At 68.0% G+C, this 54560-nt stretch carries 60 protein-coding genes, 2 tRNA genes and 2 pseudogenes (1 of these 64 only partly in view); 34 read left to right on the top strand and 30 right to left on the bottom strand.

Annotation, left to right across the window (positions count from 1 at the left end; all coding sequences use genetic code 11):
• Positions 1-121 precede the first annotated feature (121 nt).
• Positions 122-1030 (top strand): homoserine kinase, encoded by a 909-nt coding sequence (gene thrB, locus E7T09_RS19020; RefSeq protein WP_136390756.1) that lies wholly within the window; start codon positions 122-124, stop codon positions 1028-1030.
• A gap of 12 nt (positions 1031-1042) precedes the next feature.
• Here the strand turns inward: thrB and E7T09_RS19015 are convergent, their stop codons facing one another.
• Positions 1043-2275: an AI-2E family transporter gene (locus E7T09_RS19015; protein WP_136390755.1), complete on the bottom strand. Its 1233-nt coding sequence runs from the start codon at positions 2273-2275 to the stop codon at positions 1043-1045.
• A gap of 49 nt (positions 2276-2324) precedes the next feature.
• On the bottom strand, positions 2325-2711 hold the full coding sequence (locus E7T09_RS19010) for a hypothetical protein (RefSeq protein ID WP_136390754.1): 387 nt from the start codon (positions 2709-2711) through the stop codon (positions 2325-2327).
• Between the two features lie 61 nt (positions 2712-2772).
• On the opposite strand from E7T09_RS19010, the gene E7T09_RS19005 reads away from it, so the two are divergent.
• From E7T09_RS19005 to E7T09_RS18985, 5 genes are all read left to right on the top strand, one after another.
• Entirely contained in the window at positions 2773-3441 is a 669-nt protein-coding gene (locus tag E7T09_RS19005; protein ID WP_136390753.1) for a response regulator transcription factor, read from the top strand.
• A gap of 48 nt (positions 3442-3489) precedes the next feature.
• Positions 3490-4845, top strand: a complete 1356-nt coding sequence (locus E7T09_RS19000) for a HAMP domain-containing sensor histidine kinase (RefSeq protein ID WP_136390752.1) — start codon at positions 3490-3492, stop codon at positions 4843-4845.
• A gap of 180 nt (positions 4846-5025) precedes the next feature.
• Positions 5026-5484 (top strand): cupredoxin domain-containing protein, encoded by a 459-nt coding sequence (locus tag E7T09_RS18995; protein WP_136390751.1) that lies wholly within the window; start codon positions 5026-5028, stop codon positions 5482-5484.
• 88 nt (positions 5485-5572) lie between these two features.
• Positions 5573-6247, top strand: a complete 675-nt coding sequence (locus tag E7T09_RS18990; protein WP_136390750.1) for a phosphatase PAP2 family protein — start codon at positions 5573-5575, stop codon at positions 6245-6247.
• A gap of 43 nt (positions 6248-6290) precedes the next feature.
• Entirely contained in the window at positions 6291-7280 is a 990-nt protein-coding gene (locus tag E7T09_RS18985; protein WP_136390749.1) for a PIG-L deacetylase family protein, read from the top strand.
• Here E7T09_RS18985 and E7T09_RS18980 read toward each other — a convergent pair.
• The 3 genes from E7T09_RS18980 to E7T09_RS18970 all read right to left on the bottom strand — a co-directional run bounded on the left by E7T09_RS18980 (position 7228) and on the right by E7T09_RS18970 (position 10000).
• Positions 7228-7905: a GNAT family N-acetyltransferase gene (locus E7T09_RS18980; RefSeq protein ID WP_136390748.1), complete on the bottom strand. Its 678-nt coding sequence runs from the start codon at positions 7903-7905 to the stop codon at positions 7228-7230. The two genes, E7T09_RS18985 and E7T09_RS18980, sit on opposite strands and share 53 nt — an antisense overlap.
• A gap of 246 nt (positions 7906-8151) precedes the next feature.
• The gene (locus tag E7T09_RS18975; protein WP_136390747.1) at positions 8152-9312 is read right to left on the bottom strand and encodes a HAMP domain-containing sensor histidine kinase; all 1161 of its coding nucleotides are present in this window, start codon (positions 9310-9312) and stop codon (positions 8152-8154) included.
• Positions 9305-10000 carry a response regulator transcription factor gene (locus tag E7T09_RS18970; protein ID WP_136390746.1) on the bottom strand — a complete coding sequence of 232 codons (696 nt, stop codon included), beginning with the start codon at positions 9998-10000 and terminating at the stop codon, positions 9305-9307. The genes E7T09_RS18975 and E7T09_RS18970 overlap by 8 nt, the downstream gene beginning before the upstream one ends.
• Positions 10001-10195: 195 nt before the next feature.
• Between E7T09_RS18970 and E7T09_RS18965 the strand changes: the two genes are divergently transcribed.
• From E7T09_RS18965 to E7T09_RS18940, 6 genes are all read left to right on the top strand, one after another.
• Positions 10196-10741, top strand: a complete 546-nt coding sequence (locus tag E7T09_RS18965; RefSeq protein WP_205747051.1) for a M15 family metallopeptidase — start codon at positions 10196-10198, stop codon at positions 10739-10741.
• Between the two features lie 248 nt (positions 10742-10989).
• Positions 10990-11271 (top strand): hypothetical protein, encoded by a 282-nt coding sequence (locus tag E7T09_RS18960; RefSeq protein ID WP_136390744.1) that lies wholly within the window; start codon positions 10990-10992, stop codon positions 11269-11271.
• Between the two features lie 309 nt (positions 11272-11580).
• Positions 11581-11814 carry a hypothetical protein gene (locus E7T09_RS18955; protein ID WP_136390743.1) on the top strand — a complete coding sequence of 78 codons (234 nt, stop codon included), beginning with the start codon at positions 11581-11583 and terminating at the stop codon, positions 11812-11814.
• A gap of 178 nt (positions 11815-11992) precedes the next feature.
• Entirely contained in the window at positions 11993-12265 is a 273-nt protein-coding gene (locus E7T09_RS18950) for a hypothetical protein (RefSeq protein WP_136390742.1), read from the top strand.
• A 130-nt stretch (positions 12266-12395) separates the two neighbouring features.
• A complete protein-coding gene (locus E7T09_RS18945) occupies positions 12396-12641 on the top strand; it encodes a DUF805 domain-containing protein (RefSeq protein ID WP_136390741.1) in 246 nt (81 codons plus the stop codon).
• A gap of 93 nt (positions 12642-12734) precedes the next feature.
• The gene (locus E7T09_RS18940) at positions 12735-13568 is read left to right on the top strand and encodes an IS5 family transposase (protein ID WP_136390740.1); all 834 of its coding nucleotides are present in this window, start codon (positions 12735-12737) and stop codon (positions 13566-13568) included.
• A gap of 62 nt (positions 13569-13630) precedes the next feature.
• Here E7T09_RS18940 and E7T09_RS18935 read toward each other — a convergent pair.
• From E7T09_RS18935 to E7T09_RS18900, 7 genes and pseudogenes are all read right to left on the bottom strand, one after another.
• Positions 13631-14436, bottom strand: a pseudogene (locus tag E7T09_RS18935) (IS5 family transposase).
• Between the two features lie 936 nt (positions 14437-15372).
• Positions 15373-15750 carry a type II secretion system protein gene (locus tag E7T09_RS18930; protein WP_240741902.1) on the bottom strand — a complete coding sequence of 126 codons (378 nt, stop codon included), beginning with the start codon at positions 15748-15750 and terminating at the stop codon, positions 15373-15375.
• Positions 15751-15823: 73 nt separating this feature from the next.
• Positions 15824-16213: a type IV pilin protein gene (locus tag E7T09_RS22545; protein ID WP_136390739.1), complete on the bottom strand. Its 390-nt coding sequence runs from the start codon at positions 16211-16213 to the stop codon at positions 15824-15826.
• 204 nt (positions 16214-16417) lie between these two features.
• A complete protein-coding gene (locus E7T09_RS18920) occupies positions 16418-16813 on the bottom strand; it encodes a type IV pilin protein (protein ID WP_168734945.1) in 396 nt (131 codons plus the stop codon).
• 369 nt (positions 16814-17182) lie between these two features.
• On the bottom strand, positions 17183-17425 hold the full coding sequence (locus E7T09_RS22340) for a hypothetical protein (RefSeq protein WP_240741901.1): 243 nt from the start codon (positions 17423-17425) through the stop codon (positions 17183-17185).
• A gap of 105 nt (positions 17426-17530) precedes the next feature.
• Positions 17531-17602: pseudogene (locus E7T09_RS22600) on the bottom strand (hypothetical protein); the annotation flags it as partial.
• Positions 17603-18069: 467 nt separating this feature from the next.
• A tRNA-Pro gene (locus E7T09_RS18900) sits at positions 18070-18146 on the bottom strand.
• A 236-nt stretch (positions 18147-18382) separates the two neighbouring features.
• Between E7T09_RS18900 and E7T09_RS18895 the strand changes: the two genes are divergently transcribed.
• From E7T09_RS18895 to E7T09_RS18885, 3 genes are all read left to right on the top strand, one after another.
• The gene (locus tag E7T09_RS18895; RefSeq protein ID WP_136390737.1) at positions 18383-19720 is read left to right on the top strand and encodes an AAA family ATPase; all 1338 of its coding nucleotides are present in this window, start codon (positions 18383-18385) and stop codon (positions 19718-19720) included.
• 50 nt (positions 19721-19770) lie between these two features.
• Positions 19771-20697, top strand: coding sequence for an AEC family transporter (locus tag E7T09_RS18890; protein WP_136390736.1), 927 nt, complete (start codon positions 19771-19773; stop codon positions 20695-20697).
• 277 nt (positions 20698-20974) lie between these two features.
• Positions 20975-22087 carry a DNA cytosine methyltransferase gene (locus E7T09_RS18885; RefSeq protein ID WP_205747050.1) on the top strand — a complete coding sequence of 371 codons (1113 nt, stop codon included), beginning with the start codon at positions 20975-20977 and terminating at the stop codon, positions 22085-22087.
• Between the two features lie 67 nt (positions 22088-22154).
• Here the strand turns inward: E7T09_RS18885 and E7T09_RS18880 are convergent, their stop codons facing one another.
• The 3 genes from E7T09_RS18880 to E7T09_RS18870 all read right to left on the bottom strand — a co-directional run bounded on the left by E7T09_RS18880 (position 22155) and on the right by E7T09_RS18870 (position 26304).
• The gene (locus E7T09_RS18880; RefSeq protein ID WP_168734942.1) at positions 22155-22550 is read right to left on the bottom strand and encodes an IS1 family transposase; all 396 of its coding nucleotides are present in this window, start codon (positions 22548-22550) and stop codon (positions 22155-22157) included.
• A gap of 452 nt (positions 22551-23002) precedes the next feature.
• Positions 23003-25414: an ATP-binding protein gene (locus E7T09_RS18875; RefSeq protein WP_136390734.1), complete on the bottom strand. Its 2412-nt coding sequence runs from the start codon at positions 25412-25414 to the stop codon at positions 23003-23005.
• A 419-nt stretch (positions 25415-25833) separates the two neighbouring features.
• Complete coding sequence (locus E7T09_RS18870) at positions 25834-26304, bottom strand: hypothetical protein (RefSeq protein ID WP_136390733.1); 471 nt, start codon at positions 26302-26304, stop codon at positions 25834-25836.
• A 78-nt stretch (positions 26305-26382) separates the two neighbouring features.
• Between E7T09_RS18870 and E7T09_RS18865 the strand changes: the two genes are divergently transcribed.
• From E7T09_RS18865 to hemW, 3 genes are all read left to right on the top strand, one after another.
• Positions 26383-27123 carry a cyclopropane-fatty-acyl-phospholipid synthase family protein gene (locus E7T09_RS18865; RefSeq protein ID WP_136390732.1) on the top strand — a complete coding sequence of 247 codons (741 nt, stop codon included), beginning with the start codon at positions 26383-26385 and terminating at the stop codon, positions 27121-27123.
• Positions 27124-27140: 17 nt separating this feature from the next.
• Positions 27141-27629 carry a hypothetical protein gene (locus E7T09_RS18860; protein WP_136390731.1) on the top strand — a complete coding sequence of 163 codons (489 nt, stop codon included), beginning with the start codon at positions 27141-27143 and terminating at the stop codon, positions 27627-27629.
• A gap of 84 nt (positions 27630-27713) precedes the next feature.
• Positions 27714-28862: a radical SAM family heme chaperone HemW gene (gene hemW / locus E7T09_RS18855; RefSeq protein WP_136390730.1), complete on the top strand. Its 1149-nt coding sequence runs from the start codon at positions 27714-27716 to the stop codon at positions 28860-28862.
• On the opposite strand, the gene E7T09_RS18850 is transcribed toward hemW, so the two are convergent.
• Positions 28859-29515 carry a winged helix-turn-helix domain-containing protein gene (locus tag E7T09_RS18850; protein WP_136390729.1) on the bottom strand — a complete coding sequence of 219 codons (657 nt, stop codon included), beginning with the start codon at positions 29513-29515 and terminating at the stop codon, positions 28859-28861. The genes hemW and E7T09_RS18850 overlap by 4 nt on opposite strands.
• A gap of 62 nt (positions 29516-29577) precedes the next feature.
• On the opposite strand from E7T09_RS18850, the gene E7T09_RS18845 reads away from it, so the two are divergent.
• A complete protein-coding gene (locus tag E7T09_RS18845; RefSeq protein ID WP_136390728.1) occupies positions 29578-30807 on the top strand; it encodes a cytochrome P450 in 1230 nt (409 codons plus the stop codon).
• A gap of 7 nt (positions 30808-30814) precedes the next feature.
• Here the strand turns inward: E7T09_RS18845 and E7T09_RS18840 are convergent, their stop codons facing one another.
• Positions 30815-31882: an alpha/beta hydrolase gene (locus E7T09_RS18840; protein WP_136390727.1), complete on the bottom strand. Its 1068-nt coding sequence runs from the start codon at positions 31880-31882 to the stop codon at positions 30815-30817.
• Between the two features lie 259 nt (positions 31883-32141).
• On the opposite strand from E7T09_RS18840, the gene lon reads away from it, so the two are divergent.
• From lon to E7T09_RS18815, 5 genes are all read left to right on the top strand, one after another.
• Positions 32142-34592, top strand: a complete 2451-nt coding sequence (gene lon / locus E7T09_RS18835) for an endopeptidase La (protein WP_136390726.1) — start codon at positions 32142-32144, stop codon at positions 34590-34592.
• Between the two features lie 86 nt (positions 34593-34678).
• Positions 34679-35206 (top strand): YqgE/AlgH family protein, encoded by a 528-nt coding sequence (locus E7T09_RS18830; protein ID WP_136390725.1) that lies wholly within the window; start codon positions 34679-34681, stop codon positions 35204-35206.
• Positions 35207-35327: 121 nt separating this feature from the next.
• Positions 35328-35402, top strand: a tRNA-Asn gene (locus E7T09_RS18825).
• 89 nt (positions 35403-35491) lie between these two features.
• Positions 35492-36364, top strand: a complete 873-nt coding sequence (locus E7T09_RS18820) for a hypothetical protein (RefSeq protein ID WP_136390724.1) — start codon at positions 35492-35494, stop codon at positions 36362-36364.
• Entirely contained in the window at positions 36361-36708 is a 348-nt protein-coding gene (locus E7T09_RS18815) for a hypothetical protein (protein WP_136390723.1), read from the top strand. The genes E7T09_RS18820 and E7T09_RS18815 overlap by 4 nt, the downstream gene beginning before the upstream one ends.
• A 31-nt stretch (positions 36709-36739) precedes the next feature.
• Here E7T09_RS18815 and E7T09_RS18810 read toward each other — a convergent pair whose 3' ends face one another.
• On the bottom strand, positions 36740-39655 hold the full coding sequence (locus E7T09_RS18810) for an insulinase family protein (RefSeq protein WP_136390722.1): 2916 nt from the start codon (positions 39653-39655) through the stop codon (positions 36740-36742).
• Positions 39656-39803: 148 nt separating this feature from the next.
• On the opposite strand from E7T09_RS18810, the gene E7T09_RS18805 reads away from it, so the two are divergent.
• The 6 genes from E7T09_RS18805 to E7T09_RS18780 all read left to right on the top strand — a co-directional run bounded on the left by E7T09_RS18805 (position 39804) and on the right by E7T09_RS18780 (position 44037).
• Entirely contained in the window at positions 39804-40760 is a 957-nt protein-coding gene (locus E7T09_RS18805) for an Ig domain-containing protein (protein ID WP_205747049.1), read from the top strand.
• Entirely contained in the window at positions 40757-41260 is a 504-nt protein-coding gene (locus E7T09_RS18800) for a hypothetical protein (protein ID WP_240741900.1), read from the top strand. Before E7T09_RS18805 ends, E7T09_RS18800 begins: the two co-directional genes overlap by 4 nt.
• A complete protein-coding gene (locus tag E7T09_RS18795) occupies positions 41257-41928 on the top strand; it encodes a hypothetical protein (protein WP_240741899.1) in 672 nt (223 codons plus the stop codon). Before E7T09_RS18800 ends, E7T09_RS18795 begins: the two co-directional genes overlap by 4 nt.
• A 45-nt stretch (positions 41929-41973) precedes the next feature.
• Positions 41974-42177, top strand: a complete 204-nt coding sequence (locus tag E7T09_RS18790; protein ID WP_136390720.1) for an RNA-binding S4 domain-containing protein — start codon at positions 41974-41976, stop codon at positions 42175-42177.
• Positions 42174-42719 carry a DUF1684 domain-containing protein gene (locus E7T09_RS18785; protein ID WP_168734941.1) on the top strand — a complete coding sequence of 182 codons (546 nt, stop codon included), beginning with the start codon at positions 42174-42176 and terminating at the stop codon, positions 42717-42719. The genes E7T09_RS18790 and E7T09_RS18785 overlap by 4 nt, the downstream gene beginning before the upstream one ends.
• A 229-nt stretch (positions 42720-42948) precedes the next feature.
• The gene (locus E7T09_RS18780; RefSeq protein WP_136390718.1) at positions 42949-44037 is read left to right on the top strand and encodes a PP2C family serine/threonine-protein phosphatase; all 1089 of its coding nucleotides are present in this window, start codon (positions 42949-42951) and stop codon (positions 44035-44037) included.
• 143 nt (positions 44038-44180) lie between these two features.
• On the opposite strand, the gene E7T09_RS18775 is transcribed toward E7T09_RS18780, so the two are convergent.
• From E7T09_RS18775 to E7T09_RS18735, 9 genes are all read right to left on the bottom strand, one after another.
• Positions 44181-44561, bottom strand: a complete 381-nt coding sequence (locus E7T09_RS18775; protein ID WP_136390717.1) for a P-II family nitrogen regulator — start codon at positions 44559-44561, stop codon at positions 44181-44183.
• Positions 44562-44738: 177 nt separating this feature from the next.
• Positions 44739-46058, bottom strand: a complete 1320-nt coding sequence (locus E7T09_RS18770; protein WP_240741898.1) for an ammonium transporter — start codon at positions 46056-46058, stop codon at positions 44739-44741.
• A 24-nt stretch (positions 46059-46082) separates the two neighbouring features.
• Positions 46083-46454 (bottom strand): P-II family nitrogen regulator, encoded by a 372-nt coding sequence (locus tag E7T09_RS18765; RefSeq protein ID WP_168734940.1) that lies wholly within the window; start codon positions 46452-46454, stop codon positions 46083-46085.
• A gap of 277 nt (positions 46455-46731) precedes the next feature.
• The gene (locus tag E7T09_RS18760; protein ID WP_136390716.1) at positions 46732-47292 is read right to left on the bottom strand and encodes a DUF4126 domain-containing protein; all 561 of its coding nucleotides are present in this window, start codon (positions 47290-47292) and stop codon (positions 46732-46734) included.
• 79 nt (positions 47293-47371) lie between these two features.
• Positions 47372-48427 carry a M42 family metallopeptidase gene (locus tag E7T09_RS18755; protein WP_240741897.1) on the bottom strand — a complete coding sequence of 352 codons (1056 nt, stop codon included), beginning with the start codon at positions 48425-48427 and terminating at the stop codon, positions 47372-47374.
• Between the two features lie 40 nt (positions 48428-48467).
• Positions 48468-49085 (bottom strand): aminoacyl-tRNA hydrolase, encoded by a 618-nt coding sequence (gene pth, locus E7T09_RS18750; protein ID WP_136390715.1) that lies wholly within the window; start codon positions 49083-49085, stop codon positions 48468-48470.
• A 31-nt stretch (positions 49086-49116) separates the two neighbouring features.
• Positions 49117-49524, bottom strand: coding sequence for a hypothetical protein (locus tag E7T09_RS18745; protein WP_136390714.1), 408 nt, complete (start codon positions 49522-49524; stop codon positions 49117-49119).
• 61 nt (positions 49525-49585) lie between these two features.
• A complete protein-coding gene (locus E7T09_RS18740; RefSeq protein ID WP_136390713.1) occupies positions 49586-50089 on the bottom strand; it encodes a DUF427 domain-containing protein in 504 nt (167 codons plus the stop codon).
• A 60-nt stretch (positions 50090-50149) separates the two neighbouring features.
• Positions 50150-50575 (bottom strand): DoxX family membrane protein, encoded by a 426-nt coding sequence (locus E7T09_RS18735; protein WP_136390712.1) that lies wholly within the window; start codon positions 50573-50575, stop codon positions 50150-50152.
• Between the two features lie 104 nt (positions 50576-50679).
• On the opposite strand from E7T09_RS18735, the gene E7T09_RS18730 reads away from it, so the two are divergent.
• Both E7T09_RS18730 and E7T09_RS18725 read left to right on the top strand, forming a co-directional pair.
• Entirely contained in the window at positions 50680-50913 is a 234-nt protein-coding gene (locus tag E7T09_RS18730; protein WP_136390711.1) for a ferredoxin family protein, read from the top strand.
• 38 nt (positions 50914-50951) lie between these two features.
• The gene (locus E7T09_RS18725; protein ID WP_240741896.1) at positions 50952-51626 is read left to right on the top strand and encodes a Crp/Fnr family transcriptional regulator; all 675 of its coding nucleotides are present in this window, start codon (positions 50952-50954) and stop codon (positions 51624-51626) included.
• Positions 51627-51628: 2 nt separating this feature from the next.
• On the opposite strand, the gene E7T09_RS18720 is transcribed toward E7T09_RS18725, so the two are convergent.
• Together E7T09_RS18720 and E7T09_RS18715 are read right to left on the bottom strand one after the other, a co-directional pair.
• A complete protein-coding gene (locus tag E7T09_RS18720) occupies positions 51629-51976 on the bottom strand; it encodes a VOC family protein (RefSeq protein WP_136390710.1) in 348 nt (115 codons plus the stop codon).
• A 10-nt stretch (positions 51977-51986) separates the two neighbouring features.
• Complete coding sequence (locus E7T09_RS18715) at positions 51987-52883, bottom strand: aminoglycoside phosphotransferase family protein (protein ID WP_205747048.1); 897 nt, start codon at positions 52881-52883, stop codon at positions 51987-51989.
• 87 nt (positions 52884-52970) lie between these two features.
• Between E7T09_RS18715 and E7T09_RS18710 the strand changes: the two genes are divergently transcribed.
• Positions 52971-53447, top strand: a complete 477-nt coding sequence (locus tag E7T09_RS18710; RefSeq protein WP_136390709.1) for a GNAT family N-acetyltransferase — start codon at positions 52971-52973, stop codon at positions 53445-53447.
• Positions 53448-53539: 92 nt separating this feature from the next.
• The gene (locus tag E7T09_RS18705) at positions 53540-53887 is read left to right on the top strand and encodes a hypothetical protein (RefSeq protein WP_136390708.1); all 348 of its coding nucleotides are present in this window, start codon (positions 53540-53542) and stop codon (positions 53885-53887) included.
• 6 nt (positions 53888-53893) lie between these two features.
• On the opposite strand, the gene E7T09_RS18700 is transcribed toward E7T09_RS18705, so the two are convergent.
• On the bottom strand, positions 53894-54560 hold the 3' portion of the coding sequence (locus E7T09_RS18700; RefSeq protein ID WP_136390707.1) for a DNA topoisomerase IB. The gene runs 371 nt beyond the window's last position; 667 of the gene's 1038 nt are visible here — the last part of the coding sequence; its start codon lies beyond the right edge, outside the window; it ends in the stop codon at positions 53894-53896.

The following is a 54560-nucleotide window of genomic DNA, read 5'->3' as shown; positions in this document are numbered from 1 at the left end:
GGAGCCTTCCGGCCCTCCTCCAGCCCGGGCCGTGCCCGGCACCCAGCGGCACGCCTTGGATGAACGGCAAGCTTGCCCGGAGCGGGGACGAGGATGCCGTTCTGGCCAGGAGTAAGGCGCTGTGACCAGCTTCACCGTGCGTGCCCCGGCCAGCAGCGCCAACCTCGGCCCCGGCTTCGATTCGCTGGGCCTGAGCGTGCCGCTGTACACCACCCTGCGCGTGACGCCCCAGGCCATGACGGAGGTCGTGCCGCTGGGCGCGGAGCTGGACGGCACGCCGCATGACGAGAGCAATTACGTCTACCGCGCCATGCTGCTGGCCGCCCGACGGGCCGGACGAGATTTACCACCCGCCCGCGTGGAGATCGAGACGGAAGTGCCCCTGGCACGGGGGCTGGGGAGCAGCGCCGCCGCCCTGGTCGCCGGGATCGTGGCCGGCAATGAGCTGCTGGGAGGCCCGCTCGACGACGCGGCGGTGCTCGACGTGGCCGCGCGCGAGGAGGGCCACCCGGACAACGTGGCTCCGGCCCTGTTCGGCGGGATCGTGGTCGCCACACTCGACAAGCTCGGCACGCATTACATCCGGCTCGACCCGCCCGCCAACCTGGGCGTGACCGTGCTGGTGCCGGACTTCGAGCTGAGCACCAGCAAGGCGCGCGCCGTGCTGCCCCGAGAGTACAGCCGCGCGGACGCCGTGCACGCCCTGTCCCACTCGGCGCTGCTGGCCGCCGCGCTCAGCGTGGGCCGCTTGGATCTGCTGCGGCACGCCATGCAGGACTACATCCATCAGGTGTGGCGCGCGCCGCTGGTGCCGGGCCTGAGCGACATCCTGGACGACGCGTGGCGGTACGGCGCGCTGGGCGCGGCTCTGAGCGGCGCGGGGCCGACCGTGCTGTGCTTCCACGACACGCGGGAGCCGACCGAGCGGCTCCACGCGTACCTGCACGGCGTCATGACGAAGAACGGCCTGACCGGCCGCGTGATGGATCTGCCTATCGACCCGGCCGGGACGATCATCGAACGAGGCTGAGTGGCACGGCCCTCACCGGACGCTGGTTACCTGCTCCGGCGCGGGGTCGTCTGAAGGGACGACCACGGGCACCGTCGGGGCGGAAGGCATGGCGGGTGTGGTGACGTTCTGCGCGCGGTAGGCCCGGCTGGAGTAGTAGTAGGCCTCCAGCAGGGATTTGAGCATGGCGACCAGCGGCACGGCGATCACGGCGCCCATCAGGCCGAAGGTTTCCACGCCGAACACGATGGCGAGCAGGACCGCCAGGGACGACAGGTTGGTGCTGTGGCTCACCACGCGGGGCGCGATCACGTGGCCTTCGAGCTGGTTGGCGGCCAGGAACAGCGCCGCGACCAGGGCGACCTTCAGGCCGCCCAGCGGAATGGCGAGCAGCAGCGCCGGAATGACCGAGAGGATCACGCCCAGGTACGGCACGATGTTCAGCAGGGCCGCCAGAAACCCGATGGCCAGCCCCGACGGCACGCCCAGGATCGTGAGCCCCCCGGCGATGAGCACGCCCAGGATCAGCGCGACCGTGATCTGCCCGCGAAAGTACCCGCCGACCGCCCGGCCCACGTGCTGCCCCACGTCACGCGCGAGCGGCTGGAACCGCAGCGGGAGCAGGCGCACCAGGAACGGCCCGATGCTGGGGTAGATGGCCATCATGTAGATCGCGATGACCAGCGTGATGAAGCCCTGCCCGAGCAGCCCGAAGGCCCCCTTGACGCCGCTGAACACCGCGCCGTCCGGGGCGAGGATCGTGCCGAGCGATTTGCTGAGCCGGCCCGGCAGATCCTGCTGGTTGACCTTCACCCAGGCGTCGAACTGCTGCTGGGCGCTCGCCAGCAGCGCGGATCGGGCCGACAGGCGGCGCAGCGTCTCGTTCAGGTTGTTGAGCAGCTTGGGGGCGTCCGTGATCAGCGCCTGCACCTCACGGACGAGGGTCGAGACCAGCGGCGAGATCATGGCCAGGATGCCGAAGAAGACCAGCACCAGCAGCAGGATGCCCAGCGGGCGGGGCGTGCCGCGACGCTCCAGGCGCGACAGCAGCGGGTTGGCGAGGTTGGCGAGCAGATAGGCGACCAGAGTATTGATCACCACCGTGTGGACGTGGCCCACCACCCGCCACAGCGTCCAGGCGAGCAGCAGGTACACCGCCAGCTGGAACAGCGGCCAGCGCCACAGCCGGGCCCAGGTGCTGGGCGGCGCGACTGGCGGCTCCGGAAGAGAGGGAGCGCGGGTGGCCAGATGCGGGTCAGCGGTCATGCCGCCAGTATGCCCAGTCAGGGTGCTCTGCGACGACCGTCACCAGCGGTCAAGGCCCGCTAAGCGTGTGAAGCTGCCCGACCTGATCCGTCACGCTGACCGTGTAGTGCGGGCCGCTGAGATGGATGACGCTGCTCCTGACCGAGTTCGGGGTCGGCAGGGCACTGCCGCCCAGCGCCGGATCGCTGCACGGCCGACCCTCCAGGCCCGGGAGGAAGCTGCCAGTCTCGGCCTGCATGACCTCGAGCACCTGCGCGCAGGTTCGGACGTAGACATCGGCCGCCTGGGTCAGCGCGCGGTTCCTGACCTGCAGATCCGCCGCCGCTCCCCCGGTCGCCACGGTGCCCAGATCGGAGTTCACCTGGGCGGCGACGCGGCGCGGGCCAGCACAGCCCAGGAGCAGCAGGGCCAGTCCGGCGCACAGCAGGAAGCGCATGTCTCAGTGTAGAACCGCGCCGGTTCATGGCAACGTGATCTCCAGCGTCTACGCTGGTCGCATGCGTTTTCTGGTCGTGGAAGATGAACTGGAGATCCGGCGTCCGCTGGTGGCCAACCTGCGGGAAGCCGGATATGCCGTGGACGAGGCCGCGAGTGCCGACGAGGCGCGCGCCCTGGCCGACAGCTTCCCCTTCGACGCCCTGATGGTCGACGTGGGCCTGCCCGAGGGCGCGCAGGCCGGCTTCGAGCTGGTGCGCGACCTGCGCGCCGCCGGACTGGCCACCCCGGTGCTGTTCCTGACCGCCCGTGACGGCGTGGATGACCGGATTACCGGGCTGGACGCCGGCGGCGACGATTACCTGGTCAAACCCTTCCACCTGGGCGAGGTACAGGCGCGGCTGCGGGCCCTGGTGCGCCGGGGCCGCGCCGAGGTGCAGAGCGAACGGACGTGGCGGGATCTGCGCCTGGACTGGACGGCGCGCACCGTGTCCCGCGAGGGCGTGAGGGTGGCCCTGACCGCCAAGGAGTTCTCGCTGCTGGAGGTGCTGGCCTCGCACCCGGGCCGGGTCTACACGCGTGAGGAGCTGATCGACCGGGTCTGGGACGGCCGGTTCGATGCGGAATCGAACGTGGTGGACACCTACGTGCGCAACCTGCGGCGCAAGCTGGGCGACGACGTCGTGCAGACCATGCGGGGCATCGGGTACGCCTTCCCGGACGGCGAATAGCGCCCGGAGCGTGGTGCTGACGCCCGGCCGGAGAACCATAATCCGCGTATGACGCTGCGAACCCGCCTGACGCTGCTGACCTTCGCGGCGGTGCTGCTGGCCATGCTGACCTTCGCGGGCGTGGCCGGCACGGTGCTGTGGCGGGCGGAACTCTCCTCCATCTCCCGGCAGGTGGACGCGCAGGCCGAGGCGCTGCTGGCCATTGCGGACACCACCCCCGGCCGCCTGAACGCCACCGCCCGCGACATCCTCGAAGAGAACGGCGTGACCGCCACCGCCCGCGTCTACCGCTCAGGAGTGCAGGTGTGGTCCGGCGGCTCGCTCGGTCCACCGCGCCTGGACCCGGCCTTCCTGAGCGGCAGCGGCGTGCATGTGGTTCGCCGGACCGGCGAGTACCTGGTGGCGTCGCAGCGCGAGGGGCCGCTGATCGTGGAGGTCGGCCGCAGCCTGGAGCCGCTGGAGAAACTGTTGCGCCGGTACGTGCTGATTGCCGCACTGACCTTGCTGGGCCTGAGTACGGTGGTGGGGGCGCTGGTGGCCGCGCAGGTTCGCCGCGCCCTGCGGCCCCTGGAAACGCTGGCAGGGCGGGTGCAGCGCCTGGATCTGCCCAGCCCGCTGCCCGCCCTGCACGAACCGGGCGAGGTCGGTGCGCTCGCCCGCGCCCTGGACGGCAGCCTGAAGGCCCTACGGGCCGAACGGGAGCACGAGACGCTGTTCCTGGCGAGCGCCTCGCACGAACTGCGCACGCCGGTCACGGCCATGCTGGCCGACGTGCAGCACACCCTCTCGCGGCCCCGCCCGGCCGAGGAACTGCGCAGCGCGCTGGAACGCACGGAACGCACCGCCAGCCGCCTGCGTCAGCTGACCGGGAACCTGATGACCCTGACCCGTGCGCAGCGCCTGCCCGCGCCGCCGGGCGCCCCGCTGCCCGCCGTGGATCTGCTCCACCTGGCGGGCGAGGCCGTGGATCTGCTGCAACCCCTGGCGACCCGGCGTGACCTGGATCTGTGGCTGGACGGCGCGCCCGCCCACGTCCGGGGCGACGTGGCGCTGCTCGGCAGCGTGCTGGAGAACCTGGTGGGCAACGCCATCAAGTTCACGCCGCCGGGCGGCCAGGTGCGCGTGACCGTGGAGCCCGGCGCCGACCGGGCGCGGCTGGTCGTAGAGGACAGCGGGCCGGGCCTGCCGTCCGGTTCACTGACCGAGGCCTTCGTGCGCGGCCATTCGGACGTGGAGGGCTTCGGGTTGGGCCTGGCGGTGGTGCGGCAGGTCGTGGATGCCCACGGCGGTGAGCTGGCGTTCGGGCAGGGCGAGGACGGTGGGGCGCGCGTCACCGTGACCCTGCCGCTGGCCGTGGACGGGCCGGAGACGGCATCGCCGGTCGACACCCTGGTGCCCATGTAGGTATTGGTTTCACCCGTGGCACCAGCCCCTCTCGAGACGAGTCCTGACCCCCTGACGGCTGGACTGGACGCTGGCCCGTGCCTGAGCCCAGCGTGAGGACGTTTCATTTGCACGTGACCTGCCGACACCAATCCTGGAGGCGCGGGAAGTCCCAGACCCCACACCCGCCCAGGAGCCCCCATGAACCGAACCACCCTGACCACACTGCTCTCCCTGACCGTCCTGACGGCGGGCGTCTCCAGCGCCGCCACGCAGACCATCAACGTCCAGATGTCCGAAATGAAGTTCACACCCATGGGCCTGCACTTGAAAGTGGGCCAGAAAGTGGTGATGAACATCTCGAACACCGGCATGGCTCCCCACGAGCTGCAGCTGTACAGCACACCGAAGGTCGCGCCCAAGGGCGAGGCCGCCTGGGACGCCTATATGGAGAAGCACACGCTGTGGCTGGCCAGCAAGGACGTCAAGCTGACCATCGGCGGCAAGGCCGTGAAGGCGGGGTTCTTCGAGGTGCCCCTCAAGCCCGGTGAAAAGGCCGTGCTGACGTTCACGCCGACCAAAGCGGGCCTCTTCGAGATGGCGTGCCACTATCCCGGCCACTACGAGGCGGGCATGAAGGCTCCCGTCACCGTCAAGTAAGAACGCCACTGGTGCACGGCGCTGCTGCCATCTTCACGCTTTCCTGACTTTCCCGGAACGCCTTAACTGCGTCCCCTACGCTGGGCCGATGACCACGCCCAGCCTGACCCGCCCGCCCGCGCCCGCACACCTGCTGCGCTGGCTGGCGGGCATCCTGATTCCGCTGGTGATCGTGGGCGTGCTGGCCGAGGACGTCGCCGAGCAGGAACGCTTCGGCTTCGAGACCCCCATGATGCTGTGGGTTCACGCCCACGCCCCCGCCTGGTTGACCCAGCTGAGCGTGCTGCTGCACACCTTCGGCGGGCCGTTCGGGATGGGCGCGGCGACCCTGCTGATCCTTGCCGCCCTGCACTTCACACACCGAGAGCGGGAGGCGCTGTTCGCGCTGCTGGGCCTGGGCAGCGCCGTGGGAATCGCGCTGGGCATGAAACTGATCTTCAACCGGCCCCGTCCGGAGCTGTGGCCCCGCCTGGTGCACGAGAGCGGCGCGTCGTTTCCGAGTGGACACAGTGCCACGGCGGCCGCGCTCGCCACCGTGCTGGTGGTTCTGCTGTGGCGCACGCCGTGGCGCTGGCCCGCGCTGATCCTGGGCGTGGCCTATACGCTGCTCAGTGGAGTGGCACGGCTGGTGCTGGGCGTGCACTTTCCGACCGACGTCCTGGCAGGCTGGCTGACGGGCCTGGCCTGCGCGCTGGGTGCGGCGCGCCTGACCGGCGTGAGCGTGCCCGCCCCAATCCTGTCCCGCGTGAGCGGGCGCAGCTGATACGCTGCTCCTATCGCCCGGCCGCCCCGGACGGCGCCACCCGATGAAGCGACTTCCGCTGCCCCGCCGACGCCACCTGTTTCCCGCCGCCGTGCTGTTGGGGGGTCTGGGGCTGACCGTGTGGATCAACCTGCCGGTCACGATCCGCCTGTTCGACGGCAGCGCGGATCGCGTGCAGGCCCTTCCGGCCCTGGGCGACTTCCACGCCGGACAGCGGGTGCTGATCCTGTCTCCCCACCCGGACGACGAGACCCTGTGCTGCGCCGGCATGATCCAGCGGGCCGAGGCGGCAGGCGCGACCGTCTGGATTACCTGGGTGACCGCCGGGGACGGCTTCGAGTTCGACGCGGCACTCACGCAGGGCGTGCTGCGGCCGCAGGCCCAGAACATGCGGGCGCTGGGAGCCACCCGCGCGCTGGAAGCGCGCAAGGCCGCCCAGGTGCTGGGTGTTCCGGCAGACCACACGTTCATCCTGGGCTACCCGGATCGGGGGCTGGCCCGGCTGACCACGTCCAACTACGCGCAGCCCTACACCGCGCCGCGCACCGCCGCGTCGGCCGTGTATGTGCCGGGCGCCCTGACGCCCGGCGCGCCCTACACCGGCGAGGCGCTGGAAGCCGACCTGAAGCGTGTGCTCGACCGCGTAAAGCCCGATCTGGTCTTCGCGCCCGCTCCGCAGGACTTCCACACGGATCACCGCACTGTGGCGAACCTCGCCATGCGCCTGATGGCCCAGCGGCAGCAGGAGAATCGCCTGCGCTACTGGGTGGTGCATGGCGGCCTGGAATGGCCGGTGCCCAAGGGCCTGCACGGCGAACTGCCCCTGACCATTCCACCCCGTGCGAAGACGCTGCCGTGGGAACGCGCGGACCTCACACCCGCCGAGGTGGATCGCAAGTTGCAGGCGGTGAACACCTACCGGACGCAGACGCGGATCATGGGGCGCTTCATGCGGGCGTTCGTGCGCCGCAACGAACTGCTCAGTCAGGGCACGCCCGATCCGGATCCCATCCCGGACAGCGACGCCCCATGACCACGTGGGTGGTCGCCCGCCCCAGCCACGGCATCCACAGCGGCGAGTCGCGCGAGGCGAGAACCCCGAACCCGGCCCGGCCATACAGGGTGATGGCGGCGCCGTTCTCGGTGGTGGTGGACAGCTGCACACCGGGGACGCCCAGGCCCCCGAGGGCGCTGAGGTGGGCGTCCAGCAGCCGCCGGCCTACGCCCAGACCCCGCGCGGCGGGCAGCAGGTTCAGGTGCAGATGCGCGGGATAGGCCATCCAGTCGGCATGGGGCGACGAGTACCGCGCAGCCCGCACCAGGTAGCGCAGGCTTCGCAGGGTGTCGGGCGTGGGCCGGTGGGTGGTCAGGAAGCGCGCGACCACCGCCGTCAGGGCGCGCTGGTACGCCCCGTGATCCGGCGCGCCCACGATGTAGCCGAGTACTACGCCGTCCAGATCGGCGACGAACCCGGCAGCGCCCGCACCCTCGACTCCTGCACCCCCCAGGTACGGCTCCATCCACAGCGCGCCGAACAGCGCGGCATCCGGGAAGTACACGGCCGCGCTCGCCCCGAAGAAACCCGTGTGGTACGCAATCTGCGCCAGGGCCGCGCGGTCGTCCGGGCGCACCGGGCGCAGGTGAGGAGCGGCGGTCACGCGGGCAGTGTACCCGGCAGGCAGCGGGTCGGTCGGCGGTCTGACCGCTGAACTTGCGGTGACGGACACCTGCCGACGGTTGATCCAGTGCACGCTGGTGTCCTAAGCCTCATGGACGGTGCGCCGGTTGGGCAGACCGGTCTGGGCGTCGGTGTCCGTTCCGACCTCCTCCACCGGCTGCCACCAACGCGCTGCGGGTCGCCCGCCCTACTGCCCGTGGTGGCCCAGAGCGGTCTCGCCGGACAGTCAACTGCCAGCTTGCGCTGGCGCGGCGGGAAAGTTCACCGTCACGCGGAGCCCCCCGTCGGCGCGGGGGCTGAGGGTGAGGGTTCCGTCGTGTGCCTGCGTGATGCTCTTGACGATGGCCAGGCCGAGACCGACCCCGGCGTGATCCGTGCGGATCCGTTCGGTGCCCCGCCGAAACGGCTCGGTGAGCGTGGAGACCAGCTGTGGCGTGAGCGTCTCGCCGGTATTCTCGACGGTGAGCAGCGCTCCCCCGGATTGGACGCCGGTGCGGATCCGAACGTCACCCTGTGCCGGCAGATTGTGAACGATCGCGTTGTGCACGAGGTTCATCGTCAATTGCAGCAGCAGCGCGTGTGACCCCACAGCCCAGGTCATGTCGCCGAGGGTCTCGATGGTGACGCCGCATCGTTCCGCAAGAGGGAGGAGCGTTTCCGTGGCCTCTTCCGCCAGGAGGGACAGATCGACGGGCTCCCGCGTGAACGAGCGCTGGTCGGCGCGGCTGAGCAGGAGCAGGGCTTCCGTGAGGTCAATCGCCCTGGTGTTGACGGCGTGGAGCCGGTCGACCAGGGCGTCGGTGTCGCGGTGCGGATCGTGGCGGGCCACATCGAGCAGCGTCCGCGTGATGGCCAGCGGGGTGCGCAGTTCATGGGACGCGTTCGCTGCGAATCGTCGCTGTTCGGCGACGTGCGCTTCGAGCCGCGAGAGCATGGCATCGAACGCGTCGGCGAGTTCGCGGAATTCATCTCTGCGGCCCGGGAGCCGGATCCGGTGGGCGAGCGATCCTTGCGTGGCGCGGCGTGTGGCGTCGGTGATCCGGGTGAGCGGCGTGAGCATGGCGCCAGCCAGAAGCCACCCCCCCGCCAGGCCGAGCACCAGCAGGACGACCAGCGTGGCAGCGGCCCTGGGAACGAAGGCCCGTACCAGGTCGGAGCGGTTGGGGATGAACTGCCCGCGAGGCGGCGCCGGCAGGGACGAACCCCGGGCTGTTGCGACCCGCTCCGTGCCGCCCGGCGATGGGATCCGCAGATCGATCTCCGCCGGCACGTAGCGCAGCAGGAACACCCACACGACCGCGAGCAGCAGGGCACCGGCCAGCATCAGGAAGCCGGCATAACTGAGGGTGAGCCTGAGGCGCACGCTCAGGCCAGACGCTCTAACCACGATCCTTTTCCTCTGAACCGGGATTGGCGCCTGGATCGATGCGGTAGCCGACGCCGGGCACCGTGGCGATCAACCAGGGTTCACCGAGTCGTTTGCGGAGGGCCGAGACGGTGATGCGCACGGCATTGGTGAAGGAGTCGGCGTGGTCGTCCCAGGCCCGTTTCAGGAGCTCCTCAGCACTGATGACCCCGCCCTCGGCAGCGACGAGCACTTCGAGCACGGCGAACTGCTTGCGGGTCAGCGCGACATACCGGCCGTCGCGGTACACCTCGCGGCGGAAGGGATCCAGACGCAGACCAGCCAGAGCCCACACGGGCGGCCTGTGGTACGCCCGCCGGCGATCGAGTGCCCTGAGCCTGAGGACGAGTTCCCCGAGTTCGAACGGCTTGGTGAGATAGTCGTCGGCACCGAGTTCGAATCCGGAGGTCTTGTCGTCAAGCCGGTTCGCGGCGGTGAGCATCAGGATCGGCAGGCCGCTTCCGGACGCGACGATGCTTTCCGCGATCTCGTCCCCGCTGGGGCCAGGAATGTCGCGGTCGAGGACGGCGATGTCATAGGCGTTGATGCTCAGCAGTTCCAGTGCGGTGTCACCGTGACCGGCGATGTCGGCGGCAATCGCCTCCAGGCGCAGGCCATCGCGGATCGCCTGGGCCAGGTAGGGTTCGTCCTCGACGATCAACACACGCATACTCTGGATGCTCCCAACCGGAGCATATCGCCGGCATATCGAAAATCACGTACGCGCTGGCAACACCCCGCCGCCTTGACTGGAGGCATGTCCCTCGACCCGGCCCAGACCGCAGTCCGGCCTACCCGATCTGTACCCGTCGGCCTCCTGCTGGCCCTCAGCGTGGCGGCTCTCGGTGTCCATCATGACCCGTCCATGGCGGTTGCGTCGCCGCCACCAGCACCCAGGGCCGCGCCACCCCTCGCGCCCCGGCTGTCCGGTGGGCCGCACGGCGGCCGCCCCGACGTCGCCGGCACGACCGACGGGGTCGTTCCTGACGGCGTGACCGTCTTCGAAGGCGGGTACCCGGCAGTGGCCAGGCTCGATCCAGGCCTCCTGGGGGCCCTCCGCCGGGCCGCAACGGCCGCTGCGGACGAAGGGATCACGGTCGTCGTGAACAGCGGCTGGCGTTCCCGGACGTACCAGAACCGGATACTCCGCAAGGCGGTCTCGAAGTACGGCTCGGAAGCGAAAGCGGCCCGCTGGGTCGCCACGGCCGATACCTCTCCCCACGTGTCCGGGAACGCGGTCGACATCGGGCCGACCCAGGCCACGGCGTGGTTGTCCAGGCACGGCGCCAGGTACGGGCTGTGCCAGATCTACCGCAACGAGCCCTGGCATTACGAACTGCGCCGCGAAGACATCGGGCACGGCTGCCCGCCCCTGTACGCCGATCCCACACACGATCCGAGAATGCAGTGACCCGCCGCCTGTGAACCACTTGGTACCCCGGCTCGGATCTGGTGCCATCTCTGGGAAAAGCGGGTCTCCCACTCCGGGAATCCCGGAGCATGATTGCTTTTGGCACAATGGGAGGTGAATCACACCCTCCTCTAAACCCGGCAACCCGTTCGCTCCAGCGATATCAGAGCGCCATAGACCAGAGGAATGCCATGCGAAACCTGCTCCTGCCTGCCCTTGCCACTGCCCTCGCCAGCTGCGCTCCGCTGATGCAACAGTCTCTTCCGTCCGGTGCGACCAGCCGCACCTTCACGACGACCTGCACGACCGCCCTGAACGCCGTGGTCACGCAGGCCCATCAGCAGAAGCCCTCCAGCACTGGATCCGAATGGGGAGCGTGGGCAGTCCAGGGCCGCACCACCACCAGCGTGACGCTGCAGGCCAGGAACGGATCAGCAGTGGCCATGGGGACGATCACCTGCACGCAGGCGGGCAAGCAGGCGACCCTGACCATGCGCAGTTCCGGCCCGAACATCACGCCTGACCAATGATGGCTTCCTGCAAAACCTCGACCTGCCGAAGTGAACGCTGGCCGGACGTAGTGGGACGATGACCGCGCTTGAGCCAGATGCGCAGGCGCGGAATGGATGCTGAAGCGGCGTATCAAGCGGAAGTCCACACAGGGCGGGCAGCCGAAGGAAAACAAAAAGCGATTTTGGCTAACTACCCCTGCAAGGTGTGGCCCGGCCACAGTGTGGTTGGCCAGGAACCCGGTCATGGGCGTGTACCCCGTCGGGGGCCACCCGTGGGGGCGATGAGGCGCAGCGATCCGGAAACCATCCCCTCCATACCGTGAGCCCATGAAATCTGAAGCGGTTGTCATTGATGCCACGGATGCCGAAGTCGAACAGGTCAGCAGCCGGTACCTTGACCTCCGTTTTGTGCTGGGGAGCCCGGCCATTGCCCGACTGGTGGACGCCAGTTCAACCCGTCAGGCCATCCGCGTGGAGACCTCGGCGGGCAGCTTCCTGGGCGTCGTGGTTCAGACCAGCACGGGCCTCGTCACCCGGATTCGCCTGCTGCTGGTTCAGTGAACAATCCAGGGGCGTCGGGTCATCATCCGAGCTGGGTAGCCGCACGGCGAGGATCGTTCCACCTGTGTTTCAGGTGCCCATCGGCCTGAGACGCCACCCTTCGGCCCCTGTTCCTCTCTGTGAACTTCGATGTGGCAGGTTGGACATGCAGCACTTCATCTCCTTGTTAAGTTGAGGGATGGAGAAAGAGCTGGCGGAGATGGAGGCGATCATGCACTTCGAGAAGACGTGGCGTGACTCCCTCGATCCGGCCCGGCAACGGGTGCTCGTGGCACTGGAACACCAGGGCTGGCTCGCCAGTGCGCACGTCGGTCATGAACGCCCCAGACGGGCCGTGATCGTTTCCGAGCGAGACGGCTTCAAGCTGGAGAGGAGCGACCCAGTCCCCTTTCCGGGGGATATGGGCGAGGCGTTCGATCAAGCGGCCCGTCGGGCGCGGAACGCCATCTGAACAGTCACGTTCGGCAGCGGCGTGGCCCAGCCACAGGGAGCACCAGCGCAGAGCCGCAACCGGCTACACAAAGCCCATCACCGCCGGTCGGACGGATTGGCGCGCCTTCTGAATCGCCATCTTTCAGTTAATGCGCCTTGAACCCGCGACCGGCGTGATGCTCGGCATCCCGAGTTGGAACCTCGGTCTGAATCACACTGAAGTGCCAATCTCCGGCCGAATGATCGGCCTGCTCATCCAAATCAACATTGTGGCGGCCCGTCTGCACGACATCGGGCGCAGCGGGAAGTGGCCGTTTCTGTACCTCCCTTTTATCGGGTTGCTGACTGCGCTGGCCATGTGCGATATGGCCGATGGGCAGCAGGACAATCAATAGGGGCTGCAGCCCCGACAGTGCCTGCACTGTATAGCCCCTCTAGAGCCCGTTTTGGAATTTCACGCCGCTCCAGGCGAGCAAATACCATGAAGAATGGCTTCTCAGACGTATGATTCTGACCTCACCGATGACGAATGGTCGATCCTGAGCGACGTGTGGCCACCACGATCGGCCCGAGGCGCACCGCCGCAGTGGTCAACACGTGACATCGTCAATGCCGTGCTGTACGTGCTGCGTGGTGGGATCGCTTGGAGGGCGCTGCCGCATGACTTTCCACCCTGGCAGACCGTGTACTACCACTTCCGTCAACTGAAGATGGCCGGCGTGTGGGAACACATCACCACATCCGTGCGTCGGATCTATCGTGTGCGGATCGGGCGTTCGCCCGATCCGCACGCAGCCATCATCGATAGTCAGTCTGCAAAGACCACCGAAAGTGGTGGCCCACGCGGCTTTGACGGCAACAAAAAGGTCAATGGCCGCAAGCGGCACATCCTGGTCGATACTCTTGGCCTGCTGCAGGGGGTGGTCGTACATCCGGCGAACCTCCACGATCGGGTCGGAGGTCGCCTCTTGGTACAGGCCGTCAAGGGGGAACTGCCCACCCTGGAGAAGATGTGGGCTGACCAGGGGTACGCGGGGCAGTTCAAGCACTGGGCGAGTCAGGAACTCAACCTCGAATTCGAGGTCGTTTACCCATGGTGGCGCCAGCTAAAACGGTACATGCCGGACTGGTTGGAGGCCCAGGGGTTCGACGAGAAAGCGTTCCATGTGTTGCCCAGGCGCTGGGTGGTCGAGCGTTCCTTCGCATGGATGGGCCGAAATCGTCGATTGTCACGCGATTTCGAGACGCTGCCCGAAACGGAAGAAACGTGGTGCTACGTGGCCATGACCCGCCTCCTGCTCCGCCGACTGGCCACAATATGAAAAGACTGTCTGAGACAGTCTTTTCATTTCCCAAACGGGCTCTAGGTTCTGTCCGCAAACCCTCAGAGCCACTCCATGATGCAGGCGAGTGTGACCATCGCCTCGTAGTAACACGCTCGCTTCTCAAATCGGGTGGCGATTCTCCGAGAGCGCTTCAGGCGACCCACCAGCCGTTCAATGACATTGCGACGTCGGTACAGGCCTCGGTCATACGACCGGGGCTGCCGGTGATCCCGCTTCGGAGGGACAACCAGACGAATTCCTCGTTTTCGACAGAGCCGGTGTGCTTTGTCGCCGCCGTACGCCCGATCCGCCAGGACGTACGTGGGCCGGAGTCGGGGTCGGCCCCGACTCCGGCGCTTGATCTGCCCGGCGTCCAGCAGCGCCTCAAACATCAGCATCTCATTGCGGTGTCCAGCGGTCAGCAGGAAGGCCAACGGCCTTCCATGGCCATCACATTTCAGGTGGATCTTCGTACCGAAGCCGCCTTGTGAGCGGCCGAGCGCTTCGTCGCCGTCCCCTTTTTTGCGCCTGCTGCACTTTGATGGGCGCGCACGATGGTGCTGTCGATCATGTGGACGTCCCAGTCGACGTGGCCGGCATGATCTGCTCGTTCCTGTACACGGGCGAGAAGCTGTGTCCAGAGGCCTTGCTGCTGCCAGCGATAGAACCGAGAGCTCACCGTTTTCCAGTTGCCATAGCGTTCGGGGAGGTCGCGCCACGCACTTCCGGAACGTTTGATCCACAGGATGCCGTTCAGAACCGTGCGGTGATCGAGGGAGGGCCGTCCAGTACGCTGGCGTTGCGGTGGGAGCAGTGGAGCCAACTGGCTCCACTGCTCGTCCGTCAGTTCATAGCGTCGTGCCACACGTCATTCTTGCCTGTAGATGACACTTTGCGGACAGAACCTAGTACACCGACTACACGCCTCGAGTTGGCCGTCATGGCAACAGCCGTACGCCCTGACTGTGAAGGACGTGCTTGACGGTAGTTTGCGCCTCAATCAGCGCACTTGCTCGTCGGAAACACCTTAGTCACCCAGGCCCTAAAGAACAACGATCCTGCCGGCAGCCCCCTGGCATTTGGCAGCGCTGCCAAATGACGAAAGACCGCAACTCGCGGCCTTTGTCAAATAAACAAACCCCCTCTGGGAGGGAGTCCGTGCTGGTTGAGGCGACAAGATCTGAACTTGCGACTGCGACCCTTACTACCCCAATCTGGTCCGGACGGCCCAGATGCACCCAACTAGAAGAGGTTGGGGCAAAATAACCCTGTCCCAGACGCACCTCATCTCAATGCCGAACGAGTCAGGCCAAACTGAGCCAAGTCGAGTTGCAGCACCCGTTGCGTGCTCAGTCCACGAGAACGCTCGCGAACGTTGCAAGGGTGAACGGGCGAGTCAGGAGCCTCACTTTCACCATGGGCACCCTCCCCAATAGGTGCATCGGAATTCACACAGCACTCCTGGATCTAAAGCACTTCAGCTACGGTCAGCCCACGCCGAGGCCTGGTGCAGGGGGCAGTATAGGAAGGCATCCAACTACAGGGGACGATGATATCGGCAAGGTTCCTCGTGCTCGATTAAGGGGCACAGCACCGCAAATTTACCGGGCATGACCACTGAGACCCGGCAGTCGTTTCCGTTGTGGTTCCTCTTGCTCCTGCTGGGAATTGCCATCCTGGTGTTCGTAATTACCCGTCTTTGAACGCGTAGAAAGCAACTGCCTCACCCTCATGATTCGCAGAGGGTGAGGCAGTTGCTGTGGCAGCAGGTATGGGAATGATGGATGGCAGGCGCTGCGGGTTACTCTATGGTCGTGGTGACGCTGGACTTTGTGCCACCATCATAGGTAACAGTGACATCAAGGGCGTTACTGGTTCCTACCTTAGTACATTCGATATTTGTGACGGGTATTGCGATGTTCACAGTGACGCTTTGACTGCCGCCAGTGATCAACGTTGCCGGTTTAGTGTAGCTACACGTAGGAAAACTATTGGAAGAGATAAACACAGCGGCGGCAGCAGTGGCAACTTGCCGACTGACTGTTGCTGCTGCGGAATCGGTAGCTTTGGCCCGCGCATTCACCGCGATAGGTACCAGAACGCCGGCGAGGAGGCCAATGATCGCGATCACGATTAGCAATTCGATCAAAGTGAAGCCTGTCGTTGAGTTACGGATCACGGCGATCTCCTAATCCTCGATTAGTCACGGTGCAGGCCGCTAAGGTAGCAGCACACACCGTGACTGCGTGGGCTTATTTGGCCGACGTCACAAGCAGAGGCGACTTGGTGCCACCGTCATATGTCAGGGTGACAGAGAACTGTGACGCTGTGCTCGTACAGGCAATATCATTGATAGGAGCAGGAGCATTCACAGAAGCGGTCTGAGTACCCGATGTCACGGTAACCGTAGGCAAGGTGGTTTTGTCCGAGCACTTAGCATCAGAACCGGTCGAAGTAGAGTTGTTGGTTTCAACCGCAGCCATTGCAGTCAGAACCTGACGAGCCACCGCCTGTGCGGCCGCATCGTTCGCTTTAGAGCGTGCACCCAGGAGGTTCGGGATCAGCACAGCAGCCAGGATGCCAATAATTGCCACGACAATGAGGAGCTCGATGAGTGTAAATCCTTGAGTGCTGTTCTTCATGGCGCTCTCCTAATTTTGAAAGCCAACTCTCTCTGAGACATATGAAGCTACGAAGCTGGACGGCCGAAGACCACGAAAGCATTGAACAGTCAGTTACCAAAGAGTGGTGGCATTAGTTTTTGCCTACTTCAACGGTAAATCCGAATGCCACTTGTCTTTAGAAAGTGGGCATTCGGATTGATGACAGTTCTAACCAGAATGCGTTTACTTGGCGGAGGTCACCAGGAGGGGGGACTTGCCGCTGCTGCCGCCGGAGTACGTCAGGGTGACGGAGAACTGTGACGCCGTGCTCGTGCAGGCGATGTCGCTGATGGGAGCAGGAGCGTTCACGGTAGCGGTCTGGGTGCCAGAGGTCACGGTAACCGTAGGCAGGGTGGCTTTGGCCGAGCAGGTCGCATCCGCACCGGTGGAGGTGGAGTTGTTGGTTTCGACGGCTGCCATGGCGGTCAGTACCTGGCGGGCCACGGCGCTTGCTGCGGCGTCGTTGGCTTTAGCGCGGGCGCCCAGCAGGTTGGGGATGAGGACCGCGGCCAGGATGCCGATGATCGCAACGACGATGAGGAGCTCGATGAGGGTGAAGCCCTGGGTGCTGTTCTTCATGGTGTTCTCCTGGTGGCCGTGCCGGAGGGTATAAGTACCGGCCAGCCCGCTCATGGCGTTCGCAGGCTTGGGTGTCTCCCTTCCTGCTTGAGATCACGATACGAATGTGGCTCTTACAATCACCTCACAACATGAAGGTGAATTCACGAAGACTCATGTTCAGCTTGGGGGTGTACATACCCCCGCAAGGAAGGCCGCCCACCCCTGCCATTCAGCGGCGTAAGCCTTGTTCGGCGTGCTGGGCAGGCCAGCGTACGCGCGGTACTCGGCGGCATAGTCTCGAAACGAATGGATGCCTGCGGCGTGCACGCCGCGGCTTGCTTCCACGTATGACGAAATTCGTGACCTTTTTGGTGCGAGGAATGCGGCTCAGTCTGTCCACTCCGCGTACACGCGGTCTGGACTCTGCGGCAGGCCCACATGTTCACGGTACCGGGCCCGGTACGTGCGGGCATCCGTCCAGCCCTGGGTCTGCACGAGTGCCCGCGCAGCCGAATACGTCAGCCACGTTGGATCGGCATCCGCCACGCCCAGGAAGGCCGACCACCCCGGCCACCCCGGCAGGCGCTCCGGGGTGCGCGTAAGGCCGGGTTCGGTGTCAGCTATGCGCATATACGCCTGTCGCGTGGTCAGGCCCAGTTCGTGTGCCCGCCCCTGAGAAGCTGCCAGATCGAGGGACTTGCGGCGTGTCTGCTTCAGCTCACTCTTCCCGAGGAACACACTCCAGCCGGGCCAGTCTGAAAAGCTCCTTTCTGGATTGCTCGGCAGTTCAGGGTGCTCCCGGTAGCGTTGCCGGTACTCGTGCTGATCCTAGATGGCCAGGGGTTTGACGGCCTTCATGGCGTCCGCAAGCGGGAAGAACCTGGCTTCATGTGGCGCGAGGAAGGCGGGCCAGTCCACCCATGCTGGTGCATAGGCTTCAGGCGGATTGCTGGGCAGGCCAGGAACCTCTCGGTAGCGCTGTCGGTATCGGGCAATCGTGGAGACACCGCGGCGCTGCAAGGCCTCACGCGCCTCTTTACAGGGCGGGCAGGTCAAGCCTGCACTCCGACGCCCCTGGACGTGTACGCCATGTGTTCGAGGAGCAGCGGGAGCGTGCGGCACTGACCTTGAGCGACCTGCTGCGCGGCCGGGACGCGGGTCTGGGAAAGTGACCGTGGAAAACCCAGTTGCTGCACGGGTTGCTGCGAACGTGAAAACGGCGGCACTTGGCCGCCGCGTGGGAATGAAAAAACTCCCTCTGGGAGGGAGTGTGCTGGTCGAGGCGACAAGATTTGAACTTGCGACCCCTACCACCCCAAGGTAGTGCGCTACCAGGCTGCGCTACGCCTCGCTATCCAGCCACAGGACTATAGACGGCAAAGGGAACGCGGTCAAGTGCGGCGCGGTCAGCCACCTGGCCGATCCACTGCCCGGCCAGGTGGCGCAGGCGGCAGGGCCGCCCGGCCCATACGCTGAGGATGCCCCCGCCTGTCCTGCGCCCGAGTCCTTTTTCGCCTGCGCGGCCCTGCTGTGCCTCCCGCCCGCGTCCGGGGAGGCCGCAGCCCCACGATCACCTGGACGAGACCCATGGACACCCTCAACCTGCATACCCTCTGGCGCGATCTGGAGGGCACCATCCGGCAGACGCTGGCGCAGAACCAGCTCGCACAGGGCGGCCTGCTGATCGGCGTGTTCAGTGCCCTGGCGGTGTTCGCACGGTCGCTGCCCTGGACACTCTGGCACTGGCTAGAGCGGCGCTACACGCTCACCCTGGACGTGCAGGGGGACGACCCGGCCTTTCCCTGGCTGGCCGCGTGGCTGGCGGCGCAGCCGGTGGGTCGTCGCCTGCGGCACCTGGGCGTCGTCACCCGGTACAACGAGCAGATGGGCGGTCAGAACCTGACCCTGGCCACCGATCAGGACGGCGATGACGTGAATGTCCGCCTGGTGCCTCTGAGCGGGCAGGTGCTGCTGCGCTTCCGGGGGCACTGGCTGCTGGCCCGGCCCAGCCGCGAGCGGCGTGAGAGCCAGAGCGAGCGGCTGCTGGGGTTCAAACACAGCCTGACGATCCAGATGCTGGCCGTCTCGCGCGGGGTGATTCCCGACCTGTTGCGCGCCGCATACGAGTTCACGGCCGGGAAGGTCGATGGCCGCGTGGAGATCCACGTGCCCAGCTACGACACGTGGTCGCTTGCCGAACGCCGTGCCGCCCGCCCGCTGGACACCCTGATCTACGATGGTGGACTGGTGGGCGACCTGCGCGCCGACCTGGACGCCTTCTTTGCCGACCGCGACTGGTATGGGGGCATGGGCATCCCGTACCGCCGGGGCTACCTGCTGCACGGTCCGCCCGGCAACGGCAAGAGTTCCCTGGTGGCGGCGCTGGCGGGCACGGTGGGCTTGAACGTGTGTGTCCTGAACCTGGCCACGCCGGATCTGAGTGACGACCGCCTGACCAGTCTGCTGTCGAACCTGCCGCGCCGCGCGCTGCTGCTGCTGGAGGACATCGACGCCGTGTTTCTGGGGCGCGAACCGCACACTCCCAGTGTGAAGCTGAGCTTCAACGGCCTGCTGAACGCCCTGGACGGCGTGGCGGCCGGTGAGGGCCGGGTGACCTTCATGACCACCAATGAACTGGATGGTCTGGACGCGGCCCTGATCCGACCGGGTCGCGCCGACCGGCACGTGCTGATCGGCCATGCCACCCGCGCGCAGGTGGCGGGAATACTGCGCCGTTTCTGGCCCGGCTGGACGGAGGCCGACCTTGCCCCGCTGCTGCGCGGCGTGCCCGACGGTCGGCTGAGCATGGCCCGCGTGCAGGAGTTCCTGCTGGAACGCCGTGCCGACGAGGGGGCCGTGCGCCGCGACTGGGCTGCGCTAGTCGGCCAGGGCTGCCCCACACGGCTGAAACTGCTGGCCGGCTGAGCGGACAAGCTGACCGGCACGGCGTCCAGGCATGCTTTCATGCCGGGCAGATGTTCCAGGCCCTCAGCAGCGTGCTCCTTCCCGTCATTCTGGTGGCCGGCCTGGGGGCGCTGCTCTCGTCGCGCTTTCCCATCGATCAGGCCACCGTGTCTCGCCTGACGCTGTACCTGCTGTCGCCCGCGCTGGTGCTGAATGTGCTCCTGAAAACGCCCGTGAAGGCGGCCGAGGCGCTCACCCTGGGCGGCGCGTACCTGATCACCATGCTGCTGTGCCTGGGCCTGGGCTGGCTGTGCGGTCTGGGCCTGCCGGGCCTGTCGCAGCGCAGTTACAGCGCGGGCGTGGGCATCTGGAACAGCGGCAACATGGGACTGCCCATCGCCCTGTTCGCCTTCGGTCAGGCGGGCTTCGAGCGGGCCACGGTGCTGTTCCTGGCGTCCTTCGTGGGCATGTACGCGGTCGGCCCGGCGGTGTACAGCCTGGGCCGCACTGGCGTTCACCCGCTGGACGCCGCGAGGGACATCCTGCGCCTGCCGGCCATCTGGGCGACGGTGCTGGGCCTGAGCCTGCGCCTGCTGCACGTGACCCTGCCCGAGGGGCTCCTGCGCGGCGTGGAACTGCTCTCGCAGGCGACCCTGCCCATGGTGCTGCTGGCACTGGGCCTGCACCTGGGCGCCGCCGGACGCCCGCGCCTGGACGCGCGGCTGTGGCTGGCGAGTGCGGCGCGGCTGATCGGCGGGCCGATCATCGCACTGCTGGTGGGCCGGACGCTGCACCTGAACGGTGCGAATCTCGCCGTGCTGATCCTGTCGGCCAGCATGCCCACCGCCGTGAACGCCATGCTGATCGCCCGCGAGTACAACGCGGACGTCGATACCGTCGCGGCGATTGCCACCCTGAGCACGCTCCTGTCCGTGGTGACGATCGCCGTAGTCGTGACACTGCTGCCCGTGCTGACCGGCCAGCCGCTGCATCCCTGAGAGGCGCAGGTGCGCCTGGTACACCATCGACCTGCGGTGCGAAGTCCGGTCGGGACGTGTTCACCGGGCCTGAAACTGAAGAACACACCGTCCCTCCCGGGCCGCCCCGTGACCTCTGCACGACCTGCGCCGCTCTGGGCAGCTGGATCGTGGAGCTGTTCCGGATGCGCTGGACGCAGACAGGAAGGTGGCCTCACAGATGGTACGCCCGGCAACGCAAAAGCCAGCGACCCTCTCTCCCCTGGACGACCTGATCCTGCTCCCTAGAATGTCGGCCGTGACCTCCCACATCTCCCTGTTTTCCGGTGCCATGGGCCTCGACCTGGGCCTGGAAGCGGCCGGATTTCAGACGCGCGCCGCCGTGGAGATCGACCGGGCGGCGCGGGAGACCATCAGGACGAATGCCGCGTGGTTTCCACACCCGCCGTTCATCGCCTCCGACATCACGCGGCTCGGTGCCGCCGACCTGCTCGCGGCCACGGGATTGAAGCGTGGCGAGGTTACCCTGGTGAGCGGTGGGCCACCGTGTCAGCCGTTCTCCACTGCCGGGCGGCGCGGGGCTCTGAATGATCCGCGCGGCAGCCTGTTCCGCGACTTCCTGCGGATCGTGGGCGAGGTTCAGCCGCGCTTCTTCGTGATGGAAAACGTGCGCGGCCTGTTGTCAGCCACGCTGCGGCACCGGCCGATCTCGGCGCGTGACGGAACGCCACTGGAACCCGAAGAGGAACGGGGTTCAGCCTTCCACGTCATCCTGGCCGAGTTCGAGCGCATCGGGTACACCTTCACGTATGGCCTGCTGAACGCCGCCGACTACGGTGTGCCCCAGCTCCGGCAGCGCGTGGTGATCCTGGGCAGCCGCGACCACGAACCCCTGGCCCTGCCCGAACCCACCCACTCCGAAACGGGTGCGAACGGTCTGCCCCCCTGGCGTACCCTGCGCGACGCCCTGGACAATCTGCACGACCCCATCCCGCACTTCCAGCCGTACAGCAAGGTCAGACTCCAGTACCTGCGCCTCGTGCCCGAGGGCGGCAACTGGCGCAGCCTGCCTAAAGAACTGATTCCCTCCGCGATGGGCGGGGCGTACACGTCAGCCGGCGGCAGGGTCGGCTTTTACCGACGCCTGAGCTGGGATCGGCCCGCGCCGACTGTGACCACCAGCCCCACCCAGAAGGCCACGGATCTGTGCCACCCCAGCGAGCACCGGCCCATCAGCGTCCGCGAGGCGGCCCGCTTGCAGGGATTCCCGGACGACTGGGCCTTCAGCGGCAGCTTGGCCGAACAGTACCGCCAGATCGGAAACGCCGTGCCCGTCGGGTTGGGGAAGGCCATAGGCGATACGCTGATGGGTCTGGTGCAGCGCGCAGGCAGGGAGAACGTACCTGCGTGAAGTTGAGGAGTTGGAGAGGATCAGCCCGGCACGCCCTCCGGTGTGGGGTCTCCACCTGGTCGTGGGTTCAGCGTAATGACGCGTTGTAGCGGTGGATGAACATCCAGATTAGGAGTTCCAGATGCGCCTGCTTCCGGCTGAACGACAGGCTCTGACGCACCAGGTGGGCCACTCGCACCCGCAACGTGGCATTGAACCTCTTGATATGCTGCGTACCACCAATGACGTGCAGGCCGCCGAATACTACGGCCTTGTAGGCGCTCAGGCGATCTGTATGGCAACGGGCGTCCAGGTATGGAGTGGGCAGGCTCTGCCACAGGCCAAAGGCGCTGACCTCGTTCCGTGCACCCATGAAGCAACCCACGATGCGGCGGGAGTGGCGGTTCATGGCGAGCCAGATCCACAGCGATCTGGTGTGGCGGGTCACAAAGGTGCATAACTCGTCACACTCCAGCACCAGCACCGCTGGTGCTGGAGTGCTCACGCTTTGGGAAGCCCGAGGGATCGGGATCGATACAGTGTGGGACGCTGTTCATCAGGGCCTGGAGGTGGCGTCGGAACCACGAGCGACTGACGCCGACCACCCGGCAGATGCCCCGGTGGGAGATGCGTTCGGACAGCAACCGGTCAACGAGGGCGACCGTATCTGGTGAAATCCGCGTTCGCTGATGGCGGAGAGTGAATTGGTGGGCACAGACCCGGCACAGAGAGCGTTGCTTCCCTGTATGGGCGTGACCATTTTTGACGATGCGGACGGCGCCGCACTGCGGACACTCCAGACCGTTCATCGTTCATTGAACACCCGTCAGTCCTAAGAATCCACGACCCTCCACCTGCATAGCTTGACGCCCCGTGCATACCGCGCTATTTTTTCTCCTACGAGCGCCCGAAAGGGCGCATTTTCATTGCCCTCCTTTACCCCTCCGCGTTGTCCCACGCGGGGGTGAGCATGCCGTTCGCGGCACACGTATACGGCAGCCATGCCAGGGCGACGAGCGGCACGGTCACGTCGGTGCTCCTGGCCTTCACGTCCAATGTCTCGAGGTCGCTGCTGGCACGGAGCGTCAGGGCATCGACCTCGGCCTGCACCTGGTTCTGCAGATCCTGGAGTTGCTGGGCGACCTGGTTCAGCTCGGCATGCGCGGCCTGCACGTCCTGGCCCTCGCGCATGCTGCGGCCCACGCCGGACACGCCGCTGCGGATGGCGGTGGTGCGGCGGCCTCCGCCGAACAGCGCCCCCAGGACGCCCGCCCCGACGTTCATGGCGGTCTGGAGCTGGGCCTGTTGCGCCTGGGCCTGCTGCTGCCCCACCTTCAGCTGGGCACGCTGGAGGCGATCCTGCAACGTGGCGACCTTGCTGGCGTACTTCGCGCGGAGGGCCTGGACGGCGTTGTCCCGCGCCTCCCGTCCGGCAAGGCTGGCGCGGGCGCGGAAATCCCCCTCGGTCTCGCCCGGGGCGCTGATCAGGCCGCTGGACGGTTCCTGCCACAGCGTCAGGGGTTTGCTGCCCGCCACATACTTCGCCGCTTCTTTTCCCCACTTCGCGTGGTTCTTCGCATTCAGCAGCGCGGCGGGCACCTCCGAGTAGGTCGCGCCGTCCACGCCCGCCTTCTCCAGCGTGCTGGGATCGACCTTCAACTCGGTCGCCTCGTCCCACGTCACGGGAATCGGGCCGTCCGTCACGTCCGCCACCAGGGGTAGGACGCCGGCCACGTCCAGGCGGTACTTCGTGGAGGAGTAGCGCACCTGCGTGACCACCAGCAGCTGCGCGTGGTACTGCACGTCCGCCTGCGCCGTGGGCACAAAGACTTCCACGATGCCGGGGGGAACGACGGGCTTCGCCGGTGCGGAGGGTGGGCTGACGACAGGTGCGGGCGCCGAAGCACTCTGGCTTCCGTTGCCCGCGGCGGACTCTGCGGTTTTCCGACCCGCCATCAGCCGCCGGATCTGGGTGCCGGTGATCGGCCCGGCCAGGTAGCTCATCGTCCACCGGGTGGTGAACAGCACCGGGTGACCCTCATGGACGTTGTGCATCAGGAAGACGCGCTTGCCCAGGCCCGAGAGCATCGCGTCGAGCTGGGCGCGGGTCAGGGCGTTCTGGCCGCTGGTCGCGCCCTCCAGCGCCTCCAGCACGCGGGCCTTGTCGTTCTCGGTCTGGAGGCGGCCGATCATCCACGTGCCCGTGTTGCTCAGACCCTTGTAATCCAGATCCACGGGGTTCTGCGTGGCCAGCGTCACGCCCAGCCCGAAGGCGCGGGCCTGCTTGAGCAGCGTCAGCATGGGGGGTTTGCTCGGCGGATTGCCGTTCGGGGGGAAGAAGCCGGCGATCTCGTCCATGTACAGCATGGCACGAAGGCTGCTGGTGCCCGACTGAGTGCGCATCCACGCCAGCACGGCGTTCAGCAACATGCTCACGAAGAACATCCGTTCGGCGTCGCCCAGGTGCGCAATGCTCATGATCGACACGCGCGGCTTGCCCGCCGGCGTGAACAGGAAGCGGCCCACGTCCAGCGGCTCGCCCTGCGTCCACGCCTGAAAGCCCGGCGAGGCGAGCAGGTTGTTCAGGCTCATGGCCAGCTCGAAGCGGTCTTTGGGCGGGTAGAAGGAATCCACGGGCATGACGCCCACCTGCGTGAAGGGCGGCGCCTGGATGCCGGCGATCAGGCCGCCCATGTCCAGCGACTTCCCTTCAGCCCACGCGCTGCTCAGCAGGTTCGACAGCAGCACGTGCTCGCGCGAGCGCATGGGATCGGCGTCAATGCCGAGGAGGCCCAGCAGGCCCGTCACGGTGCCCTGGACGCGCTCCCGCAGGGCGTCCGCGTCGTCCATGATCTCAGGCGGCGGGGCGTCGAAGCCCTTCAGGACGCTGACCGGCAGACCCGCGCTGCCGCCGGGCGTGTAGATGGCGAACTCCCCCTTCTCGCGCAGGCTGCGGATACGCTCCCCACTCTGATCCCAGTCGGCCAACCCCTTGCGCCACAGGTCTGCCTTCTGTGCCGCCAGCTCATCCGCCGAGACGTTCGCCCGCGCGGCCTCCGCCTCATCCACCCACGGGCGGAAATCGTCCGGGCGCAGCTCCGGGAAGGTCAGCAGCAGGTTCGCCAGATCCCCCTTCGGATCGACGGCCAGCACGGGCACGCCGTCCATCAGGGCCTCCTCGATCAGGCCCAGACCCAGGCCCGTCTTACCGCTGCCCGTCATCCCGATGATCACGGCGTGCGTCGTCAGATCGGTGCTGTCGTACAGCAGGTCATCCGTGGGTTGATTCGTGGTGGGATCGACGACCTTTCCCAGGTAGAACGCGCCGAGCTTCTCGTAATCGGGCATGGTTCAGCATAAAGCGCCAGTGAAGGCCGCGCCGCGCCCCCAGCGCCGCTCCACCTGACAGGGAGCTGTCAGACAGCACGTACATACTGAGGTCAATGCGAATCCCACCTTATCGGTGTATCCGGCAGGCGAAGGTCGAGTGGCGCGTCAAATACGGAAGCCGCTGCAACGGCGGACGCACGGGACGCCAACGGATGAGGATTCCAAAACCGCATAGGCGCGGAACGTAAACCGCCGCGCGCAGGATGGTGCTCTGTTCGGAGGGTCAGCGTTCACCCATGACCAACCGGGCCGCGCTGGTGCCGAATCATAGAGGTCTATCCCCTCTCCGTACCTCTGTCTATCGCCACGTCCCTGGGGGCGACATCCCGCAGGTGCACGATCCGGACGGCGACCGGCTGCGGTTCACGGACTGAGGATCAGGCGTCGCGCTGCTGCGCCGACACGCTGTCGCCCAGCCGCTGGAGGCGGTTGCGGAGGCTGAGGATGTACACCTCGGGCGGGACTTCCTCGCCGAGTGTCCACGCGCGCACGGGGCGGCGGGTTCCTGCGTCGAGCAGCAGATCGAGGACGCGCAGGGTCATGACGCGGTTCTCGCGCGCCTCCACCCGCAGTTCGGCCAGCGTCATGTCGGCCAGGGCTTTGGTCTTGCGCAGGGGCAGGACGTCGGCATCGGCGCCCAGGCCGATCCGCATTTCCATCTGCGCCTTGCGTTCCATGCCGATGGCCGTGCGCAGGGTGTCCTCCGCGCCGGCGGCCCAGCTGGAACCGCTGAGCAGGGTGGCGTGCTCGTCGGCCATGCGGTCAAGGTACGCGCGCACGTCGGGCGTGAGGGTGGTCTGCGCCTCGTCGCGCAGGGCGTCCAGCTGGTGTGGTTCCGTGTCGGCCATGATGACCCGAGTCTGCCCCATCGGGGCGGTAGGTGATGTGGCCGATGTCCCCCACGGCCGTGACCCGTACGGTGGGGCGTGGACTTCCTGGAGTTTTTCAGCATCGTGGAGCAGGAACGGGACATTCTGAATCCGGTCAGCCCGGAGAAACTAGCGCGCGTGGCCGGCTACGCGGGCGTGAAGGCTGGGGCGGACGTGCTGGACGTGGGCAGCGGCAAGGGTGCGCTGCTGCGGCAGTGGGCGCAGACGTGGGGCATTCGCGGCACGGGCCTGGAACTGAATCCGGCGTTCGTGCAGGAAGCGCGGTGGCGGGCGCCGAAAGCCGGCCGCGCAGACCTGACCTTCGTGGAGGGCCCGGCGCTGGACTTCACCCCCGACGCGCGCGGATACGACGTGGTGACATGTATCGGGGCGACCTTCGCGCTGGGCGGCTTCCCGGAATCCCTGGCCTGGATGCGGCTCCATGTGCGATCCGGGGGCAGCCTCGTGATCGGGGATGTCTACCGGCAGGGTTCCCCGATCGATGAGGCGCTGACCGACGCCGGCTGGAGTGACCTGCCCACCCTGGACGCCAGATACGCACAGTTCACAGCCGCGGGCCTGGAGGTGGTGGGCTTCGTCGCGGCCAGCACGGACGACTGGGATCACTACTCCACGCTGATGTGGAACGCCACGCGCCGCTGGGCCGTGGCTCACCCGAACCATCCAGACCGCGCGGAGGTGCTGGAGAACGTCCGTGCAGGGCGTGAGCGGTACTTCCGGTTCGAGCGGGCGCACCTGAACTGGGCCATCTGGGTCGCGCGGGAAGCGGCCACCTGACCGCTATGCTGGTGGCGATGCAGCACACCCGAACGTGGTCCGACGTGTATGGCAGCGCCTGCGCGGAGTTCGAGGGTCGCACCGGCGGTCACGTGTGGCTGGTGGCCGCGCCGCCCGATCTGGCCGGATCGCTCGCGGAGCAGGTGGAGGGCGTGGATGGCAAGGGCCGCGTGATCCTGGTCGTGCACGACGGCCTCACGCCGCTGCTCTGGGCGTTGCGGGACACGGGGCCGCACGGGGTGCTGGTGGTGGCGCCGGAACCGCTCTCGCGTGGCCCCGCCCTGAGCGTTCCGCACCGGCTGGTGGACGATGCGGGCGGAGTGGAATACCAGGAGGGTGGCACCTTCCCCGCCTGGACGGGCGCAGGGACGACGTGTGATGGGGCGGGTGAGTGCGCGGCGGCGAGTGCGGTGGCCTCTCTGGAACTGCCCGTGGTCGTAACCATGCCCGACAACGTGCGCGCCGCGCTGGAAGCCTGGATGGATCGCACGCCCCACGGACGGTGACGGCCGGATCGGGCTGGGGGCTGCCCCGCTCCAACGCAATCCCTCTCCCCTTGTCCCGGGGGCGCGGCGCGTAGACTTCCGCGCGTGAGTCCGGCTCCTGACCTTGATCCCGTGGTGCGGCACCTGTACGTGCACGTGCCGTTCTGCCCGAGCATCTGCCCGTACTGCGATTTTCACGTGCTGACGCGCCGGGCCGGGCTGGTGGAACGGTATCTGGCGAAGCTGGAGGAGGAGGCCGCTCGGCTGGCCGACCTGTACGACGTCGCGCTGGACACGGTGTATCTGGGCGGCGGCACGCCCAGTTTCCTGCGCGACGCGGAACTGTCGGCGCTGGTAGGCAGCGTGCAGAAGCACCTGGGCTGGGGCCGGATCGAGAACACGCTGGAAGTGAATCCCGGCACGGTCAGCGTGGAGCGCGCGGCGCTGTGGCGTGACCTGGGCCTGGATCGCGCGAGCGTGGGCGTGCAGAGTCTGGACGATGCCACGCTGACGTTTCTGGGCCGCCAGCACGACGCGCAGCAGGCCCGCGAGGCCGTGGGCACGCTGGTGCGCACCGGCTTCCGGGTGAGCGGCGACCTGATCACCGCCGTGCCTGGGCAACCGCTGGACAGCGACATTCACGGCCTCGTGGAACTGGGGGTGGGTCACGTGAGCGCGTACACGCTGACCATCGAGCCCGGCACCGAGTTCGCGCGCCGGGGCGTGACCGTGCAGGACGACGACGAGCGGCGTGGCTTCGAGCGCACGGAGGAGGTGCTGACCTCGCGGGGCTTCACGCGGTACGAGATCAGCAATTACGCGCTGGAAGGACAGCAGTCGCGGCATAACCTCGCGTACTGGCAGGGGCGCACCTATCTGGGGGTGGGACCGGGGGCCGCAGGACATTATCCGGCGTTCCCGGAGGCGGACGGCATCCTGACCGTGCGGCGTACGAATCCGCACCTGCACGAGTGGCTGGCGGGAGAAGCGGGAGAAGTCGAGGCGATCGACGCGCCGGAGTTCGTGACGGACGCGCTGTTCATGGGCCTGCGGCTGAACACGGGCCTCGATCTGGCCGACCTGTCGCGGCGCAGTGGCCTGGACGTGCGGGCGGCGTATGCGGCGCCCATCGAGGCGAACGTCTCGCGCGGGCTGCTGGTGCTGGACGGCAACCACCTGCGGGCGACACCTCAGGGATGGTGGGTGCTGAACCGCGTGGTGACCGACTTCCTGGACGTGGACGGGCTCGGTTAGCCCGCGTCGTCGGGCCGGTCGCGCGTGAGGCCCAGGCGGAAGAGGTAGCGTTCCGGGCCGTGCCGGGCGGCGTAGCGGGCGTGCAGGGCGTGCAGTTCGCGCTGCATGGCCTTGGCGTCCTCGCGGGTCAGGCGCAGTTCGCCCCAGTTCAGCAGCAGCACCGGGGAGTCCGGGGCCAGGAATTCGTCGAGGGTGAATTCGCCCGCGCGGGGAGTGATGTCCACGCTGACCGCGTCGCCGTCGCGGAACACGCGCAGGCCGATGTCGCGTTCGTTCACGACCAGGCTGCGTCCGGCCTCGACCACGGCGTGCAGGAAGCGGCGGGCGAAGCCAGTCTCGTGCAGGCCCACGAGGTCTTCCACCGAGGTCAGTGGGGTGGCGTCGTACGGAACGAGGTATGCGTCCGAGGTGGCGCGGTAGTGCCGGATGGGCCGTCCCCGCCGGGCCTCAACGCGGCTCTCGTAGGCGAGTCCGGCGGCCACGAGGCGGCGCAGGCGGTGGTGCACGGCGTTCAGCGGAGCGTGCAGCAGGCGGGCCAGGTGCGAGGCGCTGTGCTCGCCCAGCATCAGGTGTTCGAGCGTGACCATCATGGACGCCTCCATGAACAGCTTCACGGCGGCGGGATCGGTGACGCGTTGCCAGGGGCCGGGCATGGCCACCACGCTACTCGACACGCGGGCTTGGCCGTCGAGTAGTGACGGGCGCACGCTGGGGCATGACGCTTTCCGAGCCCATGACCGACGTGCAGGCGGCCATCACCGCGCTGTGGCAGCCCGAGGCCCTCCCGAACCCGTACCCCGCCTACGAGCGCGTGCGGGCGCTGGGGACGGGCGGGGCGCTGCACGTGGTTCACCCGGAGTGGCAGGGAACGTTCATCACCGGCCACGCGCCCTGCTCGTCGGTGCTGCGCTCGCCGTCGGCCATGAGCGGCTCGGGCATGCCGCCCGAGGACGCGCCCGCGTCGGAGGGTGTCCAGCTGCTGCGGTCGATGATGCTGTTCCACAACGGCATGTCGCACCAGCGGCTGCGCGGACTGGTCAGCGCGGCCTTCACGCCAAGGGTCGTCGAGGAGCAGCGGGATCTGGTGCGCTCGCTCCTGTCGGGGCTGCTGGACAACCTCGCGGCGCGGGGCGGCGGGGACATCGTGTCGGGGCTGTCGAACCCGCTGCCGGCGCGCGTGATCATGGGCATGCTGGGCCTGCACGGCGACGACGAGGCGCGGTTCGTGCGCTGGTCGCAGAGCGTGGCCGACATGCTGGCGGGCGCGGAGAACTCGCCGGAACTGATGGCCCGCATCGACGCGGACGCCCGCGAGATGCGCACCTTCTTCAAGGACCTCGCCGACGAGCTGCGGGCGCGTCCCCAGCCGGGTCTGCTGTCGGCGCTGGCGGCGGTGCAGGACGGTGGCGAGCGCCTGAGCGGCGACGAGCTGCTGTCGAACGCGGTGCTGCTCCTGACGGCCGGGCATGAGACGACCAGCAACCTGATTCCCGGCGGCCTGCTGGAACTGTCCCGGCAGCCGCAGGCGTGGGCGGCCCTGGTCGCCACCCCCCGGGACCCGAACGTGGCGGACGAACTGCTGCGCGTCGTGTCGCCCGTGCAGTTCGACGGGCGGGGGCTGGCGGCCGAGACGACCGTCGGCGGCGTGATCCTCCCGGCCGGCAGTTTCGCGCAGCTCATGCTGGGCGCGGCGAACCGCGATCCGGACGTCTTTCCTGATCCGAACCGGATCGACTGGGAGCGGCCGAACAGCGCCCGCCACCTCGCCTTCGCGGCGGGGCCGCACTACTGCCTGGGCGCCAGCCTCGCGCGGCTGGAGATCAGCGAGACCTTTGCCGCCCTCGCCACGCGCTTTCCAGACCTGCGGGTCACGGACACCGATCCGCCCTTCAAGCCCAACCCCGTGCTGCGCGGCGTGCGCCGCCTGAACGTCGCGCTGGCCTAGGGGCCGGTCAGGCGCCCAGCCACCACCGCAGGAACTCCGGAAATCGCGCGCGCCACGCGGCCTCGTCGTGCCAGTGGCCGTGGCCGATGTGGAGGCGGACTTCTCGCACCTTCGGCTGCAGGCGGGAGGCGAGGTCATGGGTGAGCTGCACCACATCGGCCGCACCCTGGAGGCTGGCGGCCTCGTGGTCGCCCATGTCGAGCCACACGCGGGCGTGCGGGGCCGCGCGGTTCTCCATCCAGCGCAGCAGCTCGAAGTCGGAGGGCCAGATCGCGGGGCTGAACACACCCAGGGTGCCGTAGGCGTCCGGGTCGCGTAGGCCGGCGTACAGGGTGATCAGGCCGCCGAAGGAGGAACCGGCCAGCGCGGTCTGCGCGGGTGGCGTGTCGCCCCACTGGGCGGCCAGCGCGGGGCGCAGGATGTCCCGGAGCCAGTCAAGATACCCGTCGGCGCCGGGAGCGAAGGCATTCATCTCGAAGGGGAACGGGACGTAGCGGCGGCTGCGTTCGTCGTTCACGGGCAGGGCCGCGATCCGGAGGGCGTGACCGGCCTGCGCGAGCCCCTGCGCGGCGCGGGCGGCGTCCCAGGTGTCCCCGGCAAAGCTGGGCGCCTCGTCGAACACGTTCTGGCCGTCGTGGAGGATCAGCAGCGGCAGCACGCCGGACGCGCCCGCGGGTTCCCACAGGCGCACGGTCTGCTCTCCCCACGGCGCAGCCAGGGTCAGCTCCCCGGTCGGGGAGAAGCTGCGGGCGGGGCGGCTCCGGCCCTGCCGGTCGTCCTGCCAACCGGCGATGTCCAGGGTAACGTCGGTGTCGCCCTGCACGGTCACCTTGTGGGCGGGCGCGCGGCCTCCCCACGCGTCGCCTTCCTCCGTGACGCGGCCGTCCGGGGCGACGTGGCGCACCTTGAGCATCAGCAGGGTGCCGTCCGGCAGGTCGGCGTCGAGCGTTCCGGCCGCGTCGAACGTCCAGCCGGCGGGGTCGCTGCTCCAGCGGCGGTGGTCGCCGGTCAGGAACAGGGTGCCGGGCGGGCTGAGGGCGGGCAGGCGGGTCAGCCGGACGTGGAGGCGGGGCATGGCGTGCAGTATCGCGCGGGTCAGTGTCGACCGCGGTGGGCGAGTCCGTGAATGCTTGATCAGGTTGCGTGAGGTTGCTGTCAGGTCAGAGGCGTAGACTTTTCTCGTGATACACGGGTTGTAGGCCATCTGGCGCAGCGAGTCGAACATTTGCCTTCCCTGCCCAGACTTGATATAGTCGCACTCAAGTTTCCTGGTAGTCCCTGTTTCACAGGGCGGGAATCCGACCAGAGCACCGCCTGGGCGAAAGGAGTCCGCAATGCCCACCGAAACCATCACCCTTCCCAAGAATGTCCCCGTCTGCCCGGTGCGTGGCAGCGTGATCTACCCCACGATGGTTCAGCACATCGATGCCAGCCGCGCGCTGTCCATCGGCGCCATCGAGGCCGCCCTGGCGGGCGAGAAAGTCATCCTGATCGTCTCCCAGCGCGACAAGGACGTCGACGACCCCACCGGCAGCGACCTGTACGACATCGGCACCGCGTGCAACGTCCTGCGCGTGCGCAAGAACCCGGACGGCACCGTGCAGATGCTCGTGTCGGCCGTGGCCCGCGTGAAGGCCACCCACTACACCCGCGACGAGTACCTGCGCGCCGACATCACCCCGCTGCCCGCCACGCCCGACAAGGCCGTGGAACTCCAGGCGCTGAGCCGCGAACTGAAGGAAAAATTCGAGGTCATCGCCTCGGGCGGTAAGCTGAACGCCGAGGCCGTGCAGACCATCAACGGCAAGGACGAGATTGGCGAGATGGCCGACCACATCGCCTTCAACCTGGACTTCAAGCTGGAGGACAAGCAGGCGCTGCTGGAAGCCTCGAACGTCACTGCGCGCATCCGCAAGCTGCTGACGCTGCTGGACACCGAGCAGGAAGTGCAGGCCGTGCAGGCCAAGATCCGCGCCCAGGTCAAGGAAGAGATCGACAAGAACCAGCGCGAGTACTACCTGCGCGAGCAGATGAAGGTCATCCAGAAGGAACTCCAGGGCGGTGAGGACGGTGAGGACGGCGACGAGGCCGAGCAGTTCCGCACCAAGATCGAGGCCCTGGATCTCAAGCCCGACATCAAGAAGGAAGTGGACCGCGAGGTCAACCGCCTGGCCCGCATGCACCCCGACGCGGCCGAGGCCAGCGTGATCCGCACCTACCTGACGTGGATCACCGAGCTGCCCTGGAACACCCGCAGCGAGGATCAGCTCGACGTGACCGAGGCTGCGCAGGTGCTCGACGACGACCATTACGGCCTGGACAAGGTCAAAGATCGCGTGCTGGAATTCCTGGCCGTGCGCCGCCTGCGCAAGGAACGCGCCGAACGCGGTGAACTGAGCGCCGAGGACGTCAACAAGGGCTCGATCCTGGTGTTCACCGGCCCTCCTGGGGTCGGCAAGACCAGCATCGCGCAGAGCATCGCCAAGGCGCTGGGCCGCAAGTACGTCCGGATCGCCCTGGGCGGCGCGCGCGACGAGTCGGACATCCGTGGCCACCGCCGCACCTACATCGGCGCGATGCCCGGCCGACTGGTGCAGGGCCTGCGCACCGCCGGCACCAAGAACCCCGTGATCCTGCTCGACGAGGTGGACAAGCTGGGTTCCAGCTACCAGGGCGATCCCAGTGCCGCGCTGCTGGAAGTGCTCGACCCGGCGCAGAACCAGAACTTCACCGACCACTACCTGGGCGTCGCCTTCGACCTGTCCGAGGTCATGTTCATCGCCACCGCGAACTACCCCGAGCAGATCCCCCCGGCCCTGATGGATCGCATGGAAGTCATCGAGTTCAACTCCTACATCGAGCAGGAGAAACTGGAGATCGCCAAGCGCTACCTGATGCCCCGCCAGCTCACCGCGAACGGCCTGAAGCCCAACCAGATCACCTTCACCGACGCCACGCTCGAGAAACTGATCTCGCACTACACCCGCGAGGCCGGCGTGCGCAACCTGGAGCGCGAGATCGGCACGGTCGCCCGCAAGGTCGCCCGGCGCATCGCCACCGGCGAGGTCAAGCGCGTGAAGGTCACCGACAAGGAACTCGACCGCTACCTGGGCCAGTCGCGCCACAGCCCCGAGACCGAGAACAAGGACGACATGGTGGGCGTGAGCACCGGCATGTTCTACACGCCGGTGGGCGGGGACATCCTGTTCGTCGAGACCTCGATCAGCCCCGGCAAGGGCCTGGTGCTCACCGGCCAGCTCGGGGACGTCATGAAGGAATCAGCCCGCGCCGCCCTGACGTACATCAAGGCGAACGCCGAACGCTTCCACATCGACAAGGCCCGCGTGGACGACAGCGAGATCCACGTGCACGTCCCGGCCGGCGCGATCCCCAAGGAAGGCCCCAGCGCGGGCGGCGCGATGGTCACCAGCCTGATCAGTGCCCTGAGCGGCATCCCGGCCCGCCACGACGTCGCCATGACCGGCGAGATGACCCTGACCGGTCGCTACCTGCCCATCGGCGGCCTGAAGGAGAAGGTGCTGGGCGCCCGCCGGGCCGGCATCAAGCACATCATCCTGCCCAAGGCGAACGAGGGCGACATCCGCGACATCCCCGCGCACCTGCGCGCCAGCATGACCTTCCACCCCTGCGAGACCGTGGACGAGGTGCTGAACGTCGCCCTGGTCGGCGGCCTGAAGGCGCTCGAAACCCCGCGTGACGGCAGCGTGGCGGTACCCCCCACGAAACGCCGCACCGGACGGCGCGGCGCGGGTGCGAGCGCGTAGGCGATCACGCCCCATTCCCGAGCGACCCCTGCTTTCACGGCGGGGGTCGCTTTCTGCGCGGCATCCTGCCCGCTATCCTGGGCGGCATGAGCGGGCCGATCACGTTCCTGGTTGCCAGTCCTCACCTGCACGGCGGGGTGTTCGAGGGCACCGTGATTCTGCTACTGGAGCACGACACGAAGGGAGCCATGGGCCTGATCGTGAACGCGCCGTTGCCCCAGAGTGTGTCCGAGTTGATGGCGGACACGCCGGGTCAGGAGCAGCCCGGGTGGCTGGGCGGCCCGGTCGATCCGACGCTCGGGTGGTGCCTGTACCGCGATCCGATGGGCCTGGACGGCGAAGTGCACGTGGTGGACGGACTGATGGTGAGTTCCAGCCTGGAGGTGCTGCGCGCCGTGATGAACAGCGGGCAGCCGTACCGGCTGGTGCTCGGCTACGCCGGGTGGGGGGCAGGCCAGTTGACCGAGGAGGCGCGTGAGGGGGCATGGGTGTGGGTGGAGCAGGACACGCCGGAACTGCTGTGGGACGTGCCACCCGAGCAGCAGTGGGCAGAGGCCCTGAAACGGCTGGGGGTCACGCCGGGCACGATCATGCCGGGTGGCGCTCAGGCCTGAGCACGCCGTGGCCCATGTGCGGGTCTTGCGTGCTCCTGGGGAGCGTGGTACTATCCCTCCTGCACCGGAAACGGCGCGACGTGCCATGCGTCCACGACGTCAAAATCGTCCGGCGCGGTATTCGGCAGTAGCTCAGTGGCAGAGCGTTCGACTGTTAATCGAATGGTCGCTGGTTCGACCCCAGCCTGCCGAGCCAGACCTGAACCCCCTCACCCTGCGGTGGGGGGTTCATTTTGGCCTTCCTGCTTTCATGTCCGTGCGAGCGACTTGGTGCAGGCTGTGGAGATGACTTCCTGGTGGCGGCCCCTGCTGGTGCTGAGCTGTTCGGGCGCACTGGCAGGTTCCGCCATGGCCCCGATGCAGCCGGATCCGGCCCTGACGCCGGGCGACGTGCTCACCACGGACGCGGCGGTGATCTGCAAGCCGGGCTACACGAAGACCGTGCGGAACGTTCCGCAGGCCCTCAAGGAGCAGGTGTACCGCGAATACGGCGTCCATTCGCGCGCGCCGGGCGAGTACGAAGTCGATCACCTGATCAGCCTGGAACTGGGCGGCTCGAACAGCCTGCGGAACCTGTGGCCACAGTCGTACCTGACCGAGCCCCTGAACGCGCACGTGAAGGACGCGCTGGAGAACCGCCTGCACGATCTGGCGTGTGCGGGGAAGCTGAGTTTTCCGGAGGCGCAGCAGGCGATTGCGAGCAACTGGGAGGAGGCGTACGTGAAGTACGTGGGGCCGCTGCCGGGCGGTGCGAAACCGGGCCGCCACCCGAACCAGCCGGTGATTCCGCCTACGCATGTGCCGACCCTGCCGCCGGGCGCGACGCCGGACACCGAGCACCCGACCCTGAACGTGCCGATCCTGCCGGGCTTGCCGGTCGCCGCGCCGCCGCTGCCAGCCGATCCGTCCTTCGCGCCCGATTCGGAGCCGGACATGGTGCCGCCGTCAGCGGAGCCAGCCGAATCGGCTCCAGTGTCCACGGAGCCCACGCCACCGGACGCGCAGGGGGGCTGCCCGGCTCTGGCTCCGGTGAAGGTAAGCCGCACCGGCATCTACCACCTGCCGCTGGGGGACGCGAATTACGCGGCCACGCGCGCGGTCGCGTGCTTCCCGGACGGCCCCTCGGCCGAGGCGGCCGGGTACCGGGGGGCGCGGTGAGCGCCCCGGCCCGGCCGCCCCTGGCCCTGGTGCCCGCCAGCGCGGCCGGCGCTGAACCCACCGAGCGGCAGGAGCAGCTGTACGCGGCGGCGGCGGCCCAGATCGAGGCAACCCCGGAGTTCGCGACGCTGAAGGGGGCCACGCCCAGCCGCGCGGAAGTAAACGTGGGACTCGATGAGACGCAGCGCGGCTACCTGTACCTGCGCTATGACGTGCCGGGCGCCACCCCGCAGGAATTCTGGGCGCACGTGGGCCGCACGGCGCGGCTGAACTGGAAGACGGGGCAACTGACGGTTCCCCTGCAGAGTCCGCCCGCCCCCACGGCAGCGGGCCGCACCCCGTAGGAGCGCGGCCCGGCTGGTCAGCGCCCGGCGGTCAGAGGGCCTGGACGTCGAAGGTCAGGCCCAGTTCGCGAACGTCCTCGTTGGGATCCTGTCCGGTCACCAGGGCGTAGGCGGCGCGCTCCGGGGTGAGGTAGGTGGCCATGACGCGCCGCAGATCCTCCAGCGTGACGGCCAGCAGGCGGGCCTTGTAGGCGTCCTGCACCTCGGGCGTGTACCCGGCCTGGTCGCCGAAGAAGCGCATGCGGCCGATGGTGTCCGGACTGGTCAGCGGATCGAGGAGTTTGCTGGCCGAGAGGATCGCCTCGGTCAGCTCCCGCACGCCCAGCTCGGTGTCCAAGAACGTGCGGGCGTCCCGGAAGACCTCGAAGGTGCGCTTCACGTTCGGGTCGCGGTAGGAACTCATGGTGAACACGCCCTCGCGGGTGTCGAAGCCAGCGCCGCCGCCGTACGCGCCGCCCTTCTCGCGGATCTCCTTGAGCAGGTATCCGCTACGCAGCAGGCGTGAGAGCACCAGCAGAGCGGGGCTGTCGGCATGCGTGTACGGCACGGTACGGAAGGCCACGGCGTTGAACGCCACCGGGGAGTCCGTGGTGCGCGCCTGCGGGCGGTGCGGCGCGCTCTCTGGGTGAGGAGCCCCGACCGGCGCGTCTCCGGTGAAGGCCGCCGTGATGGGCCTGAGATCGAGCGTCAGGTCGCTCTCGGTGGCGGTGAGGCACAGCACGGGCGTGCCGGTCAGCAGCAGGGCGTGTACGCGGTTCAGGCGGTCGAGCAGGGCGTCCAGGCCGCCGTCCTCGACGATCCCTTTCAGGGAAGCCAGGGCGGAGAGGCCGCTGAAGTGCTCGGTGATCGCACCCGCCGGACTGACCTGCGCCGCTGCGAGGCGTTCGGCGTAGGCGCTGCCCCCCTGCAGGATGCTGGCCTTCAGGCCGGCCAGGCGCTGCTTGAGCAGCTGTTCCAGGCGTTCACGCGTGAACACGGGCGTGGCGATCACGTCCCGCAGGACGTCCACCAGGGCCGGCGCGTTGCGCGCCAGGGCCTTGCCGCTGAAGGTCACGCTCAGGCGCAGCCCACTGAGGTCGTCCGGGCGGGTGCCCACGCCCACGCTGGCACTGATCCCGCCGGTCACGGCCTCGATGCGCCGGGCCAGGGCCACGTAGTCGTCGCCGGCCGCGCCGCCGCGCGTGACCGCGAAGGCGTACAGGGGCAGGGTGTCCAGCAGGTCTGAGGGCACGTCTGGCAACCGAACCTGCACATCCAGGTACGACAGGCCGCCGGTCGGCTGCGGCACGCGAGCCACGGTGGCCCGACCGGCCTGATCCTGCGTGTAGGCCACGCGCGGAACCTGGGGCGGCACGTCCGAGAGCGCCAGGGTGGGCAGAACATCCGGATCGCTCTCCTGCGCCTGGAGTTCCTTGAGGCGCAGGCTCTCCGCGACGATCCGACTCCGGTCTTCGTCGGTGAAGTCGGCGCTCAGGCGCGTGACCAGGGCCTGCTCGTCGGCCTCGGTGCGCTCGGCCAGCTGCGGATCCGGCGCGAGTTCCAGCGTGACGCGGTGGGGGTTGTTCAACAGCTCGCGCTCGATCATGGGCTCGAACACCCGTCCCTGGGCGAGATCGGCGCGCAGGTGCCCCAGCTCGGTCTCGAGGCGCAGGCCGGTGACGGGATCGCCGCCGTACAGCCATGGACCGAGCAGGCGGAACATGACCTGCAGGCCGTACGGATACCCGGCGTTGCTGACCTCCTTCTGCGCGATCTCGAACTGGTGCAGGCTGCTCTCGATGAGCGCGGGGTCGATGCCCCGTTCGGCGATCTCGCGCAGGGTGTCCAGCACCAGCGTCTCCACGTCCGGCGCCTTCCCGGCCGGGAGGCCCTTGAGTCCGGCGGCGAAGGCCCCCTCGCGGAAGGAATCTCGGTAGCCGCTGAGGTCGGCCAGGCCCGCGCCCAGGCCGGATTCGATCAGCGGGCGGGTCAGGGGGGCGGCGGCATTGCCGAGCAGCACGTCGCTCAGCACGCTCCAGCGCAGGTTCGCGTCGGCATCGTTGCTGCGGCCGAGCTTCCACGCCACGCTGACCTGCGCGCCGCGTTCCACGTCCGAACCGGGGTACGTGACCGTCTCCTGGCGCGGCTGCGCGAAGGCCGCCTGATCCGGGATGCTGACGTCCAGCTCGTGCCGCGTGAAGTGCGCCATGACGTGGGCTTCGATCTCGGCCAGGATGCGCTCCAGGGGCAGTTTGCCGTAGGTATAGAAAAAGGCGTTGCTGGGGTGATAGTGCGCCGCGTGGAAGGCGCGCAGGCCCTCGTAGGTCAGGTTCGGGATGTCCTGCGGGCTGCCGCCGGAGTTGTTCGCGTACGTCAGATCCGGGTACAGGGCCTTGCCGAAGGCCCGCCACATCACGGCGCCGGGGGCGGCCATGGCTCCCTTCATCTCGTTGTACACGACACCCTGGAGTTTCAGCGGGCTGGTCGGGTCGTCCGGCGTCTCGAACTCGAAGCGGTGCCCGTCCTGCCGGAAGGACTCGTAGCGCATCAGCGGGAAGAAGGTCGCGTCCAGGTACACCGAGAGCAGGTTGAAGTAGTCCTGCTCGTTGCGCGTGGCAAAGGGGTAGGTCGTCCAGTCGTTGCTGGTCATGGCGTTCATGAAGGTGTTCAGCGACCGCGGCAGCATGGCGAAGAAGGGATCGCTCACCGGGTACTGCTGGCTGCCCATCAGGACGATGTGCTCCAGGATGTGGGCCACGCCCGTGGAATCCCTGGGCACGGTGGGGAAGGTCACGCCGAAGGCGCTGTTGTCGTCGTCCCGCACGACGTGCGCGTGCCGGGCGCCCAGCTCGTGCGTGAGGAGGATCAGTGTGCCCTGCATTTCGGGCAGGGCGTCCAGACGCTGGACGGTGTACCGGCCCAGGCGGTCACCGACGCGGGGTAGGGCGGCGGAGGTGGTGGTGGTCATCCCGGAAGTCTAGTGCAGGCACCCGGCGTGAAGCGTGCCGGCGGGCGCACTGTGCTGGACACGCCCGATGCCCCGTCTGCCAGCGCACCTGCGGAACATCATGCCGTCCTCACCGGGCACGCACCCGCCGCCGCGTACACTGCGGGGCATGGTTCCCCTGCCCTCCCCGCGCCGCGCGGCGCTGGCCCTGCTGCTGGGCGCCGCCCTGGTGTCCTGCGGTCAGACGACCACGGGTTCGACCACCAGCGGCAAGGACGCCCTGTACTTCGCCGACAGTGCCGGCGGCCTGCCGCCCATCTACCTGAACGAGCCGTACACCGCGACCCTGGCGGTGGCCGGCGGGGTTGGGCCGTACTCGCTGCGGCTCGCGGCAGGCAGCCTGCCGCCGGGCGTGAAACTGGACGCCTCGCAGCGCACGCTGTCCGGGCAGCCCACCAAGGCGGGCACCTATACCTTCACGCTGGAGGCCTCGGACTCCACGCTGAGCACCAAGGCCAGCGAGTACACCCTGAACGTGCAGGAACTGCCGCCCCTGGCGATCACGCCTGGCCTGCCCAGCGGCGAGATCCGGGGCGAGACGCGCATTCCCCTGACGATCACCGCGCCGCGGGGCGCACGGGCCGCCCACCTGTCGTGGGAACTGCCGGCGAACGTGCAGGTCACCCGCGTGCAGAACGCGGACTCGGGCGGCCTGCTGTTCTGGCGGCAGGAGGGCCAGACGCTGCTGCTGGACATCGGGTTCCGCAAGGTGCCGCGCACCGGCACACGCATCGCGCTGATCAGCGTGAAGCCCGCCAAGGCCGTCACCCTGAACGCCAGCAAACTGTCGGTCGAGGCGCGCGGAGCAGACGGCGCACTGGTGGGCGCCCCGAACGCCACGCCCAGCCCAGCCAGTGCCACTCCCGACGCCACGCCCTCAACTCCGACGCCCAGCAGCACGACACCAGCACCCTCGACGCCCGCCACGCCGGATACCACCACGCCGGCGACCACGGAGCCGACGGGCACGCCCGACACGGAACCCACCACCGATCCGACCACGCCACCCATGAATCCGCCCGATCCCACGCCGCCCCCCTCGGACGGCAGCGGAGACACGCCGTGAGGGCTGCGCCGCGCACCCTGGGCCTGCGCGCCCTGACCGTGGGCACCCTGACGCTGGGCCTGATGACCGTGCCGGGAGCGGACGCGACGACCGCGCCACCGCTGACCTTCGTCCAGCAGGCGAAGAAGGCGGACGTCATCGTGCGCGCCACACTGGGCACGGCCACGACCGTTACAGAGGGCGGCATCGTCTACGCGGTCTATCCGCTGACCGTCGCCGAGACCCTGGCGGGCGACGCCGGCAGCCTGCCGCAGTCGCAGGGCCGACCGGCGCTGTACGTGCTCCAGGGACTGGCCGACCTGCCGACCCTGAGCGCCGGACAGGAGGTGGTCGTGCTGCTGTACGCCCGCCGCCTGGACAGCCCCCTGGTGGGCTTCAACCAGGGCCTGTACCCGGTCACGGGGGGGAAGGTCTCGGGCCTCAAGGACAGCGCCGGGAAGGACATCACGGAGCTGGGCGCGCTGCGTGACGCGATCCGTGCGGCGCGGGCGGCCAAATGAAACGCCTCAGATGCGCGGGCCTGCTGCTGGCGGTCACGCTGCTAGGCGCGGCCCAGGCGGCCACCATCAAGCTGCGTCCGCAGGGCGACACGCTGACGAAGGCCGTGAAGGAGGCCATCGCGGCCCTGAATACCAAGGAGTTGCCGGTCACGCTGGACACCAGCGCTGGGCCGCTGCTGTTCCTGGGGAGCAGCGGCACCAGCGGCGCACCTTTCAATCCGGACGTCGCCGCGCGGGTCGTGACGGTCGGGGGCGAACGGCGGATCGAGTTCAACCCGCAGGGCCCCCTGCCCCTGGCCGACGCTGTGCGCGCCGAACTGGCGAAGGAACTGGGCCTGAGCGCGTGGACGCCCGACGCCGCCCGCGCCCGCTTGAGCGGCGCTGACCTGAACGGCGACGGCAAGATCACCCTGGCCGACCTGGCGATCCTGATGGGCAACTACGGCAAGACGGGCGCGCTCCCCGGCGACCTGAACCAGGATCAGCGGATCGACGATGCTGACCTGAAGCTGTTCAGCACGCAGTACAAGCTGAATACCCCGGAACCGGTGCCTGCCGCTGCGCCCGCCAGCACCCCGCCCGCGACCACCACGCCTGCCACAGCGACCCCGGCCACGCCAGCGGCAACGCCCACCACGCCGACCCCCCCGACGCCTTCCAAACCCTGATCCCGGCTCCAGTGCGGAGTTCGGACGGCCTGCTACCCTGGCCGCATGACGCGCGCCGATCCGGACACCATCGACCTCCAGGATTTCCTGAAACTGACCGGACTGGTCGAGACCGGCGGTGAGGCGAAGTTCCGGGTGCAGGGCGGCGAGGTGCGGCTGAACGGCGAGGTCGAGACTCGACGGCGGCGCAAGCTGCGGCGCGGCGACATCGTGGAATATGCGGGCCAGCGTGTGAGCGTGGACTGGTGAGCGGCGCCTACGAGGCGGCCGTGCTGGACTTCCGGCAGCGCAAGGACGCGCATTTCGCGGCGGGGCGCGGGCCGGTGCGTCCAGACGCGTTCACGGGGCTCAGCTATTACCCGCCGGACGAGGCGTGGGCCTTCCAGGCGCCCCTCCAGGCCGCGCCGGACTCCACCGTGCCGTTCACGCTTGAGACGAACACCGGCGAGCCCCGCCAGATGAACGCGTTCGGCACGGTGACGGTGCCGTTCCCTGACGGCGAGCGCACACTGACGGTGTTTGCGCCGCTGGGTGAGGAGCATCCGCAGCGGGTGTTCCTGCCGTTCCGGGACGGAACCAGCGGTACCGAGACGTACGGGGCCGGACGCTACCTGGACGCCCCCCTGACCGAACAGGACGGCGAACTCCTGGTGGACGTGGATTTCAACATGGCCTACCACCCGTACTGCGCGTATGGAGAGGGCTGGACGTGTCCCCTTCCGCCGCTGCAGAACCGGCTGCCACAGGCCATCCGCGCAGGTGAGCGTTCGGCGGTAGTGGACGGCGCGTAACGAATCTGTTCGGTCAGAGCGTTGGGATTCCACCGACTCGTGCTCCTCTCCACCTCCTCGCCTGCACACACGCCACACCAGCCACACGTCCAGCCAGTGAACCCGATCCCAGGACGCGACTGTCGATCTATTGAGCCGTCCAAGCACTCGCTTCCCGGCTTCCGGCCAGCACGGCATCAGGTGCAGATGGTGTGGAGAGCTGTAAGAGAGCGTGACTTATATTGGCTTCATGCGCGCCTCCGCGACGCCTGCTATGTCGTCAGGTCTTCTGACAGACGTGGGTCGTCAGCGGCAGGGCGGGGTAAACCAGGACGCAGCCCTGGCCCTCGACCTGCCGCGTGGCGGGCTGTATGCCGTGGCGGACGGCATGGGTGGGCACGCGGCCGGAGAGCTGGCCGCGAACCTCGCCCTGGACGCCCTGAGCCAGCATTACCTCGATGCCCGCAGCTCCCCACCGATCCGGCTGGCCGAGGCCGTGCAGGCCGCGAATCTGGCCGTCCTCCGGCACGCCGTCGGGGAGTATGTGGGCATGGGCACCACACTGCTGGCCGCCCTGGTCGACCGGGGCGCGGTCACGGTCGCACACGTGGGGGATTCCCGCGCCTACCTGCTGCGGGGCGGTGAACTGTTTCGCCTGACCGAGGACCATTCCTGGGTGGCCGAGCAGGTGCGCCTGGGCCACATGACCGAGCAGGAAGCGCGCGACCACCAGTGGCGCAGCGTGGTCAGCAATGCCCTGGGCGGCGAGGAACGCGTCCGGCTGGAACTGTTCGGCTTCCCGGTCAGATCCGGGGATCGCCTGCTGCTGTGCAGCGACGGCCTGAGCGGCGTGGTGTTCGACCAGCAACTGCTGGACATGCTGTCCCGGCGCGCCGAGCCCGAGGAGACCGCGCGGGCCCTGGTCAATGCCGCGAACGATGCGGGCGGCCCGGACAACATCACGGCGGTCGTCGTGGATGTGCACCGGGACGTGCGGGTGCCCGCCTACCCGCTGCCGCAGCGGCTGGAAGAGGGGCCCACCTACGTCGACGTGCTGCTGAGCGCGCAGCGCGGCAACAGTCTGATCACCTACCTGCTGCTGATGATCGCGTACTTCACCCTGCTGGGCGTCATGCTGGTTCCGGAACACCGCGTCCTGCTGGGCCTGGTCGGCACGACGCTGCTGGTGATCGTGCTGATCGGCCAGCGCCTCTGGATGGCACGGCGGGCGGGCACGGTGCTCAACCGTCCGGCCGCGTCGCTGAACCGTGCCGCATCCAGGAGCCCGAGTTCGGCGGCCCCCAGCGCCGACCGCCCAGCCCCTGATTCCAGATCCTGAGCTCACTTCGGTTGAGGGCGTAGAGCGGGATTCCTGCCAGGAGCGTGCAGGAACAGGTTCTACAGGGCGAAATCGAGGTTCTCATTCACAGGTGCCGCCGCTGGAGGTGCCGGCAGCCGTAAGCACTCGAGACCAGCTGCGCGTTAAGAACTGCCCTCTGGGATGAGTTTCTTCTCGGTGACCGGGGTCAGGGCGGCGCTGTCCTCCTCGCCAGTCCGGATGCGGATCACGCGGTCGAGGTTCTGCACGAAGACCTTGCCATCTCCGACCTCGCCAGTGCGGGCCCCCCGCATGATCGCGTCGATTGTGACCTGCACGAAGGGTTCACTCACCCCGATCATGACCTCGACCTTGTCGTGGAATTCGATCATCACCTGCGTGCCCCGGTAGCGTTCGATGATTTCCTGCTCACCGCCATGCCCACTGACACGCGACAGGGTAATCCCGCTGACCCCGGCCTGGAACAGCGCTTCCTTGACCTGCGGAATCCGCTCGGGGCGGATCACTGCGGTGATCAGTCTCATGGTCAAAGTATGCACCGTGTGGGTTGCACTGCGAACCATTCGTGATCCCGGAGCGGTCACCTGCGCCCCGGAGCGCCTCCCAGACATTTTCCAGACACGACAACAGCCCGCCCCCGGGGATGCAGTCGGGGGCGGGTGGACGTGGAGGTTCTGGTTTACGGGTGGTGCGTGCGGGGGTCAGTCACCGCCGACGAAGACGGGGGCGCCCAGGCCGGTTTCACTGTCGGAGTAGCCCTGTTCGCTGTGGGCGCTGACATCGATCCCCACGATCTCCTGGTTGGCGGGCACGCGCAGCGGCATGACCAGTCCGACCAGCTTCAGCAGGATGAAGGTGCCCACGCCGGTCCAGATGATGCTGGCGAGCACGCCCACGATCTGGATGAGCACCTGGGTGCCCCAGGCCTTCCCGGAGCCGGTCGTGAAGGCGAACGCTCCGGTCAGGATCGCGCCGACGATCCCGGCGACCCCGTGGCAGGCGAATACGTCGAGCGCGTCATCGGCCTTCATGCGCTGCTTGAGCTGCACGGCGGCGAAGCTCGCGGCGGCGCCCAGCGCACCCACGGCGATCGACGCCATCGGGCTGACCCAGCCGCAGGCGGGCGTGATGGCGACCAGCCCGACGACCATGCCGGTGGCGGCCCCCACGGCGGTGGGCTTGCCGGAACGGACGCTTTCCAGCGCCAGCCAGGTAAGCATCGCGGCGGCCGTGGCGATCAGGGTGGTGATGAAGGCCAGGGCGGCGGACTGGTTGGCGGCCAGCGCACTCCCAGCGTTGAAGCCGAACCAGCCGAACCACAGCAGGCCCGCGCCGAGCAGGACGAAGGGCACGTTGTGCGGCACGTGCGCGGTCTTGGGGAAGCCGATGCGGGCACCCAGCACGCTCGCGGCGACCAGGCCCGAGACGCCGGCGGCGATGTGGATCACGGTGCCACCGGCGAAGTCCAGGGCGCCCAGCTTGAAGAGCCAGCCGTCGGCGTTCCAGACCCAGTGGGCCAGCGGGGCGTAGATCAGCAGGCTCCACAGCGTGCCGAACAGCACGAAGGCGCCGAAGCGCATGCGCTCGATGACCGAGCCGCTCACCAGGGCCAGGGCAATGATCGCGAACATGGCCTGGAAGGCCGCGAAGACGTAGGCGGGAATGGTGCCGCTGAGCTGTCCGGCCATGCCGCTGAACCCGGCGTTCACCAGCGGGCCGAAGAAGCCGTTGCCGCCGGAGGCGAAGGCAATCGAGTACCCGGCGACCATCCAGACGATCGTGACGATGCCGAGCGACACGACGCTCATCATCATGGTGTTCAGTACGCTCTGGGTGCGGCTCAGGCCGCCGTAGAAGAAGGCCAGGCCGGGCGTCATGAGCAGCACCAGGGCCGCTGACGCGAGCATCCAGGCGGTGTCGCCGCTGTCCATCTTGGGGGTGGCGGTCTGCGCGAAGGCCGCGCCGCCGAGCAGCAGGGCCAGGGGCAGAAGGGGTCGGGCAGATGGGAATCGGGGGGTCATCAGGTCACTGCTCCTTTCCCACGGTCAGGCGGGCGTGAGACGCGTCTCGGTGACGGGCGTCAGGGCGGCGGCGTCCTGCTCGCCGGTACGGATGCGAACCACGCGGTCGAGCGTCTGCACGAAGATCTTGCCGTCGCCGACCTCGCCGGTGCGGGCCCCGCGCACGATGGCGTCGATGGCCGCCTGCACGAAGGGTTCACTGACCGCCATGCGGACTTCGACCTTGTCGTGGAATTCCACCATGACGCGCGTGCCCCGGTAGTGCTCGACGACTTCCTGCTCGCCGCCGTGCCCGCTGACGCGCGACAGGGTGATGCCGCTGATACCGGCCTGGAACAGCGCTTCCTTGACCTGCTGGACGCGTTCGGGCCTGATGACTGCCGTGATGAGCTTCATGGCGTCTCCTTGTGCTCGTTCAATTTGCAGTAGTTGCATCCCTGCATGGCTCGAGCTTAGGGCCAGATGAGCAGGATGTCAAAACTCTGACAACCATTTGGCTAGGTTTCTTTTGACAAAATGCAGCAGATGACTGGACTGGTGCAGGGCGTACGGCCGGAACACGACAGCCGTTCACTGCGGACGTGACAGAGAGGTAGGCACAGTGTCCACAGGAGCTGGCAAAAGAGGTAGGGAGAGCCGCGCTGGCCTCTCCCCACCCCTGACGTTCAGGGCGCTACAGCGCCCGGCGGCGTCCCCCCAGCCGCGACCACATGCGGTACCCGAACACCACGACCGCCGCCAGCACCAGCACCGCCAGCACGGGCGCGAACACCGCCAGCACACTGAGCAGCAGGCTCGTGCCGTCCTCGACGGTACTCACCACCGGGTTGCCCAGGCCCGCCGTGGTGGCGGTGGCGACCGGCCGTACCGCCGCGCGCGTGGCATGCACGCCCCCCGCCACGATCAGCCCCAGCGCCATGCTCAGGGCCGGCGGGATGTCCGCCACTCCGGTATGCGACGCGAACAGAATGGCGCCGGCCGCCGCATTCACCACGCCGCCCACCAGGTGCAGGACGTGATCCACGCCGGGAATCTTGTCGCCCACGAAATCCAGTGCGCCCAGCACGCCCACACCCACCAGCACCCAGGTCGTGCTGAGCAGGTCATACGGCTGCGCGAGGTGCATCACCCCGAAGCGGTTCAGCAGGCCCACCAGCAGCAGCGGAATGAAGGCGTTCAGGCCCGCCGCACCCGAGAGTCCCAGCGAGGACAGCAGACCGGAGAGAAGTTCCATACGACCATCAGTACGCCGCCCGGCCCCCCGGCGTTGCCCCTGCGCCTTGGGCGAACCTTTACCGCCTCAGGTTCTCACCTCAACGCAGGTACGCACACAGCAGATCCACGCCCGCCCGCAGGTCGTCCACGTGCACCGCTTCCACGATGGTGTGGATGTAGCGGGTCGGCAGGCTGAGGGTCACGCTGGGCACCCCGTCGCGGCTGCGCTGGATGGCCGCGCCGTCCGTGCCGCCCAGGGCCAGCACCTCCAGCTGCGCCGGAATGCCCTGTGCATCGGCCAGATCCGCGAACTCGTCCACCAGCCAGCGGGTCGAGATCATGCTGGAATCGAACACCTTGATGCCGATCCCGCCGCCCACCCGCGTGACCGCCTCGTCCGGCGTGGAACCGGGCGTGTCGACCGCCAGCGTCACGTCCAGACCGATCCCCACCGTGGGCTGCGCCCCGTACGCCGCGACGACCGCGCCGCGCAGGCCCACTTCCTCCTGCACGCTGAACACCGCGATCAGGTCATGCCGGGGCCGCTTGCCCCGCAGCTGCCGCAGCACCTCCAGCAGCATGAACACCGACGCCCGGTCATCCATGGCCTTGCCGCACACCAGATTCCCCACCTGCCGCGCCGCCTGATCCAGCGTGACCATGTCGCCCACGCGCACGCGGCGGCGCACCTCATCGGCGCTCAGGCCCAGATCCACCACGAAATCGCGCACCTCGGGGATCTTCTTGCGTTCCTCCGGCGTGGCGATATGCACCGGGCGGCCACCCGGCGTCAGGATGCCCGGCAGCGTGCCGCCCCGCGTGTGGACGGTCACGTTCCGCGCGAAGAGGTTGCGCGTGTCGAAACCGCCCAGCGCCTGCACGCGCAGGTAGCCCTGGTCGTCGATGAAGCGCACCAGGAACCCGATCTCGTCCATGTGCGCGCTGACCATGACCCGCTCGACCTTCTCGCTTTTCTTCGGCTTGCGCGCCGCCCGGAAGGCGATCACGTTGCCCAGGGCGTCCACGCGCACCTCGTCGGCCAGGCCGTCCAGTTCCCGCAGCACGAACTCGCGTACCGCGTCCTCCTGTCCGGGCACCCCCGGCAGGTTCGAAAGGTGCATCAGGACGTCCAGCCTCAATTCTGTTGTGGGCACGCCGGTCAGGATACGGGCTTAGACACCCCCGGCGCCTCCACTACCCGGGCTGCCGTTCCGCCGGGGTGGACGCCGGTTCAGGTTTGGGGCGCAGATCCGTGCTGTTGAACTGCAGTTGTCCCTCGGCCAGCCCCGCCGTCGCCCACACCGCCACGGCGTCCGCGCCCAGCCGCACGAGCTGCTCAAGGGTCGCCGCCTCCTCGGGCCGCCAGCGGCTAAGGACCCAGTCGGCCGGATCCCAGCCCGCCGGGGGCCGCGAGATCCCCAGCTTCAGGCGCGGGAACGCCTCGTGGCCCAGCAGCCGGATGAGGTCGCGCACGCCGTTCTGCCCGCCGTGCCGACCACCCATCCGGAACCTCAGCAGGCCAAAGGGGCTGTCCAGGTCGTCCTGCACGGCCAGCAGGTCAGGGCCTTCGAGCTTGTAGAACCCCATCAGGGGCGCGACCGCCTTGCCGGAGGTGTTCATGAACGTCTGTGGCTTGACCAGCAGCACCTTTTCGCTGCCCAGGCGCACCTCGGCCAGCTCGGCATCCTTGCCCTCCTTGCGCCACGACGCCCCGGCGCGGCGGGCCACTTCGTCCACGACCAGCCAGCCCACGTTGTGCCGCGTCTGGGCGTACTGCGTGCCCGGATTGCCCAGGCCCACCACCAGCTTCACCCCGACCTCCAGATCGACCCTGGTGCCACGGCTACGCCTCCAGGCGGTCGGCCAGCACTTCCCGCCACTTCGCCTCTGTTTCGCGAACCCGGGCGTCGCCACGCGCGCGCCCGTACCCGGCCCGGAAGTCCGCGAAACGCGTGTCCGACTCCGCGAACAGCAGGCCCAGCGCGCCGCGCACGTCGGTCACGTTGCGGTCGGTGAGCGTGGCCTCCTTGGCGTCCAGCACCTCGTCCAGCGTGGCCATGATCCCGGACAGCGGCCGCAGCCACTGGAAGGCCGGATCGTTCATGACCAGCGAGTACAGCGCGAACGGCCCCTTCACCGGGCCGTGCAGGAACTCGTACTCGCCCTTGGCAAAATCGAGCAGCGCCGAATGAAAATGCCGCAGGGCGGGCACCAGGGCCGTGAGCTTCGCGCGGATCGCAGCTTCAGTCATACGGGCAGGGTAGCAAGGGCCGCCACATGTACCCGGTCTTGCTCCCTTCACCCACCGCCGCTTACCAGCCCAACGTGCCCGGCTCACCCTTGAACGGCCCGACCACATCCGCCGTGATCCAGCCACCGTAGAACCCGCCCGGCTGCGGCGTGACGACCTCGCCGCCCACCTGGCACTGATCCATGCGGCCCGCGTACACGGCCACATAGCCGGCCAGGTCGCGAAAAGCCGGGGTGGGAGAGTCGTAGCTCCAGCCGGCCGCCTCGGCACGCCGGCCACCCGCTGTGAGTGTCCAGTACGTGGCGGGTCCCTTCCACTCGCAGACGCTCCGGCCCGGCGCGGGACTCAGGACGCCGGGCAGAAAGGCCTCGGGCGGCAGGTAGTACGTGGGCGGATGGCTGGTCTCCAGCACCCGGAACGCCTCAGTCGTGTCGGCGACCGTCACGCCCCCCAGCATGACCTCGATGCGCTTGTCCACCCGTTCCAGACGCGGTGGGCGCGGGTAGTCCCACACGCTCTCCTGACCGGGGCCGGGCTTCATCGGTTTGGGCGCGGTACGGAACATGCGGCAGTGTCCCGCGTGAATCCGCCGCGTGCCGTCAGGTTGACTACGGTCACTCCCGGCTCAACGCTCCCGCCGCGGCCACGCCCCGGTGCTCCACAGGGCCCAGAGCACCAGCAGGGGCTGGAAGAACAGACGCACCAGCCGCTTCTGGTCGGTGTCCAGCCCAAACGCACTCTGATGCGACAGGTACTGTGAGATGTTCCCAGGGAAGATCGCCACGTAGAACGCCGCGAGCACCCAGCCCACCCTGCGCCGCTCGCGCGGCAGGACCAGCAACGCCACGCCCAGCCCGACCTCGACCACCCCCGACGCCAGCACCACGAAATCCTTGTTCAGCGGCAACCAGACCGGCACCTGCGCCTGGAAGTCGTCCCGCGCAAACGTCAGGTGCGACGTGCCCGCGAACACCATCGCCGAGCCCAGCAGCACGCGAGCGGCGGTCTGAACCATGGAGGTCGGGGGCGGTGAGGTCAGGGCGCGGCTCATGGGAAGGATGCTAGGCGGCTGGCCGCGAGAGCGCGTGTGCCTGGACTGCAGAGACCTTGACCAAAGTCATGGACGCGCCCCTGGTCAAGCGACACGCTGGACGCATGACCTACGTGATTTCCGGAGGATGTGCGGGCATCAAGGATGGAGCGTGTGTTCAGGTCTGCCCCTGCGACTGCATTCACGACGCGGGCGAGCAGTTCGTGATCAACCCCGACGAGTGCATCGACTGTGGCGCGTGCGCGTTAGCGTGCCCTGTGGGCGCGATCTTCCAGGAGGCTGACGTGCCCACCGACCAGCACGCGTCCATCGTCCGGAACCGGGAGTTCTTCCTCTGACTGCAGCCCTACACCCATGGCCGTGCCAGCATGAACCGGTGCCCTCCGACCGAGCCCTGACCCTGCTGCGTCTGACACCGCTTCTCCAGGGGGCCGCCATGACGATGCTCGGTGACCTGGCAAGGAATGCTCACTTCCGCTCGTACGGTCGAAATGAGACGGTATTTGCAGCGGGCGATCCGGCGGATACCCTGCACATCGTGGCGCTGGGCAGCGTCCGCCTGTACCGCACCGGTCGAAACGGGACGCGAGAACTCACCCTCAGTGTGGAAGGGTCACGGCAGGTCATTGAACCCACCGCCTTGCTGGGGGCGTCTGTCAATCACGTCGTTCACGCCCAGGCACTGGGCCAGCGCACGGATCTCCTGATCCTTCCAGGAGAGATCGTGCGGCACGCCGTCCTGCACACGCCCACACTGGGTGCGGCCGTCATGACCGTCCTGGCCCGGCGGGAGGCCGACACCGGCCACCATCTGGACTCTCTGGCGTTCAGCGGCGTGGGCTCCCGACTCGCCGCATACCTGCTGAGACACGCCCGCACGCCGCACGCTCTGCCGACGAACAGCGAGCTGGCCGCTCTGCTGGGCACGGTGCCGGAGATCGTCAGCCGCAAGCTGGGCGACTACTACCGCCTGGGATGGATTGACCTCGCACGCCGAACGGTGACCGTCACGAACGACCGTGAACTCCGGCAGCTCGCAGAGAGCGGGTAACCTTACTCGCTCTTGTCGATCACGCAGAAGCGGTTGCCATCCGGGTCGGCCAGCACGACGTAATCCGCGTCCGGTGGATAGCGCCATTCAACGCGGGTGGCGCCCAGCGCGAGCAGTCGCTCGACCTCGGCCGCCTGATCCTGCGCGTACAGGTCGAGGTGATGCCGCCGCGCCCACTCCGAGCCGACGCGGGCCAGGGCAATCTGCACGCCACTTCCCTCGGTGGGGATCAGGACGGCCCAGGTGTCGTCGGGTTCCTCGCGGGGGCGGTAGTTCAGGGCGGCCGTCCAGAACTCCACGGCGCGCCGCACGTCCTGCACGCCCCAGACGATGGAACCGATCCTCAGCATGGAGGGCAGTTTACCCGTCCAGGACATTCCGGATCGTGGTTCGGCAGATGGCGGCCAGCTCCGGGTTGCTGTGGAGGTAGTACGGCAGCGCGATCACCGATACGCTCAGCGCCCAGCCACGCCCGCGCTCCCACGTGGCGTCGTCCACGTCCACCGCGGCGCGGAAGGTCTGCCGGGAGGCGGCATCCAGCAGATTCCACGCGGGTTGGAGGTCTACGGCCGGATCGCCGAGGGTCAGGCCGCCCCAGTCGATCACGGCACTCAGGCGGCCCCCCTGCGCGAGGAGATTGCCGGGTTTCAGGTCGGCGTGCAGCCACACGGGCGGATCGTTCCAGGCAGGAGCACGCAGCGCGGCGTCCCAGGCCGCATGAACGGGCGCGATGTCGAGGAGCGCTGCACTTTCGGCGATGGCCTCGCGGGTGTCCTCCTCGCGGTCATGCAGCGTGCCGCTGCGCGACCCCTGCGGCCCGTCTCCCTCCGGTCGCGGCACGCGGCGCTGCGCGGCGATGAATCCAGCGAGATCACGTGCCAGTTCATGACCGTCCCGCACGGTGTCCAGCCCCGCGTCCACGCCCTCCAGCCAAGAGTAGACCGCCCAGGGAAAGGGGAAGCCCTGGCCGGGCACGCCCACGAACAGCGGCTCGGGCACACGCAGGGGCAGGTGAGGTGCGAGGTGGGGCAGCCACCGGGCCTCCTTCTGCACGTCGTCCACCGCCCAGCTCCGGCGGGGCAGGCGCACCACGAACTCAGTGCCCAGCCGGTACATGGCGTTATCCGTGCCGGACGACCGGACAGGACTGACGGGCAGCCCTTCCCAGTGCGGAACCTGCGCCGCGATCAGGCGCGAGACGAGCGCCGCGTCGGTCGTCACTTCATCCACGTGCATCCGGACTGGAATGTCATCCATTGACCGTCACCGTACCCGGCCCGGCCCGCCTGCGCATGGGCCGAAGCGCGTATCGCGCGGCCGTCGGCACGCGCCTACACTTCCAGCATGCTTGAACTCCGCCCGATGGACGCCGCCGCCTTCGAGCGCTTCGTCGCCCACTCCGCTCCCCAGTACGCTGCCGAGAAAGTCAAAAGTGGCGAGTGGACACCGGAGGAAGCGCCACAGCGAGGCGACCGCGAATTCCGGCAGCTCCTCCCCCAGGGGCCGGACACGCCGGACAACGTCCTGTACCACCTGCACGACCCGCAGGAGGGCGCCGACGTGGGCGTGCTGTGGTACGCCCTCCAGCCACGCAGCGGCACCCGCACCGCCTTCGTGTACGAGATCGAGGTGTTCGGGCCCTACCGGCGGCGCGGCTACGCCACCCAGGCCTTCGAGTTGCTGGAGCAGGACACGGCCGCACATGGGGCCACGAACATCCAGCTCCACGTCTTCGGGCACAACACCGGCGCCCGAGCCCTGTACGAGGGGCTGGGCTTCCAGACGACGAACGTAATCATGCGGAAGGAACTCCGGGGCTGATGGGCTACCACCTAAAGGCGATCCTGCTGGATTCGAGAGCAGCAGTCGTCCCACACGGTCTCCCGAGTGTTGTGTTGCGGCAAGGAATGGTGATGATTCCCATCACTGAGGACGTGTCGGACGGATTTCCAGGATATGAAGCTCCATCATCCCTGGAGGCATGGTTCACCTATCTGCACGGCCCGCTTGAGGAGTTGATTGGTCAGCTTTCCCACTCGGGATCGGTAGCGTATGTGGAACTGGAGTATTTCGGAGGGACTGGAGATCAGGCGGCCGCCGTGTGGCAACACGGTCACCGAACGTGGGGGCCAGAGAAGGCCAGAATTGGCCCCGTCAATCAGGCCCTGGCGCTACTGGGCAGTATTCGTGAGCCCGGCCAGGATGAGTTCGAGGCTGTGGGACTCAACCAGCACCGCCATCTGGAGGACTGGCTGGAGTGACCGGCTTTACGGCCCCTTCTTCCTCCGCACCCTCAGCATCTTCTCGCTTTCCAGCAAACGCCTGAGCGCGTCCTCGCTGCGTGTTAGGCCCTCCAGCTCGGCGTCTCCCCTGCCGGCGCGAGGTTCGTAGTCGTCGAGCACCTTGCCGTCCAGGTAGCGGTCGAAGATCACCGGGCAGATGTAGCTGCCGCGTGTCACCGCGGGCGTGTTGCCCAGGTCGGCGGCCACGTATTTCACGCAGTCCACCAGGGTCTGCCGGGCCTGTTTCTCGGTCTCGGCCACGCCCGCTTCAGCGAGGTATTCGGCGGCCAGCAGCGTCCCGCCCCAGGTGCGGAAATCCTTGGCGGTGAACGGGCCGATGACCTCTTTCAGGTAGGCGTTGAGTTCCCCAGCATGGACACGGCGGCGCGCGCCCTGGTCATCGACCGTCTGGAACAGCCACGGACCGGGCAGTTCCAGCAGCTTGCCGATATTCGCGGCCAGCGTGCGGTCGGTCGTGGCCTTGTGCTGCGTGATGCCATGCTTGCCCTTGAAGTGGAAGGTGACGGTCTGGCCCCCAACCTTCACATGCTTCTGCCGCAGGGTGCTCAGGCCGTAGGTCTTGTGCTGCTTCTCGTAGATGTCGCTGCCCACGCGGAAGCGGGCGACGTGCAGCAGCCTCGTCATCAGCGCG

The organism is Deinococcus sp. KSM4-11 (genome assembly GCF_004801415.1).
GTDB lineage: Bacteria > Deinococcota > Deinococci > Deinococcales > Deinococcaceae > Deinococcus.
This window is presented reverse-complemented; position numbering and strand designations above follow the sequence as displayed.

Bases quoted from the DNA above. Each gene is read 5' to 3' on its own strand.
- E7T09_RS18730 (WP_136390711.1), top strand. From the start codon at position 50,680: ATGACCTACGTGATTTCCGGAGGATGTGCGGGCATCAAGGATGGAGCG.
- E7T09_RS18790 (WP_136390720.1), top strand. From the start codon at position 41,974: ATGACGCGCGCCGATCCGGACACCATCGACCTCCAGGATTTCCTGAAA.
- E7T09_RS18765 (WP_168734940.1), bottom strand. From the start codon at position 46,454: ATGAAGCTCATCACGGCAGTCATCAGGCCCGAACGCGTCCAGCAGGTC.
- E7T09_RS18805 (WP_205747049.1), top strand. From the start codon at position 39,804: ATGGTTCCCCTGCCCTCCCCGCGCCGCGCGGCGCTGGCCCTGCTGCTG.
- E7T09_RS19010 (WP_136390754.1), bottom strand. From the start codon at position 2,711: ATGCGCTTCCTGCTGTGCGCCGGACTGGCCCTGCTGCTCCTGGGCTGT.
- E7T09_RS18810 (WP_136390722.1), bottom strand. From the start codon at position 39,655: ATGACCACCACCACCTCCGCCGCCCTACCCCGCGTCGGTGACCGCCTG.
- E7T09_RS18970 (WP_136390746.1), bottom strand. From the start codon at position 10,000: ATGCGTGTGTTGATCGTCGAGGACGAACCCTACCTGGCCCAGGCGATC.
- E7T09_RS18840 (WP_136390727.1), bottom strand. From the start codon at position 31,882: ATGCCCCGCCTCCACGTCCGGCTGACCCGCCTGCCCGCCCTCAGCCCG.
- E7T09_RS18860 (WP_136390731.1), top strand. From the start codon at position 27,141: ATGCAGCACACCCGAACGTGGTCCGACGTGTATGGCAGCGCCTGCGCG.
- E7T09_RS19005 (WP_136390753.1), top strand. From the start codon at position 2,773: ATGCGTTTTCTGGTCGTGGAAGATGAACTGGAGATCCGGCGTCCGCTG.
- E7T09_RS18850 (WP_136390729.1), bottom strand. From the start codon at position 29,515: ATGCCCGGCCCCTGGCAACGCGTCACCGATCCCGCCGCCGTGAAGCTG.
- E7T09_RS22545 (WP_136390739.1), bottom strand. From the start codon at position 16,213: ATGAAGAACAGCACTCAAGGATTTACACTCATCGAGCTCCTCATTGTC.
- E7T09_RS18845 (WP_136390728.1), top strand. From the start codon at position 29,578: ATGACGCTTTCCGAGCCCATGACCGACGTGCAGGCGGCCATCACCGCG.
- E7T09_RS18745 (WP_136390714.1), bottom strand. From the start codon at position 49,524: ATGACTGAAGCTGCGATCCGCGCGAAGCTCACGGCCCTGGTGCCCGCC.
- E7T09_RS18965 (WP_205747051.1), top strand. From the start codon at position 10,196: ATGGCGGTTGCGTCGCCGCCACCAGCACCCAGGGCCGCGCCACCCCTC.
- E7T09_RS22340 (WP_240741901.1), bottom strand. From the start codon at position 17,425: ATGCGCATAGCTGACACCGAACCCGGCCTTACGCGCACCCCGGAGCGC.
- E7T09_RS18920 (WP_168734945.1), bottom strand. From the start codon at position 16,813: ATGAAGAACAGCACCCAGGGCTTCACCCTCATCGAGCTCCTCATCGTC.
- E7T09_RS19015 (WP_136390755.1), bottom strand. From the start codon at position 2,275: ATGACCGCTGACCCGCATCTGGCCACCCGCGCTCCCTCTCTTCCGGAG.
- E7T09_RS18875 (WP_136390734.1), bottom strand. From the start codon at position 25,414: ATGCCCGATTACGAGAAGCTCGGCGCGTTCTACCTGGGAAAGGTCGTC.
- E7T09_RS18740 (WP_136390713.1), bottom strand. From the start codon at position 50,089: ATGTTCCGTACCGCGCCCAAACCGATGAAGCCCGGCCCCGGTCAGGAG.
- E7T09_RS18960 (WP_136390744.1), top strand. From the start codon at position 10,990: ATGCAACAGTCTCTTCCGTCCGGTGCGACCAGCCGCACCTTCACGACG.
- E7T09_RS18955 (WP_136390743.1), top strand. From the start codon at position 11,581: ATGAAATCTGAAGCGGTTGTCATTGATGCCACGGATGCCGAAGTCGAA.
- E7T09_RS18775 (WP_136390717.1), bottom strand. From the start codon at position 44,561: ATGAGACTGATCACCGCAGTGATCCGCCCCGAGCGGATTCCGCAGGTC.
- E7T09_RS18735 (WP_136390712.1), bottom strand. From the start codon at position 50,575: ATGAGCCGCGCCCTGACCTCACCGCCCCCGACCTCCATGGTTCAGACC.
- E7T09_RS18940 (WP_136390740.1), top strand. From the start codon at position 12,735: ATGGCTTCTCAGACGTATGATTCTGACCTCACCGATGACGAATGGTCG.
- E7T09_RS18710 (WP_136390709.1), top strand. From the start codon at position 52,971: ATGCTTGAACTCCGCCCGATGGACGCCGCCGCCTTCGAGCGCTTCGTC.
- E7T09_RS18715 (WP_205747048.1), bottom strand. From the start codon at position 52,883: ATGGATGACATTCCAGTCCGGATGCACGTGGATGAAGTGACGACCGAC.
- E7T09_RS18870 (WP_136390733.1), bottom strand. From the start codon at position 26,304: ATGGCCGACACGGAACCACACCAGCTGGACGCCCTGCGCGACGAGGCG.
- E7T09_RS18820 (WP_136390724.1), top strand. From the start codon at position 35,492: ATGACTTCCTGGTGGCGGCCCCTGCTGGTGCTGAGCTGTTCGGGCGCA.
- E7T09_RS18985 (WP_136390749.1), top strand. From the start codon at position 6,291: ATGAAGCGACTTCCGCTGCCCCGCCGACGCCACCTGTTTCCCGCCGCC.
- E7T09_RS18770 (WP_240741898.1), bottom strand. From the start codon at position 46,058: ATGACCCCCCGATTCCCATCTGCCCGACCCCTTCTGCCCCTGGCCCTG.
- E7T09_RS18830 (WP_136390725.1), top strand. From the start codon at position 34,679: ATGAGCGGGCCGATCACGTTCCTGGTTGCCAGTCCTCACCTGCACGGC.
- E7T09_RS18760 (WP_136390716.1), bottom strand. From the start codon at position 47,292: ATGGAACTTCTCTCCGGTCTGCTGTCCTCGCTGGGACTCTCGGGTGCG.
- E7T09_RS18890 (WP_136390736.1), top strand. From the start codon at position 19,771: ATGTTCCAGGCCCTCAGCAGCGTGCTCCTTCCCGTCATTCTGGTGGCC.
- E7T09_RS18780 (WP_136390718.1), top strand. From the start codon at position 42,949: ATGCGCGCCTCCGCGACGCCTGCTATGTCGTCAGGTCTTCTGACAGAC.
- E7T09_RS19000 (WP_136390752.1), top strand. From the start codon at position 3,490: ATGACGCTGCGAACCCGCCTGACGCTGCTGACCTTCGCGGCGGTGCTG.
- lon (WP_136390726.1), top strand. From the start codon at position 32,142: ATGCCCACCGAAACCATCACCCTTCCCAAGAATGTCCCCGTCTGCCCG.
- E7T09_RS18995 (WP_136390751.1), top strand. From the start codon at position 5,026: ATGAACCGAACCACCCTGACCACACTGCTCTCCCTGACCGTCCTGACG.
- E7T09_RS18990 (WP_136390750.1), top strand. From the start codon at position 5,573: ATGACCACGCCCAGCCTGACCCGCCCGCCCGCGCCCGCACACCTGCTG.
- E7T09_RS18950 (WP_136390742.1), top strand. From the start codon at position 11,993: ATGGAGAAAGAGCTGGCGGAGATGGAGGCGATCATGCACTTCGAGAAG.
- E7T09_RS18720 (WP_136390710.1), bottom strand. From the start codon at position 51,976: ATGCTGAGGATCGGTTCCATCGTCTGGGGCGTGCAGGACGTGCGGCGC.
- E7T09_RS18795 (WP_240741899.1), top strand. From the start codon at position 41,257: ATGAAACGCCTCAGATGCGCGGGCCTGCTGCTGGCGGTCACGCTGCTA.
- E7T09_RS18945 (WP_136390741.1), top strand. From the start codon at position 12,396: ATGCGCCTTGAACCCGCGACCGGCGTGATGCTCGGCATCCCGAGTTGG.
- E7T09_RS18895 (WP_136390737.1), top strand. From the start codon at position 18,383: ATGGACACCCTCAACCTGCATACCCTCTGGCGCGATCTGGAGGGCACC.
- E7T09_RS18705 (WP_136390708.1), top strand. From the start codon at position 53,540: ATGATTCCCATCACTGAGGACGTGTCGGACGGATTTCCAGGATATGAA.